Source organism: Altererythrobacter sp. MTPC7 (assembly GCF_042851395.1).
Classification (GTDB): domain Bacteria; phylum Pseudomonadota; class Alphaproteobacteria; order Sphingomonadales; family Sphingomonadaceae; genus CAJXSN01.
This window is the reverse complement of the sequence record NZ_BTGS01000009.1, coordinates 54,365-112,035: the sequence shown is the minus strand read 5'-3', so window position 1 is coordinate 112,035 and position 57,671 is coordinate 54,365. Positions and strand designations below refer to the sequence as shown.

Below are 57,671 nucleotides of genomic sequence, written 5' to 3'. Positions count from 1 at the left end.
CGATCCAGGTCGAGTATATCATTTAGGTGCGCAGCTGTATGTCCGAACAAGCGGTCGAGTGCGGACATCTCACGCGGGAAACTCGCCGACAGCTCCTCAAGCTGGTCGATCAGTTCGCCCGCTGCCGACCTTAGCAAGGCTTTCGCACCCGATTCCGGAATCCCGATAGCAGCGCAAAAGGCAATCAGATCGTCCGCAGTTATGTCGTCAAAGCGATTGGCGGCTCCCACGTTGAATGCCAGCTCATCTGTATAGTCGCCGCCTGTCAGCACCGGCGTAAGATCATAGAACGGAGCGAGTTGCACTGTGCCCCCGGAGGCCAGGATCAGGCCGTTGTTCTTGGCATGGTTGTCGTTGTTACCAAGCAGCAGGTTGAACAGCGTCATTCTCAGGAATGTGTTGCGAGCGAGAGCGGGCTGATCCGTTGCGGCGAGTATTCTTCCGATTGTTGCCGCGTCGAACCGACGCCCCGCCTCTCCGCGTCGCTCATACTTGAGATCGGAGGGAAGGCCGCTTGCCTGGGCAAAGTCTTCGACATGCAAGCGATAGACCTTGTCGTCGTCGATCAGCCGATCGAACCGGTTGATGAGCAGGATTTCATGTCCGCCAATCTGGTCGGCCACGCATGTGCCGACTGAGAAGCCACACTTTGCCGCCAGATCGGTCAGGAAGGCTTCTTCACGCGCTTCCTTAGGATTCTGGCGGTCCGGCAGCTTCAGAATGTGGGTCGTGGGTGCGCCCGACCCATGCTTGGGAAGCGCGAAGCGTCCGTCCGGCAAGGCGGCGAGTGATACCTTCCGGCGAACACCAGCGACTGGCGAGGGGTCGCGCATCTCATCTGGCAGGGGTTTGCCTGTGGCTAGGCGCTCGACAATTTCGCGCAACATGCCCTCGTCGAGCGGATCATAGTCTTCGCTCAGCGTTCCAGGGCGTTTTACCGGTGGCTGATCAAGACCGAGCACGCTGACAGCGCCCGGGCAATCCGCTCCCAGATGTTCGAGCAGCCCAGCGATGTCGCTGCGCTCGATTCCATAGCGCGCCATGGTTGCTTCAAGCTGGTCGTTTTCGTGGAGCAGGTTTCCGAACCACGCGCGGACAGGAACGTCGCCGAACGGCTCTTCGTCCAATGGCAACGAGAGCGATAATGCGTGACCGCTCGGATTTGCCAGCCATTGGGCATTGTAAGTGAATGACAGATCACCTTCGTCACCTTTGACAAGGTAACCGACCGGCTCCGTTGATGCTTCAAGCCAGACTTGCAGAATGAGCATCAGCGGTTGCGCAATCTGGCGGTGAGATCGATGCCGGCTGCCTGGGCACAGGCCATCACGCGGTCGAATTCGAGGCTGGCTTTCCCGCCTTCGAGTTCGGAAACGAACCTTCGTCCGACGCCAGCATGAGCGGCAAATTCAGACTGGTTCATCTTCATAGCTTTGCGCGCGCGGCGGACCAGCGCGCCCAGTTCGGCAACTGATCTTACACGCTCGCCAGGAGGGGGAGTACGCGGTGCTTCAATTCGCGGCGCGGGCAACTTCGGAACAGAAATGCCGGAGGAAGCTTCCGACAGCTGCCGAGCGATATCGATCGCCCGCTGATACTGCGGGGTGCGTAGCTGTTCGGAAAGTTTGCGTGCCGTGGCACCCGGCCCCTCGACCAGGTCGTTTATCGCACGATTGATTTTGTTGACGGAATCGAAGGCCGGATTCGTGGCGAGCTTCCGAAATGCCTGATCCTGTTCATTGAGCGCCTTCAAGAGGCGCTGGCTATCGGTCACCGGCTTCATAGTTGTTCCCTTTCGGGAGCAAAGTGGCATTCCATGCCCGAAAAGTCAATAAATGATCCCGAACGGGCGCGAAACGCTTCTTGACCGATTAGACAGCGAAGTTTGCTACCGTTCGGGGTCATTAGCTAGATCTGCGGGTAGCGCGAGAGCCGCCGGAGTCAAAGCTAGCCGCCTTCTCCGATCAGCCCGCCCGCAACCCATCAAGATAGTCGCTCCACCACTGAGCCATCTTAACGCGCTCATCCCAGTAGTTCCCGCGATTATAGACCCCGCGAATGGCGTTGCTGTCGCCGTGGGCCAGAGCACGTTCGATGGCGTCGGGATGCCAGAGACCGCTTTCATTGAGCATTGTCGAGGCCGTTGAACGAAGGCCATGAGCCGTCACTTCGTCCTTGGTGAAGCCCATGCGACGAAATGCTGCATTGATCGTGTTCTCGCTCATGGGACGCTGGCTTGTGTGAAATGCAGGAAAAATGTAGCCCTTGTTGCCGGTAATCGATCTTAGCTCTCGAAGCAGTCCCAACACCTGCCGAGATAGAGGCACCACATGGGTCCGGCGCGCCTTCATCTTGCCTTCCGGAATTGTCCAGGTGGCCTTGTCCCAATCGATCTCGTTCCACTCGCCGTGTCGAAGCTCACCAGGCCGCACAAAGACATGTGGTGCGATCTTCAACGCGAATTTCGTGGCCGGATAGCATTCGAAGTCATCGATCGCGCGAAGGAGCCCGCCCAACTTCTCGGGTTCGAGGATCGCCGCGTAGTGCCGTGCTTTGGGCGTGACCAATGCACCCTGCAGGATCGATGTTGGATCGGTTTGGCACTGGCCAAGCGCAGCGCCATACCGAAACACTCGACTTGCGAAGGATCGGCATTTCTTCGCAGTTTCGAGATTGCCTTTGGCTTCGAGTTTCTTGAGCGCCGCCAGCATCAGCTGCGGATCGACGTCGTTGATCGGCATATTGCCGATTGCGGGTTTGAGCAGGTCGAGGAACCAGCGCGCCTTGCGCAGCGTGGCTTCCGCCCTGCCTTCAGGCACCATCTTCTCGTCGATGTACTTGTTGGCGATGACCTCGAAGGTGTTCTCCGCACCTAGCTTGATCCTGGCCTTCTTGCGCTTCCGCTCAAGCATCGGATCGATGCCATCGGAAACCTTGAGCCGCGCCCGGTCGCGAAGCTGGCGAGCTTGCGACAAGCTGACCTCTGGGAACGCGCCGATGGGCAGCTTCTTTTCCTTCCCGCCGAAGCGGTACTTGAAATACCAGAGCTTCGAGCCATTCGGCTTCACCAGCAGCAATAGGCCCCGCGAGTCGTATTTCTTGTACGACTTGTCGGCAGCCCGGAAGCCTTTGATTTCCTGCACATTGAGGCTCATTTGGGGGCCTCACTTTCGTGCGATTGGGGGCCTTTGGGCATGGAGCCCCCAGTCGAGGCCCCCACAGGCGTTGGAACAAAGCGGAACAAAACAAGACCTCGCTTTCTGCGCTAGAGGTCAAGAATGGCAGAATTCCGCCATTTCTGCAATGTTTTGGAACGTTCTGATGAGAACAAATGGTGCCCAGAAGAGGACTCGAACCTCCACACCCTCTCGGATACATGCACCTGAAGCATGCGCGTCTACCAATTCCGCCATCTGGGCACTCGCCTGGCGAATCCGTCATCCTGTGCGGTTTCGCCGGGGTAGGCGCGGGCAGTTAGCTCAGGGGGAGGGGTTGGTCAACACGGCAATGCGGGCTTCCTGCGATAAAGCTGCGCGCGATGTAATATGGGCTCTTGAAGCCCACCCCTAGGCTTCGGACAGTGGCGCTTTTCTCCGGGTCATCTGCCCCGGAAGAACATATTCATCGTCATCCTGCCCTCGGCTGGATCAGGCGAAAGGAGCGAGGGGTCCGGGATGACTCCTGAATGCAGCAGCTTCGCGCGGTAGAGGACCAACCGGTCCGGGCGCGCCTCAACCTCGTAAATCATCTCGTAACGGGGGGTGTCGCCGTAATGATAGGCGCGGGGAGGGCTGCCGAACGCGCGCCCGTCTTCGGCCATGGCGGCGCGATAGGCCTGCTCGCGCGCGGCAGTAATGGTCTCGTACCCAGTGAGCCTATGGCGGTAAAAGGCAGTACCCCCGGTTTCCGGCCCCATCATGTAGAACATGCCGGCCACGACACCTTCGCTGGCGGCATCATAATGCGGGATGGCCTGCAGCGGCGCTAGATCGCCGGGAGGGGTCGTTACCAGAGCATAGGCGAGCATTTCGAGCACGACCGGCTGGCGCAGGCCGAATACCTCCTCGAGGACCCTTGCCACCAGGTCGCGTCGGCGATCGACGAGATCGGGCCGGGCCGGCGCGCGCAGGCCGGGATAGAACGCCCCCGCGGCCTGAAAATGCGAACGGCGCCCGATTTCCAGAAAAGCATCCGGCGACCCGCTGAACCGGTCCAGCACGGCGAGAGGCTCTCGTTCCTGGCCGATCGCATGGATTGTTACCTGCGGTTGGGGCGGGCCGGGTTGGGGCGGGCGTGTCATGCGGCACGGTTTGGCTGCACAGCCGTCCTTGCATCGGCCCCGCCCCGTCCCCGCAAAGGCATCAGGGCAGGCGCCATCTGCCGTCGACCCGCACCAGATTTCCGGTCCGATCATCCCTTAGCGCACCGGGCAGCAACGCCTCGGGCACGTCCTGATAGGAGACCGGTCGCAGGAAGCGGTCTATTGCCAGCGTTCCGACGGACGTGCTCCGACCATCGGAAGTTGCCGGGAAGGGGCCGCCATGCACCATGGCATGGGTCACATCGACGCCCGTTGGCCAGGCATTGGCGATGATGCGGCCTGCGCGCTGCTCCAGGATCGGGACCAGCCTTGCAGCAGCTTCGTGATCGCTTTCCGCCATGTGGAGCGTGGCGGTCAATTGGCCCTCCATGCCCTGCAGGATGGCGGCGACTTCGTCCACGTCCGCGCATCGCACGATGATCGAACTCGGCCCGAAGACCTCCTGTTCGAATGCGCGGTTGCTGCGGAAATGCCGGCCCGAGACGGTGTAGACATAGGCCTGTCCGCACGGACCTGCCCCTTCGGCCCCTACACCGACAAGTTCGGCGCCCTCCTGCTTGGCCAGCGTGTCGATCCCGCTCCGGTAGGTTTCCAGGATCCCGGCGGTCAGCATGGTCTGGGCGGGTACGCTTTCAAGGGCCGCGCGCGCGGTTTGGAGGAAGGAGCGCGTAGCATCATCGTCCAGTGCCAGGACAATTCCGGGATTGGTGCAGAATTGCCCGGCCCCCATCGACAGCGACCCCACATAGGCGGCGGCCAGATCGCTGGCGGCATCCGCCATGCGGCCCGGCATCAGAACGACGGGATTGACGCTGCTCATCTCGGCATAGACCGGGATGGGGACGTCGCGGCTGGCCGCATGCTGCATCAGGGCAAGCCCGCCCGCACGGGACCCGGTGAAGCCCACGGCGGCGATGCGCGGGTCCTTCACCAGCGTTTCGCCCAAGGCATAGTCCGTGCCGTTCAGGAGCGAGACCACGCCCTGGGGCAGGCCGCATTCGTCAAGTGCCTCGGCAATGGCCCCGACGACCAGCTCCGACGTGCCGGGGTGGGCGGGGTGCCCTTTCACGACCACGCAGCAACCGGCCGCGAAGGCCGACGCGGTATCGCCGCCTGCCACGGAGAAGGCGAGCGGGAAATTGCTGGCACCAAAGACCGCCACCGGGCCTAGCGGGATCTTGCGCATACGGAGGTCGGGCTTTGGCGGCGTTCGGTCCGCATCGGAGTGATCGATTCTGAGGCCCTGCCACGCACCGTCCTCGATCTCGTCTGCGAACAGGCGAAGCTGGCCCACCGTACGCCCGCGTTCGCCGTTGAGGCGGGCCTCGGGCAGGCCGCTTTCGGCCATGGCGCGCCGGGTCAGCGTATCGCCCAACGCGTCGATCTTGTCCGCAGCGAGGCGCAGGAACCTGGCGCGCATGTCGAGCGACAGATTGGCGAAGACGGGCTGGGCACCGGCCGCCGCCTCGCAGGCATCGGCTACGTCTCCGGGCGACGCTTCCATGAAGGGTGGTTCCAATTCCTCCCCGCTTCCGGCTTTGACAGCCTTGAAGGTGTTCGTTCCCTCGCGCCAGTCGCCTGCCACGAGATTCTTGCCGGTCAGCATTGCGGTATCCCTTCCCTGGTAAGGTGTGTTCTTTCGAAAAACGCGGCTTGCAACCGCGTGAAATTCGGTGAAAGGTAGCGCTAACATAAATGACCGGGGTTGCAACAGCCCGGCATATGGGAGGGAAATCGTGGATACAGCGCGTAACGGTGCGAATCTCGGCCTGATCACGGCCATTGTCGCGGTCGCCACACTGGGGGGCTTTCTTTTCGGCTTCGACAGCGGGGTCATCAACGGCACGGTAGACGGCCTCAGGATCGCTTTCGATTCGGATGACGTGGGGACCGGTTTCAACGTGGCGTCCATGCTGCTGGGCTGTGCGGTCGGTGCGTTCGTCGCGGGCCGACTGTCAGACACGCTGGGGCGCAAGCGGACCCTGATGCTGGCAGCCGCCTTCTTCATCGTCAGCGCCTATGGCTCGGGAATTGCGGGCTCTTCCCTGGAGTTCGTCGTCTATCGCATCATCGGCGGTTTCGCCGTCGGCGCCGCCAGCGTGCTGGCCCCGGCCTATATCAGCGAAGTCACGCCTGCCGACATGCGGGGCCGGCTGTCCAGTATCCAGCAGGTCATGATCATCGTCGGCCTGACGGCGGCGTTCCTGTCCAACTACCTGCTGGCGGAATATGCCGGTTCGTCGACCGCCGAGTTCTGGCTCGGCTTCGAGGCCTGGCGATGGATGTTCTGGATCGAGCTGGTCCCGGCGACGATTTTCCTGGTGGCCCTGTTCTTCATTCCGGAAAGCCCGCGTTATCTGGTGACCCGCGGACGTACAGATGCCGCGCGCGGTGTCCTCGACCGCCTGTTCGGCTCGGGGACGTCGCAGCGAAAGGTGGGCGAGATCGAACGATCGGTCTCCAACGACCATGCGCCGCGCCTGTCCGACCTGATCGACCGTTCGAGCGGCAAGGTTCGGACGATCGTGTGGGTCGGCATCGGCCTCGCCGTGTTCCAGCAGCTCGTCGGCATCAACGTCGTGTTCTATTACGGTGCTGTGCTGTGGCAGGCGGTAGGTTTCAGCGAATCCGACGCGCTGAAGATCAATGTTCTCAGCGGCACCATCTCGATCGGTTCCTGTCTTGCAGCGATTGCGCTGATCGACAGGATCGGGCGCAAGCCGCTGCTGCTGATCGGATCGGTCGGCATGGCGGTGACGCTGGCCATCATGTCGTTCGCATTCATGAGCGGTTCGCTGGTGGACGGCACGTTGCAACTGTCGGACGGTGCGGGCCTTGCCGCGCTGGTCGCGGCGAACGTTTACGTTGCCTTCTTCAATTTCAGCTGGGGCCCGGTGATGTGGGTCATGCTGGGCGAGATGTTCCCCAACCAGATCCGTGGCTCAGGTCTTGCAGTGAGCGGGTTCGCGCAGTGGATCTCGAACTTCGGGATCACCATGACCTTCCCCGTGATGCTGGCGACGATCGGACTGACCGGCGCCTATGGCTTCTACGCGGTCAGCGCTGCGGTCTCGGTGGTGTTCGTCTGGCTGATGGTCCGCGAAACGAAGGGGATGGAGCTGGAAGAGATGCGGGGCTGACGTGCCGCAGATGGGCGTTGGTGAACCGGGCGGCGGACGCGAGCCAGGCAGCGAAACGCGGCGTGACGGCCGGGGCAAGCCGGTTCGCGTCGTCGTCCTGGGCGGGGGCACGGCCGGCTGGATGACGGCGGCGGGCATCGCCAAGCTGTTGCCACGCACAGCCGAGGTGCAACTGGTCGAGAGCGAGGATATCGGCATCGTCGGGGTGGGCGAGGCGACGCTGCCGCATATCCGCGGCTTCGTCGAAAAGCTGGGAATCGACGAGGCAGCGTTCATGAAGGCGACCCATGCGACCTACAAGCTGGGCATCGACTTCCGCGATTTCGGGCGCATCGGCGAAAGCTACATCCACCCGTTCGGATCCTTCGGGGAAGAGCTGAACGGCGTCGGCTTCCATCATTACTGGCTGGAACTGGAGCGCCGCGGCCTCGCCCGGCCGATGGGCGACTATTCGCTCGCCGTCACCGCTGCGCTGGCCAACAAATTCAGGCCGCCGGCGCAGGATGACAGCCTGTCGTCGAGCTACGGCTATGCCTACCAGTTCGATGCGACATTGTTCGGACCGTTCATGCGCGATTTCGGGCGATCGATCGGCGTCCGGCGTCACGAGGGCCGGGTCGTCTCGGCAGAGCGCGATGCGGCGAGCGGGGACATCGCGGCCCTGACGCTGGAGGATGGCAGGCGCATCGAGGGGGACCTTTTCATCGACTGCTCCGGCTTCCGTTCCCTCTTGCTGGGACAGGAACTGGGGGAGGACTGGGAGGACTGGACGCACTGGCTGCCCTGCGACCGCGCGGCGGCGATGCCGTGCACCCACCAGACGCAGGACATTCGCCCGTATACGACCGCGACCGCCATGCCTGCCGGATGGCGCTGGCAGATCCCCCTGCAGCACCGCATGGGCAATGGATACGTGTTTTCCAGCGCTCATATTTCGGAGGACGCGGCGTGCGAAGCCATTCGCAATGCCGCAGAGGGCGAGCCGTTGGCCGACCCGCGCATTCTGCGCTTTCGCCCCGGTCGCAGGTCGCGGTCGTGGAGCCACAACGTCATCGGCGTCGGCCTGGCAAGCGGGTTCCTGGAGCCGCTCGAATCGACCTCGATCTACCTCGCGCAGATGGCGATCACCTACCTGATCGAACTGTTTCCCGAAGACGGGCGGATCGATCCGCGCGACCGGGACGAGTTCAACCGGCTGGTGGACATGGAATACGACCGGGTGCGCGATTTCCTGATCCTGCATTACCATGCGACGACCCGCGACGATTCCGAATTCTGGAACCACGTGCGCACGATGACCGTCCCGGACAGCCTGGCAGGGAAGATGGAATTGTGGCGCAGGGCGGGCCGGATAGAGAAATATTCCGACGGGCTATTCTACGATGCCAGCTGGATCGCGGTCTATGTCGGGCAGGGCCTGCTGCCCGAATGCCACGACGCACGGCCAGCGTTTGGCGATCCGCAGCAACTGGCACGCGCGGCCGACAGACTGTGCGAGGCCGTCCGTCATGAGGTGTCCGGCATGCCCGATCACCGCGCGTATCTTCGGTCGGAAGCAGCCCGCCTGGCTGCCGCCGCATGAGCGATCAGCGCGAGCCCTTGCGCCGCATTGCGGTCGTGGGCGGCGGGCAACTCGCGGTCCTCGCCGCCATCGCCCTGCGCAGGAGCCTCCCGGTCACGCAGGTGGTGCTCATCGGACAGCCGCCTTCTCCTGCTTCCTTCTCCGACTGGTCGCCGACTGCGCTGCCCTTCACGAACAAGCTGCACGACCGGCTGGGTGTCGAAGAACGCGATATCGTATTGAAGGCGGGCGGCAGTTACCGCCTGGTGACCCGCTATTCCGGCTGGGGAAGCGACGGCGCGCCGGATGGAACGCTGTCCTTCGGCGAAGTGCTCGACCCGGCGCTGAAGACGGCCTTCGCCCGCGACTGGGGAGGGGGCGTGCGCGATACCGGTGGTGGGCCGAGGGCGGGATCCCTGGCCGAGGTGCTGGCGGATGCCGGCCGGTTCGCACCCCCGCCGCCGGACGAGGCCACGCCCATCTCGGGCATCGACTACGCTCTGCGTTGGAACCCGGCGGCTTACCGGGACCTGCTTGTCGGGCACGCCCAGCAGCTGCAGGTCCAGTATGTCGCGGGCGCCGTGGAAGCGGTAGAGCCGGACGGCGATGGTGGGATCGTCTCGCTCGCTGTCGCCGGACAGGGCCGGATCGAGGCCGACCTGTTCGTGGATTGCAGCGGACCTGCAGCGACCCTGCTCGCATCGTCACCCGCTTTCCGCAATGTCGACTGGTCCGCCAGCCTGCCCACGCGCACGGTCTATATCGGACAGAAGGGTGCGCCGGTCATTGCGCTGGAGGACAGGCTTACACTTGGACGTACTGGCTGGACGGCGCAGGTCGCGGGGCGCGACGGTCTCTACACCGTTTTCGGCGCGGGCGAAGGCACTGCGCGCGAGGATGCGCTGGGCGCCTTGGGCATGCCGGCGTCCGCAGCGATCGCTCTCAGTCCCGGCCGCGCGGTCCAACCCTGGATCGGTAACGTCGTCGCGCTGGGCGATGCTGCTTCCCGCTTCGAACCGCTGGGGCCCTACCATCTCGATCTCGCGCATCGGCAGCTCGACCTGCTTCTCGAGATGCTGCCCGGGCGCGTGATCGAACCGCTGGAGCGGGCGGAATACAATCGCCGTTCGGTGCTGATGATGGAAGGCGTGCACGAGATCCTTGCCGCGCATTTTGCAAGCGCTCGCGGTCGTACGATTTTCGGCGAATGCGCGCTGCCCGGCCGGATGGCGGAGGTGATCGACCAGTTCGAGCGGCGCGGGCGTATCCCCTTCCGGGAAGAAAGTCCGTTGCTGGCCCAGGAACAGTTCGCGCTGCTGGTGGCGCTGGGCTTCACGCCCGGCCTGCCGCCATCCGCGCGCCACGCAGACGAGAGCGGCGAAGCGCAGGCGAAGGCGCTTTTCGCTGCGGAGTGCGAGGCTGCGCTGGATTTCGCGCCCCCCTATGACCGCTGGCTGGTATCGGTGCTGAAACCGGGATCGGCGGGGTAGGGCAGGCTGTTCAGGCCGCCCCGCCGCGCAGGATCGCTCGCATCCTGTCGAACAGCGCAGGGGACGCCGGCCCCAGGATGCCTTTCGCAGCCGTGGGCAGGTGCCCGGCGGGATCGCCGCCGCATTCAAAGACGTAGTAATCCAGCATCGTGCGCCACACCGCCCGCTGGTCCGCCGGCAGGTGCCTGAAGGACAGGAGCGCCTGCAGCAGGCCGTCATAGGGGCTGGCGACCCCGTCCGGCACGCCGGGCGCCCACCAGTAATTGACGAGAATGCTGACCGCCTCGAGCGACTCCACGCCGTGCCACCAGCCATAGGGAATGTAGATCGCATCTCCCGGCTCCAGCACCGCCGAAACCGCATGGCCTGCCGCCTCGGCATAGCGCGAGTGTTTTTCCAGGTCGGGATCGGCGATATCGACCATGCTGACGGGCGTACCGGCCGGGGTCAGTTCGAACGGCCCGGGATAGAGATTGGCAATCTGCTCGGGCGGATAAACCGTAAAACGCCTCCGGCCGGCCACGCACACCGCGACGTTTTCCTTCGCGTCGTAATGCGGCGCGACCCGAATGCGGTTGCCGATCCAGATACGCGGTGCGACACCCGGCAGCAGGTCCAGCCGGTTCTCCTGTGCAAAGGCGGGAAGAAGGCTTCCCACCTCCTCCGACTGCACCGCCATGGCCGGGGGATCGGGCAAATCGGCCGCCCGCAGCAGGTCCTCCATGAAAACGCCGAGGGCACCCGAGCCCTTGACGAAATTCAGGCGCGCAAGATCGTCGGTGTAAAAGAAACGCCCTTTCTCGGCAGGGGCCGCGGCTATTGCGCCGACCTGGCGGTCGGCAGCCCTTTCGATCAGGTAGTCGGCAATGGTCCGGTCGCTTCGGCGTGCAGCGGCGACGGCAGGCCAGTCGCTGGTCGCGCCTCGCAACACCGCGGGCCGGACCCCCTGCCGGATGGCCTCGAAGGATGCCTGATCCATGTCGCCCGCAGCGAATTCGCCGATGGGGCGGGGCTGCGGGAGCGATGTCATGCCGTCATCCTCTCCGCGGCAGGAATGGCGCCGCCCTGCTGCTTCAGGAAATCTTCCTGCAGCGGCAACTGTCCGACCGTCTGCGCAATAACCTCGCGGATATGCTTCAGCCGGTTGCGGGTTTCATCTTCGTCCAGGATGCAGGCGGCCGGATGGTAGCGTTCCGGCTCTATCCCCTGGCTCAGCATGACGGACAGCCAGCTGGCTTCGGTGAAAAGCTCGTTCTTCTCGCGGAAGATACGCCCGGAACTGCGGAACATCTCGATCTTCTCCGCCAGGCCGCCCGGCGCGTCCAGATTGCGGCAATAGCGCCAGAATTCGGAATCGTCCCGCTCGCTGGCGCGGTAGTGAAGGACCAGGAAGTCGCGGATATCGCTGTATTCGCGCAAGGTTTCGCTGTTGAACCGATCAATTTCGACCTGGCCGAACCCGGTATCGGGAAAGAGCGCCATCAGCCGCGCTATGCTCGACTGGACCAGGTGGATGGAGGTCGATTCCAGCGGTTCGAGGAAGCCTGCCGCGAGGCCCAGAGCGACGACGTTCTTCTTCCAGAACCGGTCACGGTGTCCGGCGGTGAAGCGCAGCTGGTTCGGATCGGCCAGTGGTTTGCCGTCGAGATTGGCCAGTAGCATCTCGGTCGCTGCATCGCGCTCGATATGGGCGGAGGAAAAGACATGGCCGTTGCCGAGGCGGTGCTGTAGCGGGATGCGCCATTGCCAGCCGGCGGTGCGGGCAGTGGCCCTGGTCAACGGTTCGTTCCGCCCGCCCAGTTCGCAAGGGATCGCGACCGCGCTGTCGCAGGGCAGCCATTTCGTCCAGTCGGTAAAGGGAACCCCCAGCGCCTGGCCGAGCAACAGCGAACGAAAGCCGGAGCAATCGATGAAGAGCTCTCCTTCGATCGTGGTGCCATCCTCCAGCTCCACGTGACGGACGAACCCGGTCTCCCCGTGCAGGGCCGTGTCGACAATTCGCCCTTCCACCCGGCGTGCGCCCGCAGCTTCCGCCATGCCGCGCAGGAAGCGGGCGTAACGCCCGGCATCGAACTGGAAGGCATAGGACAGCTTCGACATCGGCGATTTCGGATTGTCGGATCGGGGCCAGAAAAAGCGGCCTGCCTTCCCAGCCACGGCGGCAATCGAATAGGCATCGACCGGGGCGGTATCGCCCAGGGCGCGGCCCCGGAAATAGAAATGCTGGAATTCGATCCCCAGCATGTCGAGGCCGAACGTGCCGAACGGGTGGACATAGGAATGGCCCGGCCTCAGCCAGTCGACGAATTCGATCCCCAGCTTGTAGGTCGCCCGCGTCTCGCGCACGAACTGCATCTCGTCGATCCCGAGCATTCGGTTGAAGCCGATGATCTGCGGAATGGTCGCCTCGCCGACGCCGACCGTGCCGATGGACTCGCTTTCGATCAACGTGACCGAAAAGCCGGGCAGGTCGCCCATGATGCGAGTCAGCGCGGCGGCAGCCATCCACCCGGCGGTTCCGCCGCCCACGATGACGATCTTCCTGACGGGCTCGACGCTCATGATGCGGTCCTCGTCATGGCAACCCCGCGCGCGTCTTTTTCGTGCCAGCCGCCGCACTGGCGGATGAATGCCTCGTGCGGAGGAAGTTTTTCCGCTGTTTCCTCATAGGCGCGGCGCATTTGCTGCATCGCCCGCGTGACCTTCTCCTCGTCCAGCGTGTCGGCAATCGGGTCGTAGGCGGCAGGCCGCATGTTCTGGCCGAGCATCACCGCGACCCAGCTGGGCGTCGTGAAAAGCTCTGCATTTTCGCGGAATATCCGCCCGTGCAGCCGCCACAATTCCATCTTGCGGGCCAGGCTGCCGGGAATTTCCATGTCGCGGACATACCGCCAGAATTCGGAATCGTCGCGCTGCGTCGCCTTGTAGTGCAGGATGATGAAGTCGCGCACATCCTCGAACAGTTCGCGCATACCGCGATTGTATTCGTTGCGCTCCAACGGGCTGATGGGGCTGTCGGGGAACAGCGCGAACAGCCGCTGGATGCCGTTCTGGATCAGGTGGATGCTGGTCGATTCCAGCGGTTCGATGAAACCGCCCGACAGGCCGAGCGAGACCACATTGTGGTTCCAGGCCTTGCGTCGCATCCCGGTCTTGAAGCGCAGGGTGCGCGGCTCTGCCAGCGTTTCTCCTTCCAGATTGGCAAGCAGGATGCGCCGCGCCTCGTCCTCGTTCATATGGGCGCTGGAGAAGACGTGACCGTTACCGGTGCGATGCTGGAGCGGGATGCGCCATTGCCATCCCGCCGAATGTGCGGTCGACCGGGTGAAGGGATCGGGCGGACCGGTATTGGACGTAGGCACGGCAATCGCGCGGTCCATCGGCAGCCAGTGGCTCCAGTCCTCGTATCCCGTCTCCAGCGCTTCTTCGATTAGGAGGCCGCGAAATCCGGTGCAGTCGATGAAGAGCTCGCCCGCTATCTGTGCGCCGTTTTCCAGCCGCACCGACGTGACGTCGCCCGTTTCGCCGTCGCGGCGAACATCGACGATCCGACCCTCTTCACGCCGTGCGCCCTGCCGTTCGGCCAGCCGGCGCAGGAAGGCTGCATAAAGGCTGGCGTCGAAGTGGTAGGCATAGGCGATCTGGCTGACGAGCGATTGCGCACCCGGGGCGGGCCTGCCGAACCGCGCCTTTCGCGCGGCCATCGTGCTCATCGAAAAGGCACCGATGTCGCCAGCGCTGCTGGCGTTATCGCCACCGTTCCCCCCAAGCAGCTCGCGAAGATAGAGATGGTGAAACTGGATCCCGTGGAAATCCTGTCCGTATTCCCCGAAGGGATGGAAATACCTGTCGCCCTGAAGGCCCCAGTTCACGAACTCGATGCCGAGCTTGTAGGTACCGCGGGTCTCTTTCAGGAAGTCGCTTTCGCTGATGCCCAGCATGGCATTGAAATTGCAGATCGGCGGGATGGTAGCCTCGCCCACGCCGACCGTGCCGATCGCATCGGATTCGATCAGTGTGATCGTCCGCCGCCCATCGGCAAAGAATCGCGAAAGCGCGGCAGCCGCCATCCATCCCGCCGTCCCCCCACCAACGATGACGACCCGTTCCAAGCGCTTTACGTTACCGATACCATTCCCTCCCGAACCCATGTCCATAACCCTATCATTCGCGTTATTGTTGGCAATCTGCAACAGGTTGCAGGCGTATTTCACTTAGTGACTTGTCAATCACGAGAAGGATGGATAAGCCTTACGGTCGAGGAAAAGCAAGCTACACACCATAATGTGGTAGCGCTAACATGGGAGGGGTGGTCGAATGGCCAACATGTACCGAGGGAATGCCGGGCAGGCGGTCCTGTTCAAGAATGCTTTGAAGGCCGGCGCATCTGCATTCGTGGTGGGTAGCGTACTGTTCAGCGCTGCTGCCTTCGCGCAGGAGGCGAATCCCGAAGAAGAGGCTGGCGATCCGGTTGCGGTTGGTCAGGCCGACGAAAATGTCATCGTCGTCAGCGGTATCCGCCAGTCGCTGGCCAATGCACAGAATATCAAGCGCGATTCGGACACGGTGGTGGACGCAATCACGGCTGAAGATATCGGCGCCCTGCCTGATCGCTCGGTGACCGAAGCGTTGCAGCGCGTGCCGGGCATCGCGATCAACCGTTTTGCCGGATCGAACGATCCCGACCACTTCTCGGTCGAAGGCTCCGGCGTCGTCGTGCGCGGCCTGAACTTCGTTCGCTCCGAATTCAACGGCCGGACGGCGTTTGCAGCAGGTGTGGGCGGTCAGGCGCTGAACTTTGCCGACGTGCCGTCCGAACTCCTCGGCTCGGTCGTCATCAGCAAGAATGCGACCGCCGACATGATCGAGGGCGGCCTGGCCGGTACGGTCAACCTCAACACGCGCAAGGCCTTCGATCGGGACGGCTTCCACATCGGTTTTGGCGCGGAAGCGAACTATTCCGATTTTGCCGAGGAATGGAGTCCGACGGGGTCGCTGCTCGTCAGCAATACCTGGGACACCGATGCAGGACGCTTCGGCCTGTTGGTCAGCGGATCCTTTTCGCAGGTCAAGAGCCGGGCCGACGGCATCCAGATCGCCAACTACCAGACGCGTGACGGCCAGCTGGTCGCTGCCGCGAACACGGCCGACCGTCTGATCTGCCGCACCCGCTTGCCTTCCGCAGCCGACAGCCTGACCCTGCCGCCGCCGGGCGCCGGTTGCGACGACCTGGGCACACCGGGCGCCGACGGTTTTGCAGATTATGCAGACTCGCGCGTGGCACCGGTCGGTGGCCAGTTCCGCACGCAGGAATTCAATCGCAAGCGCGACGGTTTCGCGATTTCGGGCCAGTGGGAAAGCATCGATGAGCGCACGCTGCTGACGGCGGAATTCATTCGCTCCCACACGACGAACGACTGGGGCGAATACACTTACGAAGCCGCACCCGATCTGTCCGAATATTCGACTTTCCCGGTCGGCTGCCTGCAGAATGCCGACGGTCCGCCGGTCCGAGACAGCAATGGTGCGATCAATCCGGACGACGAAACGCCGCCGCGCGCGCAATGTCCGGTCGGTGGCTTCACCGATTATGTCTATGACGAAAGCGGACTGTTCCAGTCGGGGTATATCACCGATGTCAGCAATGGCTGGCGCGGCGATCCGGGTGCTTCGCCGTTCGTGCCGATCGGCGGTTCGCAATATTCGCTGGCACGCCGGCAAGTGGACGATGAAACGACCAACCAGGATTACAGCCTCAACCTGCAGCACCAGCTGACCGAGAAGCTGAACATCGAGCTCGATGCGCAATATGCGACGTCGAAGAAGGAAAATGTCGATTTCAGCGTTTTCGGTTCGAACTTTGCCGACCAGGAACTCGATATTTCGGGCGAGTATCCGAGCATCATCCCGCGCAAGCCGCAATATCTGGGTTATGTCTGGTCGACCCCGGGCGAGGCGCTGGCCAATGCCACCGAAGAGGAATATTTCAACGACCCGCGTTTCCAGTTCTGGCGCGCGGCGATGGACCACATCGAGGAAAGCAAGGGCGACCAGTTCGCCTTCGCCCTGGATACCACCTACGACATCGACGAATACGCCTTCCTTCGCGAGGTGAAGCTCGGCGCACGGTTCCAGACCCGCGACCAGACGGTGCGTTACACGACCTACAACTGGGGCATGCTCAGCGAAACGTGGTCGGGATCCCGGCCGGTCAATTTCGGCGATACCGCGGATGACGGCAACCAGGCGCGGTACGACTTTCCGAACTTCTTCCGCGGCGAAGTGCCGGCTCCTCCGGGCGCCTTCTATTACGATGGCGACCTGACGGATGGATATGACGAATCGGTCGCCTATTTCCAGACGATCCAGGACCGTGCCCGCGAACTTGGCGGCGGACCCACCTGGGTTCCGCTAGCGGGCCGCGACGGTACCGTCGGCGGAAGCCCGTTCCTGCCGTCGGACATCCAGCGTGTGCAACAGGACGACACCGCGCTTTACGCGATGGTGCGCTTCGGCAGCGACGACATGTTCGGCGGCGTGCGCTTCTCCGGCAATGCCGGTGTGCGTTACGTCACGACGACTGTGCGTTCATCGAGCTCGCGCGGGCCGGGTTCGGCAGCATCCCTCAATATCGCCGATCCGTTCGACGTCCGCTGTCAGCCACGCGACCGGCCGGCGGAACTGGGTGGCGGGCAGGTCAGGCCGGGCGGGATCTGTACGCTGGGCCAGGACGCCTACGAGGCGCTGCAGGACTTTGCCGATGGCAGCTTCCAGTTTAACACGGTCAAGAACACCTACGACTACTTCCTGCCGAGCATGAACCTGAAGTTTGGGCTGTCGGACGATCTGATCCTGCGCTTTGCAGGGTCGAAGGTGCTGACCCGCCCGGAAAACAGCTACATTCGCAACTACTTCACATCGAGCATCGATACCTCGGGTAACTTCACCGGCAATGCCGGTGATCCGACCCTTCTGCCCGCGACTGCATGGCAGTTCGATGCTTCGCTGGAATGGTATTTCGCGCGGGTAGGGTCGCTGACGCTGAACGGCTTCTACAAGGAAATCGACAACTTCTTCTTCCAGTCGATCCGGCAGGAGACGATTTCAAATGCCAGCGGCGAGACGCGCGACGTTACCGTCCGCGGACCGGCGAACTTCGACGGGAAAGGCAAGATCAAGGGCTTCGAGGTCGCCTATCAGCAGACCTTCGACTTCCTTCCGAGCCCGCTGGACGGGTTCGGGGTGCAGGCGAACTACACCTATATCGATAGCGAAGGCCTGCCCAACACCTTCCTCAACACAGGCGCGCCGGTGACACCGTCGACGGTTCCGCCTGGAAACCTGCCGCTGGAGCAATTGTCCAAGCACAATTACAACGTTGCCGGTTTCTACGAGAAAGGACCGATTTCTCTGAGGGCGACCTACAACTGGCGGTCTCGCTTCCTGCTCACCGCATCGGACGTGATCTTCCCGTATTACTCGATCTTCAACGAGCCGACGGGGCAACTGGACGCATCGATCTTCTTCAATGTGAACGACCGCCTCCGGGTCGGTGTGCAGGGCGTGAACCTGCTCAACGAAGTGACCAAGACCACACAGGCCTATACGGGCGACCCCGATGTGCTGGCACCGCGCTCGTTCTTCATGAACGACCGCCGCTTCTCGCTCATTGTCAGGGGCAATTTCTGACCCCATCCTCCCTGGGGTTGAAGAACGGGCCGTCCCACCTTCGGGTGGGGCGGCCTTTTCCGTTGCGCAGCCAGCTCCTGCACATGGCCGGGGAAAAGCGCGTGGCCCGCGCTACCCGGGATGCAAGAAACCCCGGTCGGACCTTCGGGCCAACCGGGGTTCTTCATTCCTGCCGCAGCAGGAACCTCTTTGCGCCGTGTTCAGCCAGCGAGCGACCGGGCCAGCGCCGTGCGAAGGGGCTTGGGCTCGTAATTGCTGGAATAGGGGGTGCCGCGCACTTCGAGACCGTCGTCGCGTTCCGCGGGATCGAAATATTGCAGCCAGTTGTACTGGTCGGTCATCCCCCAGACGAGCACGTCGTCCAGATGTTCGCCGTATTCCATCATCAGGTCCATGTAGCGACGCGAGAAGTCGGCGACCTTGGTATCGCGCGCGGCGATGTCGGCGGGCAGCGCCTTGTCCTTCACGTCGAATTCGGTGATCAGCAAGCGGTATCCCATGCCCGTCACCTCGTCGAGGAAGCTGCGCCATTCACGCTCGGCATAGGGGCCCACACCGGTGGCGGGATCGATGGAGAACATCTCGATATGCGACTGGATGCCGAGTGCGTCGACCGGCGTGCCGCGTTTGCGGAAGCCCTCCAGCAGTCGCAGCACGTCGGGCACATGCCTGTTTCCCGTGATGTGAGCAGGCTCCCAGCTCATGTAATCATTGTAGACCAGCTGACCGTTCGGCAGCTGTTCGCGTGCGGTATGGAAGGCGAGATCGAGGACGGCCTCCGGGCTGCCCATTGCACGGCTCAGGCTGGTTTCGATCGGCATGTTGCGATCATGGTCGATGGCTTCGTTGACCACGTCGTAACTGGTGATCTGGCCGCGATAGCGATCGGTCACGGTACGGATATGTTCGGTGAGCAGGCGCTCCGCCTCCTGTACCGGATTGGCCCCGTAATCGTAGTTGTTCAGCCAGTCGGGGAACCATTGCGGCCGATGCCACAGCAGCGTGTGACCGCGCAGGGCAAGATCGTTCGCCTGCGCGAAGGCGGCGATGCCGTCCATACGGGCGAAATCGTAGACATCGGGCGCGGGGCGCACCGTTTGCCACTTCATCTCGTTTTCCGCCACGACCATGCCGCATTCGGCCTTGATCAGTTCGGTATAGCGGGGGTTCTGGATGCTGCCTGCAGCGGTCCGGCCCGGGGTCGAGGCGATGGCGCTTCCGAACCTGCGGCCGGACCGCTGCGCGATCGTGTCGAGCGAGGGAACGGGATAGCCGGCGGGGCCGGCACCCGTGGTTGCAGGCTGCGCCGGGGCGAGGATGCCGGACGCACCGCCGCCCATGCAGGAAGCAAGCGGCAGGGACGCAATGCCGGCCAGCGCTGTACGCCGCGACATCTCCAGGGACTTTTTCATTTCAAGCGATCTCCACATCGACGGATTGTAAGTTTGCGCTGCTGCTGCCCGCCGACAACGTCACGGGCCCGGGCTCGTTCGCTTCCTCCATCTGCCGGTTCCAGATGGCGAGCTGTGCGGGCGTGATCGTGAAAGCGACGGTGCGCGTTTCGCCGGGCTGCAGGGTGACGCGTTCGAACCCCTTCAGCTCCAGTACCGGCCTGGTCACCGAGACATCGCTGCGAGTAATGTAAAGCTGAACGACCTCGTCGCCCACCCGGCTTCCTGTATTGGTCACATCAACCGTAACCGGTATTGGCTCCGTTACCGAGAAGCGGGTCTTGGCGGGGCGGGGCGCCGACATGGTGAACGTCGTATAGGACAGCCCGTGTCCGAAGGGGAAAAGCGGGCCCTTGTCATCGAACAGATAGCCCCGGCGAGCGCTGGGCTTGTGGTTGTAGAAATAGGGCACTTGCCCTTCGTTACGAACGACGGTGACGGGCAGCTTCGCGCCGGGATTGATATCGCCGAGCAGCGCTTCGGCCACGGCAATCCCGCCTTCCTGCCCCGGATACCAGCATTCCAGGATGGCGTCGGCTTTCTCCACCACGTTCGGCCAGCTGGGCGGGCGTCCGTTATAGGCGGCGACGATCAAAGGTTTGCCCAGAGCGGCCAGCGCATCGACCAGCGCGTTCTGCTCGCCCAGGATATCGATGTCCGTCCGGTCGCCCAGATGGTTCGTGGCGAAACCTTCGCGGCTCGTCTGCTCGGTATCGCCGACGGCGAGGATAATCGTGTCCGCCCCGCGCGCCGTCTCCACGGCTTCTGCGATCAAGGCAAGATTCCGGTCCCGGTCGGCGAGGGTGACGAGATCCTGCGAGCGGTCTTCGCTGGTGGTGATGAATACCCCCTGCGCGGTCACGAAATCAGTATTAGGGGCCATCTGCCGCAAACCCTCGATCAGGCTGACTGACTGCTTGGGCACGCTGGAATAGCCGCCCAGGCGGGCGATCGCATGGTTGGGCCCAATGACTGCGACCCGGCCCATCGTGGCCCGGTCGAGCGGCAGCGCATCATTCTTGTTGGTGAGCAGGCACAGCCCCTTGCGCGCCGCCTCCAGCGCCAGGGCGCGGGCCTCGTCATTGCCGGTAATCCGGGCCGTCAGCGCCTTGTCGCCAAATGGGTTCTCGAACAGGCCGGCACGGAATTTCAGCGCCAGCATGCGCGCGCACGCGATGTCCACCAGGCGCTCGGGGACGCGGCCAGCACGGATGGCGGCGGGCAGCACGGCATAGGCCATGCCTTCGGGCAATTCGCTGTCGACGCCCGCTTCCAGCGACTGCCGCGCCGCATCTTCCAGGTCGTCCGCCACCTTGTGCAGCGTCGCTAGTTCGTGGACTCCGCCGTAATCGCTCACGATGACGCCGTCGAACCCCCATTCGCCGCGCAGGATATCGCCCAGCAGCCAGGTATTGGCATGGCTCGGCATCCCGTCGATCTCGTTATAGCTCGGCATGACGGCTCCGACGGATGTGCGCCGGACGATCTCGCGGAAGGGCGGGAAGAAATTTTCCCGCAATTCGCGCTCGGACAATTGGGCCGGGGAGACGTTGTTGCCGGCTTCCGGCTGGCCGTGCCCGGTCATATGCTTGAGTGTTGCGAAAACCTTGCCGTCACGCAGCATCTCGAACTTGCCAGGACCTTGCAGGCCCTCGACCGCGGCGACGCCCATTTCGCCGACCAGGTAGGGGTCCTCGCCCCATGTTTCCTCGATCCGGCCCCAGCGGGGGTCGCGTACGATATCGACCACCGGGCTCAGTACCAGCGGCACTCCGCGGGCACGGACCTCGCGCGCGGTCACGGATTGCACGCGCTGCATAAGCTCGGTGTCGAAACTGCCAGCGAGGGCAATGGCCTGCGGGAACATGGTCGCCTCTGTCGCCATGTAGCCGTGAAGCGATTCCTCGTGCAGCAAGACGGGAATGCCGAGGCGCGTGTCCTCCAGCGCCCAGCGCTGAAGGGCATTGATGAAATCGACGGTCTGTTCGGGCGTGCGCCAGCGAGCCGCGGTGCCGCCCGCTGCGCCCGATATGCCGGGCACGCCGCGTTTGTCGCTCGGACGTGTGACATGGCCGATACCGTCGGGAAAGGCGGCTCTGGCCTTCTCCGGACTGAAGGCCAGTTCGTCGATCATGTCGCCCTTCGCCGCCCAAGCAGTGCGGATCTGGGCGACCTTTTCCTCCAGCGTCATGCGCGCCATCAGGTCCGCCACCCGTGCCGCGACCGGGGCTGCCGGATTGCGGTAGAGCGGCGCTCCCTGCGCCAGGGCCACGCCCGGCTGGGCGAGGGCAAGCGCCGAAAGGCTGCCCCCGGCCAGCAGCGCCAGCGCTCCGCGGCGGTGGAGGTTCACGGCGTCACCGTGAGCGTGGTCTCCTGCAGGTCGACCGAGCTGGTGCCCACCATGACGGTGAATTCACCCGGTTCGATGACGCGTTCCATGTCGCGGTTCCACAGCATCAGCGAGCGGGGCTCGATCGCGATATCGACCTGCCGCGTTTCGCCCGGCTGCAGCGTCACGCGCTGGAAACCGGCAAGTTCCTTCACCGGGCGAGTGACGGAGCTGATGACGTCGCGCAGATAGACCTGCACCACCTCGTCGCCCGCCATGTCGCCGGTATTGGTCACCGGCACGCGCACGGTAACGCCCGATCCGGCCGGAATGCTCGCTGCCGACAGCACCGGGGCGCCCAGTTCGAACGAGGTGTAGGACAGGCCGTGTCCGAACGGGAACAGCGGCGTCACCTCGTCGAACAGGTAGCCGCGCCGCGCGCTCGGCTTGTAATTGTAGAAATTGGGGACCTGGCCAACATTGCGGGCGGTGGTCACCGGCATCTTCCCGCCGGGATTGATTCGCCCGAACAGCGCATCGGCGATGGCCGTGCCCTGCTGCTCGCCGGCATACCAGGTTTCCAGAATGGCATCGGCCTCTTCGGCTACGGTCGGATAGCTCGGCGGGCGGCCGTTGACGAGGACCACGACGACCGGCTTGCCCAGCGCCTTCATCGCCGCGAACAGTTCGTTCTGCTCGCCCACAAGGTCGAGGCTGGTCCTGTCGCCCAGATGGCCCGGAGCCCAGCCTTCGCGGCTGGTCTTCTCGGTATCGCCGATGAACAGCACTATGGTATCGGCTCCGCGTGCTACCTCGACCGCTTCCGCAATGCGGCGGCGGTTTTCGGCCGGGTCGCCCAGTTCGACGGTGTCGTCCCACCAGTCATCGTCGCCCTTGGTAATCTCGACGCCCAGCGAGCTGACGATATTGGCGCGGTTGCCGACCAATGCGCGAATGCCTTCCAGCGGGGTGACGCTGGCGCGCGGCTCACCGTAATAGCCGCCGAGGCGCGCGACATCGGCATTGGGGCCGATCACCGCGATCGTCGGCCTGTCGGCGACCCCCTCGGGCAGGGCGAGGGGAAGCACGCCGTCGTTTTTCAGCAGGACGAGCGATTTTTCCGCGGCCTTGCGGGCAAGAGCCACGCCTTCAGCACCGTTGGACGTCATCGCGGTGGCCATGTCGGGCCACGGATTGTCGAACAGGCCTGCGTTGAACTTCATCGTCAGAAAGCGCCGCACGGCGGTATCGATGGCGGCCATCGACACCCGGCCGGCCTGCGCACTTTCCACCAGGTTCACGAAGCCTGCACCTTCGGGCAGGTCGACATCGACGCCGGAATTCAGCGCCAGTTCGGCTGCGGCAGTATAATCGGGCACGATCTGGTGCAGCCGCGCCAGGTCCTCGATCGCGTAATAGTCGCTCACCACCGCGCCCTGATAGTTCCATTCGCCGCGCAGGACATCGTTCAGCAGCCAGCTGTTGGAGTGCGAGGGAATGCCGTCGATCTCGTTATAGCTTGCCATCACCGCGTCGATGGCGGTGCGGGTCACCACCTGTTCGAACGGCGGGAAGAACATTTCGCGCAGCGTGCGTTCGCTGATCTGCGCCGGTCCGACATTGGTGCCGCTTTCCGGCTGGCCGTGCCCGGTCATGTGCTTGAGCGTGGCCATCACCTGCCCATCGCGCAGCGTGCGGTCCGTCCCGATACCCGTCAGCCCCTCGACCGAGGCAACGCCCATTTCGCCGACGAGATAGGGATCCTCGCCGAACGTCTCCTCGATCCGGCCCCATCGCGGATCGCGCGCGACGTCCACAACCGGGGAGAGGACCAGGTGGACGCCGCGCGCACGCACCTCACCGGCAATCAGGTCGTTGATCTCGCGGATGAGATCGGGGTCCCAGGTGCTGGCAAGGCCGATGGATTGCGGGAAGGCCGTTGCATCCTTCGCCGCGAAACCGTGAAGCGATTCTTCGTGAAACAGGATGGGAATACCGAGACGTGTTTCCTCCATCGCCCATTTCTGCGCATCGATGACATACTGGATGCTGTCTTCGATACTGCGGCGCGGGACCTCGCGCGGGCTGGAGGGGCCAAGCCTGTCGGAAGGACGGGCGATCTGGCCGATGCCGTCGGGATATTTGGCAGCGGCCTTTGCCGGATCGAAGACGTCGTCTTCGCCCTGGATATCGCCCTTGCTGTCCCATACCGTGATGATCTGGGCGACCTTTTCCTCCAGTGTCATGCGGGCGAGAAGGTCCTCCACCCTTTGTTCGACCGGCAGGTTCGCGTTCCAGTACGGCGCATCCTGCATGGCGCGTTCGACGGTCACGTCCTGCGCGGCGGCGGGTGCCACAGTTGCGACCTGCAGTGCTGCGAGGCACACTCCGAACGCGAGCGCGGTCCTCTTGAAACGATGCATAGCTAAAATCCCTCTCCCATGCGTGCGGCTTGACTGACGCACCCTTTGTGGTAGCGCTACCATGATGAGAGGGAGATTGCTTGTCAACCGGCTTGCCGTGTTGTTCGCGGCGTTGCTTGCAGGGGTCCTTGCTGGACCGCCTGTTCAGGCAGAAGATGGTTACGATCTCTGGTTGCGCTACGCGCCATTGGAGGGCGAGGCGCTGGAGCGACTGCGAGCGGTCGAACCGCTCGTGCAAACACCCCATGAGGGCGATCCCACCGTCGAGATCGCCAAGCGTGAACTGATCGGCGGACTGCAGCAATTGCGCGGCATTCCCGGTCCACCGGACCCGGACGGAACCGGCGAAAAGGCGAATTTCGTGCTGGAGTGCGAAAGTCCTGAAATCGCTATCGGCGGCTCCTTCAGCATTTCGCGGATCGGCGATGCGACGCAAATTCTGGCGGGCGAGCGGATCGGCTGTGTCTACGGTGTCCATGCCCTTCTGCGCGAACTGGGCATGGGGCGCGCACTCGAAGATATCGCGCTTGCCTCAGCGCCCGTCATGCCGCTGCGGATGCTCAACCACTGGGACAATCCCGATGGGCATGTCGAGCGCGGCTATGCCGGGCGGTCCATCTTCGATTGGTGGCACCTGCCGCAGAAACTCGATCGCCGAATGATCGATTACGCGCGTGCCAACGCGTCGATCGGCATCAACGGCGTGGTGGTGAACAATGTGAATGCGCGCGCATTCATGCTGGAGCCGCGTTATATCGCCAAGATGAAGCGGCTGGCGGATGCCTGGCGGCCCTATGGGATCCGGCTGTACGTTTCCGCCCGGTTCAGCGCGCCCCGGGACATCGGCGGACTCGCCACGGCCGATCCGCTCGACCCGGCGGTCGCTGCCTGGTGGCGAGCCAAGGCGGACGAGTTCTATGCCGCCATCCCCGATTTCGGTGGCTTTCTGGTAAAGGCCAACAGCGAGGGCCAACCCGGTCCGCAGGATTATGGCCGCAGCCATGCCGATGGCGCCAATATGATGGCGGCGGCGCTGGGGAACCGCGGTACCGTAATCTGGCGCGCCTTCGTTTATTCCGAAGAGGACGAGACGGACCGCGCCAAGCAGGCCTATGCCGAATTCGTGCCGCTGGACGGCCAATTTGCCGAAAATGTCATAGTGCAGGTCAAGAACGGCCCGATCGATTTCCAGCCGCGCGAACCCTTTCATCCGATGTTCGGCGCGATGCCCGATACGAAGCTGATTCTGGAACTGCAGGTCACGCGCGAATATCTGGGTCAGGCGACCGGCGCGGTCTATCTCGGCACGATGTGGACCGAGGTGCTGGGCGCCGAGACCGGTCGCGGCGGAACCGTGGCCCAGATCGTCGCTCCGGCCGGCATGGCAGGCGTTGCCAACACAGGTTCTGCCCGCAACTGGACGGGCACGCATTTCGACCAGGGGAACTGGTACGCTTTTGGCCGGCTCGCCTGGGATCCGTCTCTATCCAGCGAAGATATCGCGCGCGAATGGGTGTCACAGACCTTCGTGCGCGAAGCGGAACCACGCGATCGGATCGTGCGCTCGATGGAAACGAGCCGTGAAACCGTGATCGACACCATGACGCCTTTCGGCCTCGCCCACCTGATGGCGACCGGACATCATTACGGGCCCGCGCCTTGGGTTTGCGACCTTCCCCGGCCCGAGTGGAACCCGTGCTATTACCACCGCGCCGATGCGAACGGGATCGGGTTCGACCGGACGGCGTCGGGTTCCGATGCGCTGTCACAATATGCGCCCGATATCGCCGCCAAATGGGCGAATCCGGCGACCATCGACGAGCAATACCTTCTCTGGTTTCACCATGTACCGTGGGCCCACCGGATGAAGAGCGGACGGACCCTGTGGGAAGATCTGGTGTCGAGCTATGGATGGGCTGAACTCGAAATTCGGGCGAGAATTCAGGGCTGGGAGAAATTGGCACCGTTTATCGATGACGAACGCCATACAGCGGTCGCGTCGGACTTAGCCATCCAGCTGGAGGAGGCGCGCTGGTGGCGCGATGCCTCGATCGCGTACTGGCAGTCCGTAAACGGTCTCGCCCTGCCGCCGGGTGCCCGCGCGCCGGAGCATGATCTCGAACACTATCGCTCGCTCGAATTTCCCGAAGCACCCGGCCAATGAAGAACCTTGCTGATAGCGCTCCCCGCGCGTTATGGCGGCGTGCATGAGTGCATCTGAATCCGTCGCGCGGCCGACAAGAAAGCGCGCATCGAGGCGCGGAAACGCAGCCCCGACGATTGCCGACGTCGCGTCCGAAGCCCGCTGTTCACCGATGACGGTCAGCCGTGTCATAAATGGCGAGACGAATGTCCGCGACGGCACGCGAGAACAGGTGCTGAGCGCGATCGAGAAACTGAACTATATTCCCAACCGGGCAGCTCGCTCGCTCGCCGGTGGCGCCCAGCTCAGGATTGCGCTGCTGTTCGACAATCCTTCCGCCTCCTATCTCAGCGAATTCCTCATGGGTGCGCTGGAAGAGGCGAGCCGCCGCGATATCCACCTGCTGGTGCAAAGCTGCGAAACGGTGCCGGAAAGCGATGCGCTCATCCGCAAGCTGATCGACGGGGGCGTCGAAGGCTTCATCCTCCCGCCGCCGCTCTGCGACGACCAACGGGTCCTCGACCAGATCAAGGGTTCCGGGGGTATTGCAATTGCGGTTGGACCGGGCCGCGCCGATGGTTCTCACGGCGCGGTTCTGATCGACGAATACCAGGCAGCCTATGATATGACCCGGCACATTATCGGGCTGGGTCACGAGAGGATCGCCTTCATCGTCGGCAATCCGGAGCAGGTTGCCAGTGAACGCCGCCTGCAGGGTTATCGTGCTGCGATGACCGATGCGAGGCTCGACGTCGACGACAACCTCGTTTCCCAGGGCCAGTTTACCTATCGATCGGGAATGGTGGCAGCAGAGCGCCTGCTTGCCCTGACGGAGCGGCCCACGGCCATTTTCGCATCCAATGACGACATGGCCGCCGCCACCGTCGCGATGGCGCACCGGCGGCATCTCGACGTGCCCAATGATATCACCGTCTGCGGTTTCGACGATACCGAGCTTGCAAGCTCGATCTGGCCGGAACTTACGACCGTTCGGCAACCCATTCGGGAAATGACCGCCCAGGCGGTTTCGATGATCTCCCGGATTTCCAAGCAAAAGCCTCGCACGGGCCGCGGATCGGCGGAACAGGTGACGCTTCCTTACAAGCTGATCCGGCGCAATTCCGATGCCGGACCGGGTCTCGTATCCTCCTTCAAGAAGCCAGCCGAGAATACATGACAAACACCCGAGGCACACGCCGTCTGCGGTCGCGCGACTGGTTCGACAATCCCGACCGGATGGACATGACCGCGCTCTATCTGGAGCGCTTCATGAATTACGGCGTCACGCCGGAGGAATTGCGCAGTGGCAAGCCTATCATCGGTATCGCGCAATCGGGTAGCGACCTGTCGCCCTGCAACCGGATCCATATCGATCTGGCGATGCGCACGCGGGACGGAATCCGCGATGCCGGCGGCATTCCGATAGAATTCCCGGTCCACCCCATCTTCGAAAACTGCCGCCGCCCGACGGCCGCGCTCGACCGCAACCTGCTGTATCTGGGGCTTGTCGAACTGCTCAATGGCTATCCGATCGACGGGGTGGTGCTGACGACCGGCTGCGACAAGACGACGCCCAGCCAGATCATGGCGGCCAGCACGGTCGACATCCCGGCCATCGTCCTTTCCGGCGGGCCGATGCTGGACGGCTGGCACCAGGGCGAACTGGTGGGGTCCGGCACGGTCATCTGGCGCAGCCGCCGCAAGCTTGCGGCAGGCGAAATCGACGAGGAGGAATTCCTGAACCGCGCCACGGGTAGCGCGCCCAGCGCAGGCCATTGCAATTCGATGGGAACGGCCAGCACGATGAATGCGGTGGCAGAAGCGCTGGGACTGTCGCTTCCGGGCTGCGCGGCGATACCCGCCCCTTACCGGGAGCGCGGGCAGACGGCCTACCGCACCGGGCAGCAAATCGTCGAAATGGTCCTTGCCGACCGCAAGCCGTCCGACATCCTGACGCGCGAAGCCTTCGAGAACGCAGTCGCCGTAGTCAGCGTGATCGGCGGGTCGTCCAATGCGCAGCCGCACATTCAGGCGATGGCCGCGCATGCCGGGGTCCAGCTCGAAACCGATATCTGGCAGACCCATGGTTACGACCTGCCGTTGCTGGTCAACATGCAGCCGGCGGGCGAATATCTGGGGGAGCGATTCCACCGCGCAGGAGGCGTCCCGGCGGCGATGTGGGAGTTGCTTCAGGCGGGCCGGCTCCATGGCGACTGCCTGACCTGCACGGGTGCGACGATGGCCGAAAATCTCGCCGGGCGCGAAAGCCCGGACCGCGAGATGATCCGGCCCTTCACCGATCCGCTGATGGAAAAGGCGGGCTTCATGGTCCTGCGCGGCAATCTGTTCGACTTCGGGATCCTGAAGACTTCGGTCATCAGCGAGGAATTCCGCCAGCGTTACTTGTCCCGCCCGGGCGAGGAAAACGTGTTCGAAGCGCGCGCCGTGGTGTTCGACGGATCGGACGATTATCATCACCGCATCAACGATCCGGCGCTCGGCATCGACGACAATTGCATTCTCGTCATCCGCAGTTCCGGCGTGGTCGGCTGGCCGGGCAGTGCAGAGGTCGTCAATATGCAGCCGCCCGACGCAATGATCCGTGAGGGCAAGCAATGGCTCCCCACGCTGGGCGACGGGCGGCAGTCGGGCACCAGCGACAGTCCTTCCATTCTCAACGTTTCGCCCGAAAGTGCGGTTGGTGGCGGCCTGTCGTGGCTGCGGACCGGAGACATCATCCGGGTCGACCTGAACGAGCGGACCTGCAACGCGCTGGTCGAGGATGCGGAGATCGCCCGTCGTCAGGCCGACGAACCGGCTCCGGACTATCCGGAAAGCAATACGCCGTGGGAAGAGCTGTTCCGCGAGAAGACGGGCCAATTGGGCGAAGGCGGGGTGATGGACTTCGCACTCAAATATCGCGGCACGAGCCGGAAGCTGCCGCGCCATAACCACTAGGTAAAGGCGCCGCCGCGTTACGGGTAGAGATTGCGTCTGTGGCTAATCAGGGTGTGCAAGCTTCCCCTGCGCCCAGGCAGCTTCTCTGCGCGTGAGCCCGTACCAGATCGAGCATGGCCTTGTCCGTGTCGAAGAGTCCGTACCATCCCTGGGGCTCGTGCGGCGGGTCGCCCATATAGGCCCGGTCGCCGTCCATGAAGCGGAAGTCCTCGTGGACGGCACGTGCCTCGCCGTTCCAGGCCCAGAAATTGCTGCCTTGGAGCGGACCCCCTTCGGCCCAGCTCCGCTCCACCGCGTCGTAGATCGTCCGGTAATAGCGCTGCCGGAATTCGGTCGTAGTGTCCGGCGCGTAGCTTTCCGCATCGCGGGGAAAACCGAATTCCTCGACCAGCAGGGGCTTGCCCATCAGGGCTGCAAGCTGCGTATGTTCGCCGAGATAGGCTTCCACCTTGGTCTTCCCTTCGGGCCAGGTGCCCGGCAAATCGTCCCCGTCAACCCAGCTCCAGTTGAGCGGCCAGATATGCGCCGTGACATAGTCGACCGGTTCATGCGCCTCCACCACGAGGTCGCGGCTGCCATTGGTCGCCTGCGTCCCTTCCTGCCCCAGCGAGACGAGCTGGTCCGGGGCCAGGGACCGGATCATGGCGGCGGTCGACCCGATCCAGTCGAGATAGGCCGAGCGGTAGCGCGCGATGGCGCTGTCGCTCCCGCCGGGCCGGGGCTCGTTGGCGAGCTGCCAGCTCATGATGGCAGGATCGGCGCGATAGGGCGTGCCTGTCACCGAATTGCGGCGCGTCAGGATGTCGCGGGCGTGTTCCCGGTAAAGCCTCATTGCTTCGGGAGAGGCATAGAATGCTGCGGTCACATCGGCGAAAGCGGGCCATGGATGAACCGGATCGCCCATGTCCATGTATCTGTTCGTAGTGCGATAGAGCAGGGTTTGCAGCCCGCCGGACCATTCCCAGAAGTTCGACAGCACCAGCACCGCGGTCATGCCGCGCTTCGCCATTTCCGCAAGCGTGAAGTCCAGCCCTTCTGCCAGCGCGATGTTCGACGTTCCGTCCCCGGACGTGAAGCCGGGCTTGATGGAGTTGCGCAGGGGGCCTTCCTCTGCTGCGGCCATGATGCGCAGATTGTTGATGCCAATAGCCTGAAGGCGATCGAGTTCGCGGATCAAGCGCTGGCGATCCCCGAACGGGGCATCGGCACCAAGCCATGCCGCGTACCACATGTTCGCGCCGACGATGCGATAGGGCCGCCCTGCCCGAACGAAACTCGTACCCTCTCGTGTGACGAAGCTCTGAGGTATCGGCGGCTTCAGCGAGGCGCAGGCGGGCATTGCTGCAAGCCCGAGGGACGCAGCGCCCCCCGCCAGCATCGTTCGACGATCAATCTGCACTATCGACTTCTATCTCGAAGCCGGGAACAGGCACGCCGCGGCCGTCATAGAGATTGACGATCGGCGCATCGGCCCACGCATGACGGATGCGCCGCGCTTCCGAACCGGCCGGAACCGGCACCAGCAGTGAGTCGCCGCGAATGCTGGGGATCGCCCACCGGCAAGTGCCCGCAGCATCGCCGCAAAGTTCCACGCCGAGCGGGTAGGGTCCCCCCTGCGCCTGCAATTCTCCCTCGATCCCGCTGAAGCGAAGAGTGACCCAATCGCCGTCTCGCACGGCGCTTTCGGGCATGGGCATTGGCGCGCCCAGCGCCATGGCCAGCCGCTTGCCCAGGTCGTTCTTGTTGGCGGGATGGATGTCGGTCGGCTCGCCTATATCGATGGCGCTCACCAAGACGGCATTGGCATCCCCCGCCGCGGCATCCAGCTGGCTTTGCCGAAGCTGCGCCCAGGCGGATTCGCCCGGCCGGGATTGCCGTTCTCCGAAATCGGCCAACTGCACGACCAGCATCTTCGCCTGGCTGCCGAATTGCGCGCGCCAGCCGGCAAATAATTCGCGCAGCCGGTCATCGTAGCCAGCCTGCCCGACATCCGCTTCCCCCTGATACCATGCAACGCCCGCCAGTCGCATCGGTCCGAGCGGCGCGATCATCGCGTTGTGCATCACGCCGAGCCCGGCATTGGCATCCCACGGAGCGCGCGGCGGAGCTCCGGTCACGTCGGTTAGCGCATATTCCCAGTCCGCGCCCAGCGGGATCGGGTCGCCGCCTTCGGGGCGGTAGGACAGGCGGTCGGGGCCAGCGAAGAAACCGCCGGTGTCCCACATGTTATTCGCTGCGATCAGGATTTCGTTCTCGCCCGCCTGCATGGTGCCTGCGGGTATCTCATAGGTCCGCTCCACACCCCAGCCGAAGGTGTAGCCGACCGGCCGGCCGTTGACGAAGGTCAGGTCCAGATCGTCGATCGCGCCGATCGACAGCGTCCCTCCTTGTTCCGCCTGCCGTGCGGTCAGGGTGACGGTCTGGCGAAGCCAGACATTGGCCCGGGGTTCGCTGGCGAGCGCAGTTCCTTCCCACTCGTTCCAGAACGAGAATTTCGGGATCGGCTGCCAGTCCAGCATGGCGGTATCGGTCCACGGTTCCCGCCCGCCGTCCTGCGCCCTCCACCACGCGAACCATTGCGGTACGAATTGCCGGGTCGCGGCCAGCGGGTCCCGGTCGTAGGTTTGCAATAGTTCCAGCGGCTCGTCGCCGTAGAGCACGCCGATGCCCGCCGGGGACAGCCATGCCCTTGCCGCGCTGCCGCCCCAGTTGGAATGGATCAGCCCGACCGGCACGGCAGGGCTTTCGGCGCGCAATTGTTTCGCCATGTAGAAACAGGCAGCGGAGAATTCCGCCACGCTGTCACGGTCCGCCGGCTTCCAGGCCGGATCGCCCGCAAGGGTGTCCTGCGGGGAAGATGCGGTAGCTTGCGCAACCTTGAGAAGCCGGATCGCATCGTCGGCCGCCAGGCGAAGCTGGTTCGACGTGTCGAGCGCCCGCGACACCGGCAGTTCCATGTTCGACTGGCCGGAGCAAAGGAACACGTCGCCTATCAAAATATCCTGGTAGACCGTGCTTCCCGTGTCATTCGAAAGGGTAAGATCGCGGCCATCGGTCGAGGCTTGCAGCGCGGGCAGGGTAAGAGTGAAACTCCCGTCTGCAGCCACTTCCGCCTCGCCGGTATTTCCAGCCATGCGCGCGCTGACCGTGCTGCCCGGCTCCGCCGTTCCGGCGAGGACGACGGGTTCGCCGCGTTGCAGCACCATCGCATCGCCATAGGCCGGGCCGAGCGTAGGGGCGGCAAGGGCCATGCCCGGGGTGAGCATCGCGAGAAGGCCAATAGCCTGGGCAACGGCAGGACGCCGCATCACAGCTTCACGCTTGCCTGTGCGAACCCTGCCACGGGCGCATCGAAGGAAAAGAGGCTACCGGCCTGCGGGAATTGCTTCATGTCCTCAGGCTCCATGTTTTTCGTCGCGCTGGTCACATAAGCGGTGCGGAAATCCGCGCCCCCGAACGCCATCTTCGTGATGTCGCGCGCCGGCATCGCGATTTCCTGCTGCAGATCGCCATCGGGCGTAAAGCGGGCGACCCGGCCGCCCAGGTAAAGGCCGGTCCACACATGGTCCTCGGCATCGACCACGGGGCCGTCGGGATAGGCGCCCGGAAACAGCGCCCCGGTATCCGCGAAGGGACGCGCCTCGCCCACACCGGATGGGGAGAGGTCGGCCACCATGATCTTTTGCGCGGTGGTGTCGGTGAAATAGATCCTGTCGCCCTGCGCGCTGACGGCCGGCCCGTTCGTGATCGTGATGCCGGCGGGGCCGGCCGGGCGGATGTCGCCCCGGTCGAAGACATAGAACCGCCCGGAGGCGTCTTTTTCGCTATCGTCCATCGACCCGAACCAGACGCGCCCCCATGGGTCGGTGCAGGCATCGTTGAGACGGTTGTCCGCCCGTTCACCCGGCACATCGGCCAGCTTCTCGAAAACTTCTGTTTCCGGATCGAACGTGTAGAGCCCGTCCTGCAATCCGCACAGCAGCAGGCCGTTATCGGCCGGAATCGCCCATCCGATCTGGCCGGGCGCTTCGCTATGCGCGTTGCTCCCGGTGGCCGGGTCGTAATGCCACAGGCGGTGCCGCTTGATATCGACGAACCACACGATCCCGCGCGCCGCATCCCACAGAACGCCTTCGCCCAGCTTGGCATCGGCAGACAGAACCTGGCGTATTTGCATCGCTATCTCCAGCCGGCATCGACCCAGTAATTGTGGGCGGTGCAAAAGCGCGCATCGTCGGATGCAAGGAACAGGACCATTGCGGCGATGTCTGCCGGTTGTATCCGGCCATCGAGGCATTGCGCGCCGACGATTTCGGCTTCGCCTTCGGGCGAATACCATTTCATCTGGCGCGGGGTCTTCACATTGCCAGGGATTACCGTGTTCACACGGATATTGTCGCGGCCAAGTTCGCGGGCCATGCTGCGCGTCAGACCCTCGGTCGCTGCCTTGGCGGTCTGGTAGACGACCAGGTCCTCCAGCCCGAGGTGCCAGCTGATCGATCCCATATTGATTATCGAACCTCCCCCGGCGTCCTTCATGGCACCGACCACCGCTTTCGCCGCGAAGAACTGGTGCTTCAGGTTGACGGCCATCCGGGCGTCCCAATATTCCGGCGTGACATCCTCGATCGAGTGGCGATCATCGCTGGCCGCATTGTTGACCAGCACGTCGCAGCCGCCCAGCCGCTCTATCATCTGCAGGATCTTGTCACCGTAATCCTCGCAATCGGTCACGTCGCAAATCTTGAAGAGCGGAGCGATCGGTGCGTCGGACAGACGCTCCGCCAGCTTTTCGCTCGGATCGTCGAGGATATCGACGAAGGCCACGGCTGCGCCCTGCCGCGCGAACGCTTCGACAAGCCCTTCGCCAATGCCCGAACCGCCGCCACTGACGATGACCTTGCGGCCCTCGAGGCTCGGATAATGCGCTGTGTGCACGGCCGTGCCGCCATGATGCGCCATCAGATAAATTCCCCGTCCCGTTTCATTCGTTTCGTCGATGCTCAAGTAATTGCAGCGCTCAAATCCTGTCGATCAGGCCGCGCTCCGACAAGTTTCTCGCAAAGGCCGCAAACCCCATTTCCCACGCAGGCGCATCCCGCGATGTCGTGACCGTGTTGGTCAGCGCGCCGAGCTTGTCGGAGCGAATGGTGACCACGTCGCCGACCTTGTGAGTGAAACCGGCACCCGGCTTGTCGCGGTCCTGGGTCGGCGCGAACAGAGTGCCGCAAAACATTACGAAGCCGTCGGGATAGTGATGTTCCGACAGGCACTGGCCCACCAGGTCCAGCGGATCGCGGCTGATCTGGGCCATGTCGTTGCGCCCTTCCAGGCGGTAGCCTTCCGGGCCGTCGATCGTCAGCTCTATCTCGGCGCGGCGAACGTCGTCCAGCGTGAACGTGTCGTCGAACAATCGGATGAACGGTCCGATGGAGCAACTGGCGGTATTGTCCTTCGCCTTGGACAGGAGGAGCGCCGAGCGTCCTTCGAAATCGCGCAGGTTGACGTCGTTGCCGAGCGTGGCGCCCAGCACCTCGCCGCGCGCGTCGCAGGCCAGCACGACCTCGGGTTCGGGATTGTTCCAGTCGGAATCGGAGCGGACGCCGATCAGCGCGCCGTGACCGACGGACGACAGGACCGGCGATTTGGAAAAGATTTCCGCATCGGGCCCGATGGCGACTTCCAGATATTGCGACCACATGCCCTGTTCGATGAGCGCGGCTTTCAGCTGGTCTGCCGCATCGGAGCCCGGCACGACCGAGCGGATGCCCGAACCGATCGTGTCTTCCAGCTGCGCACGGATTTCGGACGCCTTGCCAGCGTCACCCCTCGCGCGTTCCTCGATAACGCGCTCGATTGCCGACAGGGCGAAGGTCACGCCGCTCGCCTTGATGCACTGCAAGTCAATAGGTGCAAGCAGGCTCCATCCTTCGGGCAGGCCGTCCGTTACCGGGCCCATGACCTCTCCACCGGTCAGTATGCGGCGGCCGAGAGCACCGGACACGGTCGCGACCTGCTGCGTGAGATCATGCAGGATACCGTTTTCGATCGTGACGACGCACGGTCCGGACGGCGACTGCGCACGCCCGATGAAATGGCCGCGCATGTAATCTGCCGGCATGCTATCTTGAATCGTATCGGCCATTATCGGCTCTTGCCCTCCCGTTTGATAGCGCTACCATAGGGTGCGGAAATTCTGCAAACAAGTCCGAATGCGGACAGCTCTTCGTAGAGCATTGGGGGACGATGATGACCAAGTCGATTTTGGGCGCGGGTGCGTTGCTGTTGGCATCCCTATCGCAGGGGGCACTTGCCGGTCCGACCGCTACATTCGACTACATGGAATATTCCGCAATCGACGAGCGGGAGGCGGCTTCGCCAAAGATGTTCCGCAATCCGGTCATTCCCGGTTTCCACCCTGATCCCTCGATCGTCCGGGTCGGGGACGATTTCTATGCCGTCACTTCCACCTTCAGCTGGTTTCCGGGCCTGCCGATCCTGCACAGCACAGATCTCGTCAACTGGCGCCTGATCGGCAATGCCATCGATCGGCCCGGTCAGGTCGATTTTTCGGGGTTGGGCGTGAACCGGGGCCTCTTCGCCCCGGCCATAACGCATCACGATGGCCGTTTCTGGATCGTCAATACCTGTATTGAATGCGGAGACAATTTCGTCATCACCGCGGACGACCCGGCGGGCCCGTGGAGCGATCCGACCTGGCTTAATTTCGGCGGCATAGACCCTTCGCTCTACTTCGCCGAGGACGGGACGGCATGGATCACCTATAACGATGCGCCACCCGGAGAGCCGAGATACGAAGGCCACCGCGCCATCTGGATCCAGCAATTCGACATGGATTCCATGCAGGTCATGGACGAACGCACACTGCTGGTTGATGGCGGGGTCGACCCTTCGACGAATCCGATCTGGGCCGAAGGTCCGCATATCTACAGGGTCGATGGCTGGTATTACCTGCTGACGGCCGAGGGCGGCACGGCCGACCAGCATTCGCAGACCATCTACCGCTCGCGCGAGCTTACCGGGCCCTATGTACCCGGGCCGTTCAACCCGATCCTGACCCAGCGCGACCTGCCACCGGACCGGCCCGATCGGGTGGAGGCGACCGGACATGCTGATATCGTGAAGCTGGATGATGGCAGCTGGTGGGGCGTGTTTCTCGCCACCCGGCCTTTTGCGGGGCAATCGACCTTGCTCGGGCGCGAGACGTTTCTTCTGCCACTGGAATGGCGAGAAGGCTGGCCACGCTTCCTCGACACCGGAGAAGCGGTGCCGATGGAGCTGGCGCGGCCGGACCTGCCGCGCGGCGAAGGCGACGAATTCACCCGCTGGCGCGAGGATTTCCGCGAGCCATTGTCGGGCAAATGGATCGGGCTTCGCACACCCCCGATGCAGCAGCAGGTCGTCGTCGATACGGACGGCGGCGCCTTGTACCTGATTCCCGGTAGCGATGCGGCCGGAAGCCGCGGCAAGCCGGCCTTCACCGGTCGCCGCCTGCGTCATCATTCCGCCGATATCGTGACCCGCGTCGACTTTGCGCCCGACCGGCCCGGTCAGTTCGCCGGTCTGCTGGCGTTCATGGACGAGAGCCATTTCCTGGCCTTCGGCAAGGAACAGGGACGCATGGTGGCCCGCCTTCGGACCGGTCCGGATCAGGCGGACAGCGGTGAAATCGTGGCCCAGCAGGCGCTTGGCAACAGCGGGCCGGTCGACATCAGGATTGCACTACGCGGAGGCAGGGCGACGCTGGCCTGGCGCGCTGCCGGGGAAAGCGACTGGAAACCGCTCGCCGAGCCAATCAATGTCGAACCGCTTGCCTCTGTCCACGCCGGTTTGTTCACGGGTCTCGTGGTCGGCCCCTATGCCTACGCTCCCGAAGGTTAGGCGGAGAGGACCTGCAGGATAAAGCGTCGCATCTGTTCGTCGCGTTCCGGCGAGGCCGGGCCGTTCACGCCCCTCGCATGGAGGGGGATATGGTCGGCGGCATGCTGCGCGTTCTCTGCGAACACGAAGTGATCGAACCAGGTCCGCCATGCTTCGCGCTGTCCCGCGGGCTGTTCGCGGATCGCAAGCATGGCGTGCACGAGAGCCAGGAATCCGCCGCCGCGACGGGCATCGTTGTGCCAGTAATTGACCAGCAGGTTGATCGGCGCGCTGGCCGTTACATGATGCCACCACAGGGTGGGAACGTAGATCGCATCGCCGGGCTCCAGATCCGCGAACAGCGCCATCTCTTCGGCCTTGCGATACTCCGGAAATCGCTCGTGATCGGGTGACAGCGGATCGACCATGCTGACGGGCTGCCCTGCCAGGGTGATATTGAGCGGGCCCACATAGAGATGGGGCGTGGCTTCGGGCGGAAAAAGCGTGAAGCGCCTGGTGCCGGCGGCAACCACCGCGAAATTGTCCGACAGGTCGAAATGCGTCGCCACCTGCGTGGCATTTCCCATCCAGATGCGCGCGGTGGCGCCCATCGGCTCGGTCAGCGGCAGCGGATTGTCCCTTGCCAGCTCCGGAAGATGCGCTGCCATGTCGCTCGCGCCGGCATAGATTCCGGACGGCTCGTCCTCGCCTGCGAGCGCCACAAGCTGCCGGGCAAGCTGCGTCAGCGTCGCCTTCTCGCGGCGGAAGTTAAGGCCGCGCATATCCTCGCCGTAGAAGAACCGGCCTTTTTCACTGGAAGGCGCGACCATGATGTCGGCGGGCACTCCGGTGTCGGCGCGCTCAATCAGCGACAGGGCGACCTGCGGGTTGGACTTCGCCGCGATGACCAGTGGCCAGTGCGCCGCAAGACCGCGGATGACATAGGGCCTGTATTCCGGCCGATAGTCCGCCTCGAAGCGCGCCGCGTCGCAGGCAGGGATTTCCTCGATCGGTATCATACCGCCCGGCATCTAGCTGCAGGGCAGGACCTGCTCGGCATCGGTGCCCAGCCGGACTTCTCCGATAGCGTAATCCGCCGTGCCCGTGGTTTCCAGGACGAATGGCTGGGTGAGGCTGGTTACGTCGGCTCCCTTCGACCGCAGGCATTTGAGCGGAATGCCGTAACGCACGAAACCAGCGGTTTCCGGCAGGGCAAAGGCGCTGAAGCCGCTGCTGTCCGGTCCGATCGCGCCGATCCGCGCACTGTCGGGGGCATCCCACACCCTGGCCGTCACCAGCAACAGGATATCGGCATTGGTCTCGCGGTCGATATCGACCGGTTCGAAATTGCGCAGCTGCACGCTGGCCGAACCTTCCGTGATGGCAAAGCGCCGGGCACCTTCCTGCACGAGGAAGTTTTCGGCCGTGACCCGCGCCCGACCGCCCAGCGCCTCTGCGGGCACCGTCGTGATGCGTGTCTGGTCGCCGGTCGTCTCGCCGCTTACCAGCAGCGACCAGCGCGCGGCCGGAGAGCCGGCGCTGAACCACAGCCGACTATCACCCGCAAGCGCCGCCGTATCGATCTCCGGCAGCTCGGTCCATGCAGGGCCGCTCGACGCATAGGAGAGGCCGAACCCGTAGTCGAACAATGTGCCTTCGCTCATGAGCGTTGTGCGGGGCCAGTCTGCAGGCAGCTTGCCAGTGAAGTCGTAGCGCGGTGTGCCGCCTGCATCACCCACCAGCACATCGGCGATCCCGCCGCCCTCGCTGCCGGGAAGCCATGCGACCACGAAGGCATCCGAGGCGTTGAGCGCGGGATTGGCGTAAAGCGGTCGGCCCGTGATCATCAGCGCCACGACCGGGATGCCCTGCGCCTTCAGCTTGCGCATCGTTTCGTAGGGCTTCGTCAGTTCGGGGTCGAGCGCAAGGGAGGCGCGGTCGCCCTGAAATTCGGCATAGGGCGTTTCACCGAACACCACGATGGCGGCGTCCGGGCGCTGGTCGAACGATCCGTCGGGCGACAGCTGCGCGCTGCCACCGCCGCTTTCGACCGCCTGTTTCAGGCCGTTCCAGATCGAGGTGGCGCCGGGGAAATGGCTGTTGTCGACGCCGGTCCCCTGCCATGTAAGGGTCCAGCCGCCGGACTGGCGGGCAATATCGTCCGCACCGTCCCCTGCGACGAGCAGGCGTCCACCGGGTGCGAGAGGCAGGACGCCTTCGTTCTTCAGCAGCACCAGCGACTTGCGGACCGCCTCGCGCGCCACGGCGCGGTGTTCGGGCGCGCCGAGCAGATCGTATTGTCCCGACAGCGGGCGGTTCGACGGCTTGCCGGCATCGAACAGGCCCAGCCGTCCCTTGACCCGCAGGATCTTGGTGACCGCATCGTCGATCCGCTCCATCGGAATGGTTCCGGCCCTGGCGCGGGTCAGCAGGTCTTCGTAGATCGGTTTCCAGGTATCGGGCGCCATGTACATGTCGACCCCGGCCATCAGCGCCTGCGGGCAGCTTTCATTGGTGCACCCGGCAACCTGTCCATGGGCATTCCAGTCGGAGACCACGAAACCGCCGAAATCCATCCGGTCCTTCAGCACGCCTGTGACCAGCGACTTGTTGCCGGTCATCTTCTTGCCCTGCCAGCTGGAAAAGCTGATCATCACGGTGGAAACGCCTTCGGCAATGGCCGGGCCGTAAGGCTTGCCGTGTATGTCGCGCAGTTCCTCCTCGCTGATGGAACTGTCTCCTTGGTCGACGCCGTTATCGGTGCCGCCATCGGCAAGGAAGTGCTTGGTCGAGGCGATGACGTAAGGACCGGCCAGCAGGTCGTCATTGTTCGGCGGACCCTGCAGCCCGCGCACCATCGCCCCCACATAGGATGCGACGAGGTCGGGATCGGACGAATATCCTTCATATGCGCGGCCCCAGCGAAAATCCTGCGGCACGGCGACCGTCGGCGCGAAGGTCCATTCCTGGCCGGTAACGCGGATTTCCTTCGCGGTAACGACGCCGATCTTCTCGATCAGGTCGACATCGCGCATTGCGCCCAATCCGATATTGTGCGGGAAAATCGTCGCACCGATGATGTTCGAATGGCCGTGCACCGCATCGGTGCCCCATACCAGAGGGATACCTGTGCCGCCGTCTGAGGTATCGACCGAGGCGAGGTAGAACGCATCCGCCGCTGCCAGCCAGTCGGGCGCTGGCGATAGGTCGTTTCCGTTGGGACCGCTGTTACCCCCTACGAGGATCGAGCCGAGATTGTATTCGCGCACATCGTCGGGTGTTACGCAGCAAAGGTCCGCCTGTACCAGCTGGCCGACCTTCTCCTCGATCGTCATGCGGGACAGGAGGTCCGCGATGCGTTTCTCGTCATCCGCCTGCAGAGGTACGGGGTACTGGTAGGACGGCCAGATTTCCGGATTGGCGACGCCCGGTTCTGCGCCTGTCTGAGTAATCGCGCTTTGCTGAGCGGCGGCAGGCGCCGTCCGGTCTATCGCGCCCGTAGCTGTGCATCCGGCAAGCAGGACACTTGCGGCCAAAATCGCTTTTCCGGCGTGAACCGCCATGCAAACTCTCCCCTCTCACCGGGCGGCGCGCCGATCCGGACGCATCGAACCCTTGTGCTCTTTGTGAGCGCTATCATCGTGCTAGGAAAAGCCTGCAATCGTGTCAATCACGGGCCCTTGTGCCAGCCACCATGCGTTCGTATTGTTCGGTCAGTTTATTGGGCTGCGCATCTGCTTTGGGTGGGGGGATTAAACGCATGACGTTCCATGACGTGATAGCGGTACCAAAAAGATCGGCGTTGCTGTTGGGCGCGGCGGCGTTTGCGAGCTCCTGCCAGATCGTGCCCGATCAAGGTTTCGACAATTCCGGCTTCGCCTATGTCGGCAATCCCATCGTGCGCGACCGCTTCACTGCCGACCCGGCGCCGCTAGTCGTAGGCGATACGCTTTACCTCTACACCGGCCACGACGAGGCGGGGGAAGGGGAAATGTTCAACATCACCCGGTGGCTCGCCTATTCCACGAAAGACATGGTCCGCTGGAATGACCACGGCGCAATCATGGAACCGGCCGACTTTGCATGGGCCGCACGCGATGCCTGGGCCAGCCAGGTTCATGAGAAGGACGGACGATACTGGTTCTACACCGCAGTCGAGCATGACCCCGATCAGGGGTCCGCTGGCAAGGCCATAGGCGTGGCCGTTTCCGAATCGCCGCTGGGGCCGTTCCGGGATGCGCGGGGCAGCGCTCTCGTACGCAACGAAGACACGGATGGACCGCATCACTGGGATGATATCGACCCCACGGTCTGGACCGGGAACGATGGCCAAAGCTGGCTGATCTGGGGCAATGGAAATTGCTATCTCGCACCACTGGGTGACGACATGGTTTCCCTGGCCGGTCCGATCAGGACGATCGACTTGCCCGACTTCGAGGAAGGTCCGTGGATATTCAGGCGCGGAGACATTTTCTACCTCGCCTATGCCAGCATGGACAAGGCAATCGATCCCGACGAGCGAATATCCTATGCGACCGCCCCCGCCATAACCGGCCCGTGGACCTGGCGCGGAGAGATAACCGGATCGGCTGAGAACAGCTTCACCATTCATCCCGGCATCGCCCGGTTCAGGGGCGAATGGTACCTGTTCTACCATGTCGGCACCTTGTCCGTCGACGGTCAGGAAGGCGGTCTCGGCCGGCGAGCGGTCGCAGTCGAGCGGCTGCGGTTCGATGAAGACGGATTGATTCTGCCGGTAGAGCAGACGGAGGCGGGCATACTGGAAGGAAGCTGACACGCGAGCCGCTGAAAGCGGCTGCGCTCAACAGTATCGTGTCGGCGCATACAACAACACGGCGAAGGGGCCGGGGAGGGGAAAATGCACGGAATTACGAAAATGTTCGCCGTCGTCGCACTGCTGCTTGCGGGGTGCGCTTCGGGGTCCGACCAGCAGGTCCGGCAGTCGTGGCAAGGCGAAACGGACCTGGGCGCTTCTATCGATGCATCGGCCGCTACTCCCGTCGAACGGCATGGTGCGCTGTCGGTCAGAGACGGCAAAATCGTCGGCGTGCATGGCGAACCCGTTACCTTGCGTGGGATGAGCCTGTTCTGGTCGCAATGGGCGCCGCAATACTACTCGCGTGAAACGGTCGATTGGTTGGCGACCGACTGGAAGGTCAGCGGGGTGCGCGCAGCGATCGCAGCGACCCAGCAGGACAGCGCGCTGACCCATTTCGACCGCGAATTGGAAAAGGCCTCCACCGTGATCGAGGCAGCCGAAGCGAACGGCATCTATGTCATTGTCGACTGGCATGCACACCAGGCCTATCCTGAACAAGCAGAGGCATTCCTGACGGAAATCGCGCGGCGTTACGGCCACCTGCCCAATCTTATCTACGAGCCGTTCAACGAACCGCTGCGCGAAGGGGTCGACTGGTCACGGGATATCAAGCCTTATCACCAGCGGATGATCGCCGCGATCCGGGCCGTGGACCCAGACAATCTGATTATTGCCGGGTCGCCCAGCTGGAGCCAGGATGTCGACATCGCCGCAACCGATCCGCTCGTCGGCGACAATATCGGCTATACCCTGCATTATTACGCGGCCACGCATAAGGACGATCTGCGAAAGCGTGCGGACACCGCGCGCGAGAAGGGGCTGGCGCTGATGGTTACCGAATTCGGCCTGGTCGAGGCGAACGGTGATGGCGCCATCGACCTCGCGTCTTCCAATGCGTGGTGGGACTGGGCCGAGGCGAACGACATCTCGTGGTTCAACTGGTCGATCACGGACAAGGACGAAGGCAGCGCGGCGCTGAAGCCCGGTACGCCCCCTTCGGGATGGACGGACGATGATCTCACGCCCAGCGGCAAACTCCTGCGTGCGCGCCTGAGGGCTGCAGCCGAAGCGGATCGGTGATCGCCCGAATACCCCCCGTGCAAAGCATTGACCGACCGGACGGGAAATGATGGCGTGTTGCCGACTTTCCCGCCCGGTTGATCTCTTGCGCTTCTACTGCGCAGACAGCGCGATGTGGCGCTTCATATGGTGGTCGATGCTGCCGAATTCGGACTTGAAGATCGTCAGCCGCTTGAAATAACCGCCAATCGCCAGTTCGTCGGTCACGCCCATGCCGCCATGGATCTGGATCGCTTCCTCGCCGATATATTTCGCAGCCTGGCCCAGGCGGACCTTCGCCGCCGATACGGCCAGCTTGCGCTCTTTCTCCGGCGCATCCAGCTTCATCGTCGCGAGATAGGTCAGCGAGACGGACTGTTCGTATTCGGTATACATGTCGACCATGCGGTGCTGCAGTACCTGGAACGAACCGATCGGCACGCCGAACTGCTTGCGCTGGCGCGAATAGTCGACCGTCATGGCGTGGGCGACCTTCATCGCGCCGCACGCCTCTGCGCAGGACGCGGCGATGGCTTCGTCCGCAACACGCTCGATCAGGGGCAGGGCCTTGCCTTCCTCGCCGAGCAGGCCATCCGCCGGGACCGACACGTTCTCGAAATAGACTTCCGAAGCCATGCGGCCGTCGAAGGTAGGGTAATCGCGGGTCGTGACCCCGTCGGCGGACTTGTCGACGATGAAGACGGACACGCCGTCATGGTCGCGCTGTTCGCCGGAGGTGCGTGCGGTCACGACGAGGTGGCTGGCCCACGGAGCGCCGATGACCACGGCCTTGTGACCGTTCAGCGTGTACCCGTCGCCATCCTTCTTCGCGGTGGTCTGCAGGTCGGCATAATCGTAGCGGCCCTGCGGTTCGGCATAGGCGAAGGCGAAGATGCGGCTGCCATCGACGATGCCGCCGATATGCTCTTCCTTCTGCGCATCCGTGCCGGCGTGCTTCAGGAAGCCGCCGGCGCAGACGACGGTCGGCACGAAGGGTTCGACGACCAGCCCCTTGCCCAGTTCTTCCATGACGACCATCGCATCGACCGCGCCGCCGCCAAAGCCGCCATCCTCTTCGGAAAAAGGCATGCCGAGAATGCCCAGTTCGGCCAGCCGGGCCCAGATCTCGGGGCGCCAGCCGCTGTCGCTGTTCACGACGCCGCGGCGCGTTTCCCAGTCATATTCCTCGCGCACCAGCCGCGACAGCCCGTCGCGAACCATGTCCTGTTCTTCGGTGAAATTGAAATCCACGGTGTTTCCTCTCTAGTCTCTTTGTCTCTTGCCGGCCTTAGAGACCGAGGATCATCTTGCTGATGATGTTGCGCTGGATCTCGTTCGAACCGCCGTAGATCGATGCCTTGCGCATGTTGAAATAGGCAGCCGCGACGTGCTGGGCATGACCCGGCCCGACGGCGTATTCGTTGTTGCCCGGCACTTCCATCCGGCCATACATCGGCGTGCCGTAATGCCCGACCGCCTCCAGCGTCAGTTCCGTCAGGCGCTGCTGGATCTCGGTGCCCTTGATCTTCAGGATGGAGCTTTCCGGCCCCGGTCCCTTGCCCGCCTGTTCACCGGCCAGCGTGCGCAGTTCGGTGATTTCCAGGGCGGCCAGGTCGATTTCGAGCTGGCTGACCTTCCGGGCGAAATCGACATCGTCCATCAGCGGTTCGCCGCCGACCTGTTCGGACCGGGCGATATCGCGCAGCTTCTCCACGCCGCGCTTCGACCGGGCAACGCCGGCAATGCCGGTGCGTTCATGGGCCAGCAGGAACTTGGCATAGGTCCAGCCCTTGTTTTCTTCACCGACAAGGTTCTCGACCGGCACGCGGACATCGGTCAGCCAGGTCTCGTTGACCTCATAGCCGCCGTCGATCAGCTTGATCGGGCGCACTTCGATACCTTGCGTCTTCATGTCGATCAGGATGAAGCTGATGCCTTCCTGCGGCTTGGCCGCGTCGGGATCGGTGCGGCACAGGAAGAAGCCCCAGTCGGCATGCTGGGCCAGCGTGGTCCAGGTCTTCTGGCCGTTGATCACGTAATGGTCGCCATCGCGCACGGCGGTCGTCTTGAGCGAGGCGAGGTCGGAGCCTGCGCCGGGTTCGCTATAGCCCTGGCACCACCAGACATCGCCGCTGCGGATGCCGGGCAGGTGCTTCTCCTTCTGCTCTTCGCTGCCGAAGGTGTAGATCACGGGGCCGACCATCGAGACGCCGAAGGGCAGCGGCATGAAGGTGTTGGCGCGGGCGTTTTCCTCCGACCAGATATAGCGCTGGGTCGGCGTCCAGTCGGTGCCGCCATACTGTTCCGGCCAGGCGGGAACGGACCAGCCCTTTTCGCCCAGCACCTTGTGCCAGGCGGTCATGTCTTCGGGGGACATGTCCTCGCGCATGCCGAAATCACCCAGGTGCTTGGGGTGGTTTTCCTCGATGAACGTGCGCACCTCCTTGCGGAAGGCGATCTCTTCTGGGGTGAATTCAAGGTTCATGCGCTGTCTCTCCAATTCGTCGCTATTTGCGACAGGTCTGTGCCATGTGGACCTGTCTACACAAGGGCGAATTGCGAGTCACCGCGTCCCAAGGGGCAGGCTGAAACGCCCGACTTCGGCCATTCCCGGCATTCGGCACGGCGCACCAACCATGCGATTGCCGTTACGCCTTCTGCGAAAAGCGGGGGCGCGACCGGTCCGGCCGAATGAAAAAATTGGAAGTCGGAGCACGCGGCGAAATTTTTTTGCGGGCTATCGGCCGGGGCGCTCCATGCCAGCCGCCAATGCGCCCGGGTGCATGGAAGCCGAAGCGCTTCCGCGAGGCTTGACTCAGGCGCGGCTTGCCCGAAGGCCTGACGGCCATGACCCGCCTCATCCTGTTCAACAAGCCCCACGGCGTGCTGTCGCAATTCACCGACCGGGGAACCCCGACCACGCGGCAGACCCTGTCGGATTTCGTCGATGTGCCGGATGTCTATCCGGCGGGACGGCTGGACCGGGACAGCGAGGGACTGCTGCTGCTGACCGATGACGGGAAACTGCAGGCGCGCATTGCCGATCCGAAATTCAAGCTGCCCAAGACCTATCTCGTACAGGTGGAGGGGAAGCCGGACGAGGCGGCGCTTGCGGCCTTGCGAGAAGGCGTTCGGCTGAAGGACGGCATGACCCGTCCCGCCGGTGCGGAGCGGATTGCCGACCCCGAGCTATGGCCGCGCGATCCGCCGATCAGGGTCCGCAAGTCCATACCCGACAGCTGGATCCGCCTGACCCTGCGCGAAGGTCGCAACCGGCAGGTGCGGCGCATGACGGCGGCGGTCGGTCATCCCACTCTGAGGCTGGTGCGGTGGTCGATCGGCGACTGGTCGCTGGACGGGGTGGAGCCGGGGCGCTGGACCGAAAGAAGCGCCGGCTAGTCAGCCTTCCTCGAAAGCCACGCAGCCGCGATTGCAGAACGTGACGAGAAGCTGCGTCACTTCGGAGCTGGCCTGCACCTTCTCGAGGCGCGGCGAAGCGCAAAGTTCGGCGGCGAAGCGGGCTGCATGGCCCGTGCACCGGACCCCTTCGCCATCGACGTAAAGGTGCACCTCGTCCTCGCCCGTTCGGATGAAGGCGAAGCGGCTAGCGGGGTTGCGCAGGATTGCCGCACCTTCGGCCAGCAGAGCGGCGACCTGCCTAGCCTCTGCCGGGTCTTCCGGCCGCCAGTCAATCAGGTCGTTCTTCGGCGCTGTCGCCAGCCGGCCGAACCAGAGGGCGAAGGCCTGCCGGTCGTCCAGCTTCGCGATCGCGGCGGCATGGAGGCGGCCGAGCGCGTCTTTCGTGATTTCGCCGGGATTGTCCTGCAGCGTGAGGTCGGGATCGGCATAGCGATCGTCCTCTGCCAGGGTGTCCAGCACCGCGTCCGTCCAGCCTTCCACCAGTTCGCCCTGCGACGGCGCGCGAAAGCCGACCGAATAGGTCATGCAGTCATGTCCGATGGCGGTCCCGCGGTGGGCAAGGCCGGGGGGCACGTAAAGCATGTCGCCCGGTTCCAGAACGAAGTCCTGCCGCGCGGTAAACTCCGCCAGCAGGCGCAGGTCCTCATGCGGCAAGAGCGGCGTTTCGTCGTTGCACATATCGCCGAGTTCCCAGCGCCTGCGGCCGAGACCCTGGATCAGGAACACGTCGTACTGGTCGTAATGCGCGCCGACCCCGCCGCCATCGGTGGCGTAGCTGACCATGACATCGTCGATGCGCCAGTTCGGCACGAAGCGAAACGCATCCAGCAGTCCTGCGACCTCCGGTACGTGGTGATCGACCGCCTGTACCAGCAGGGTCCATGCCGACGTGCCGAGCGCATCGAAACGCTCCGCCCCCAACGGGCCGTGCTCGACCGAAAGAGCGCCCTCGGCCCCGTGGACCAGTCGCGATTCGATCCCGCTCTCGCAGGCGAGACCGGCCAGTTCGTCCGGTTCGACCGGGTTAGACCAGTCGGCAAAGGCGCCGCGCATCAGCAGCGGTTTCTTCTGCCAGGTGTCGCGCAGGAAAGCCTGTGGATCGAAATCCGCAAGGGTCATGGGCAGCGGGCTCACGTGCCGCCCGCAGCGATGGCGATGTCCATGAAATTGCGCGCAGCCTCGCGGTCGGCCTCGTCCTCGAATGCGACGTCGAGGTCGGGCGCGGCGTCCAGCATGTAAAGCAGGCTCCACAGGGCGAAGCGATTGGCGCGGTCTTTCTCCATGCCCAGATCGACCAGCATCCGGTCGGTCGCGGCGGGGATGGCATCGACCTTTACCTGGGCGAGGTCGGTCGTGCCGAAATAGCGCAGCAGCAGGTTTTCCATGTCCATGCCTGAGCCGCTAGACCGGGCGGGGCCGCTTGCAAAGGAGAACAGTACGCGGATTCGCGCCATATTCGATTGGGAAGACCCGCGCGGCTTGCTAGGGGCGCGGCCATGCTGACGATCGACGATATCACCGTGCGGCTGGGCGGGCGGCCCATCCTCGAACGCGCAAGCGCCGCCATCCCGGTGGGCGCGCGCGTCGGGCTGATCGGACGCAACGGGGCGGGCAAGTCTACCCTGATGAAGACCCTGATCGGCGAGATCGAACCCGATGCGGGCGAGATCGCCAAGGGTTCGCGCGTGAAGCTGGGCTATATCGCGCAGGAAGCGCCCGCCGGATCGCTGACGCCCGAAGAAGCGGTTCTGGCTGCCGATACGGAACGTGCCGCGCTGCTGGAGGAATCGGAAACCTGCACCGACATGGACCGTCTGGGCGACGTGCACGAGCGCCTGCTCGCCATCGATGCCTACAGCGCGCCGTCGCGTGCCGCGCGCATCCTGACCGGGCTGGGCTTCGACGAGGACATGCAGAAGCGTCCGCTCGACACGTTCTCGGGCGGCTGGAAGATGCGCGTCGCACTGGGGGCGCTGCTGTTCTCCCAGCCCGATGTGCTGCTGCTGGACGAACCGTCCAACCATCTCGACCTCGAAGCAACGTTGTGGCTGGAAAACTTCCTGAAGAGCTATCCCGCCACGCTGCTGCTCATCAGCCACGAGCGCGACCTCCTGAACAAGGTCGTCGATCACATCCTGCACCTGCAGGGCGGGCAGCTGACACTCTATCCCGGCGGGTATGACAGCTTCGAGAAGCAGCGGGCCGAACGGGCGGCGCAGCTGGCCAGCGCCAAGGCCGCGCAGGACGCGCAGCGGGCCAGGCTGCAGGATTACGTCGCGCGCAACAGCGCCCGCGCCTCCACCGCGCGGCAGGCCCAGTCGCGGGCCAAGATGCTGGAGAAGATGCAGCCCATCGCCGCGCTGATGGAAGACCCCTCGCTCAGTTTCTCCTTCCCCGATCCCGCCGAGCTGAAACCGCCGATGATCACGATGGACATGGCCGCCGTCGGCTATGCGGAGGATACGCCTATCCTTCGCCGGATGAACTTGCGGATCGAGCCCGATGACCGGATCGCGCTGCTGGGCCGCAACGGCAACGGCAAGACGACGCTCGCCCGCCTGCTGGCAGCGCAGCTTCCCGCGATGGAAGGCGCGGTCAATGCGCCCGGCAAGATGAAGGTCGGCTATTTCACGCAGTACCAGGTGGAAGAACTGGACGGCGACGACACGCCGCTGGAACACATGACCCGCGCGATGGAAGGGCAGTCGCCCGGCGCGGTGCGCGCGCAGCTGGGCCGGTTCGGGTTCTCCGGCAACCGCGCGACGCAGGAAGTGGGCAAGCTGTCGGGCGGGGAGCGGGCGCGGCTGGCGCTGGCGCTCATCACCCGGGATGCGCCGCACCTGCTGATCCTGGACGAGCCGACCAACCACCTGGACGTCGATGCCCGCGAGGCGCTGGTGCAGGCGCTGAACGAATATACAGGCGCGGTCATCCTGATCAGCCATGACCGCCACATGGTCGAATTGACCGCGGACCGGTTGGTGCTGGTGGACGAGGGCACGGCGCAGGAATTTCCCGGCAGCATGGAAGATTATATCGACTTCGTGCTGGGCGGTTCGCCGCCTCGCAAGGATACGGACGCCGCCAGCGGGAAAGGCGCGAAGAAGGCGAACCGCGGGCGGGGCGGCCTGTCCGCAAAGGAGAAGGCGAAGCTGCGCAGCCTGCGCGCGGATCTGGCCAGGACCGAACAGGACATGGCCAAGCTGGAGAAAGAGCGCACCGCCGTCGACCGCGCGATGTACGAACCGGCAAGCTCTGACCCAAGGCTGGCCTACCAGCCGATGAGCGAATTGCTCTCGCTCCGCGCAAAGATCACCGAGCGGCTGGAAAAGGCGGAGGCACGGTGGATGGAACTGGGCGAGACGATCGAGCAACTCTCGGCGGGCTAGCCGGGTCAGCTCCTCCGCGATCAGGCCAGGGAAGTCAGGCCATGTAAGTCAGGTCAGCGCGCGCAGGACCTTCAGCGCGGCATCCAGATCGCCTTGCGCAAAATTGCCTGAAAGCGGGCCGGTCAGGGCCTGCTCGACCATTCCGGCCGCCAGGGCCAGTCGCTGGGCTTCGGTCTCGTCGGGCGAGCCTGCGCGCGGGCGGTGGTCCGCATAGCGCCCCCCGTGGAACAGCAGCGGCGCCTCGTCGCGCGCTTCGAAATCCACCACTTCGCCGACCATGATCACGTGGTCGCCGCCATCGTAGAGATGGCGCGTGGTGCATTCGAAAAGCGCCGCGTGCTCCGCGAAGACCGGGGAGCCGAGGCGGCCGGGGGTCCACGGGACGCCGCTGAACTTGTCCGCGCCGCGCCGCGCAAACCGGTTCGACAGCTCTTCCTGCGAGGCGGCCAGCACGTGGATAGCGAAATGACCGCTTTCGTCGAAGGCGGCGCGCGACTGGCTGTCCTTGGCCAGCGACCAGAGGACCAGCGGCGGGGCCAGGCTGACGGAATTGAAACTGCTGGCGGTGACACCGACCGGCTGCCCTTCCGCATCCAGCGTGGTCGCGATGGTGACCCCGGTGGCGAAAGAGCCCAGCGCTTCCCGGAAAGCGTCGCGATGGCCATCGTCCATCGAGGGCGCCAAGCCGGACTGCGTGCTGCGATTGTCGTGGGAAGGAGAGCTGCTCACCTGTCCGCATCTATGCGCACAGGCGGCAGCCTTCAACTCATTCGTCCACGCGGACCTGCCGCCTGCCTACTTGCCGGTGAATTGCGGCTTCTGCTTGTTCAGGAACGACGCTGCGCCAACCATCGCGTCCTGCGTGCTGCCGGCGATGCGCTGGCCTGCGGCTTCTGCCGAGAGGGTGGAGGTGAAATCGGTTTCCAGTCCGCCGCGCAGGGTTTGCTTCATCTGGCCCAGCGCCACGGTGGGGCCATTGGCCAGCTTTTCCGCCAGTGCGTTCGCCTCACCCATCAGGGCATCGTCCTCGACGCATTTGTAGATCAGCCCGATACGCTCGGCCTCTTCGCCGTGGATGCGCTCGCCCAGCATCATCATCCGGCTTGCCTGCGCCAGGCCGACCAGACGCGGCAGCATCCAGCTGGACCCGCCATCGGGGACGAGGCCGATATTGACGAAGGCCTGCAGGAAATAGCCGCTCTTGCCCGCGATCACGAAGTCCGCTGCCAGCGCGATCGAGCAGCCTATGCCCGCCGCCGGACCCTGCACTGCGGCCACCACCGGGACGGGCAGGCCCGCGAGCAGTTCGACCATGGGGTTATAATGCTTCTGTAGGGCGGTGTAGGACCGTGCGCCGCCGGTGATGGCGCTGTCGGCGCTGGATGCGAGATCCGCCCCGGAACAAAAAGCACGGCCTTCCCCGCTCAACAGGACGGCGCGCGCGCCGTCGAGGTCGCGCAGAGCATCGAACAGCTCGTCCGCCATTTCCGGCGGGCAGGCATTCAGCCGGTCGGGCCGGTTGAGGGTGATCTTCAGGACCGGACCGTCCTGCTCGGTGCGCAAAGTGTTATAGGCCATCGCTCGCTCCTGTCTTGTTTTGTGCCGCTGCATTGCAGACACGCCGCATCGCTGTCGAGACGCTGGCGCGGGGTTCCGTTACGGCACCCGCGACCCGCGCCTGGTAAAAAAGTTCAGCTGTCACGGAAGTCCGGTTTCCGCTTCTCCATGAAGGCGTCCACCGCCTCGTGGTGATCGTCCGTATGGTGGGCCAGCGCCTGGTAGGCGGCGCTCAGTTCCAGCAGGGGGCCCAGCTTCATGTCCTGCCCTTCGCGGAGCAGGCGCTTCGCCATGCGGGTGGAGTGACCGGGATTGACCGCGATCGCGCCTGCCACCTCGACGGCGCGTGGCAGGCATTCGTCATGCGGCACGCATTCGCTGATCAGCCCGAATTCCAGCGCCTTTGCCGCGTCGATGATCTCGCCGGTCAGTGTCATCTGCGTCGCACGCGCCATGCCGATCACGCGCGGCAGCAGCCATGCACCGCCATCGCCGGGGATGATGCCCAGCTTCACGAATGTCTCGCCGAAGATCGCTTTCTCGCTGCCGATACGGATGTCGGCCATGCAGGCTAGGTCCAGTCCGGCGCCGATGGCAGGTCCGTTGACCGCGGCGACCACCGGCACTTCCAGGTCGTACAGCGCCGCCGGGATCAGCTGGATGCCGGTGCGGTAGCGGTTGCGGATTTCGTAGGGGCTGCCCGCGAACATCCCCGATTTTCCGGCCATGTCTTTCACGTTGCCGCCCGCGCAAAAGGCGCTGCCCTCGCCGGTCAGGACGATGGCGCGCACGCTGCGGTCGCGGCTCATGTCGGCGCAGAACGCGGCGATTTCCTCGCTATGCGCGGTTTCCGAAATGGCGTTACGGGTGTCGGGGCGATTGAGGCTGGCGATGACGACGGGCCCATCGCGCTCTGTTTTCAGAAACGGTTCCATGGACGCTGTGCTAGGTTGCATGGCGGCCCCGCGTAAACCTAAATGTGCGGCAAGACTGCGGAGACGATGCCCTGTTCGACCAGATGATCCTTGCCGAAATACCGCCTGAAGACGAGGCGCTCCGCGAACGGGTGCGGGCGTTCGCGGCGGAGGCGGTGGCGGACATGACGCCGGCGCAGCGATCGCGTTCGTGGTCCGGCTTCGATGCGGACTTCAGCCGCAAGCTGGGGGAGGCAGGGCTGCTCGGCCTGACCCTGCCGATTGAATATGGCGGGGGAGGCCGAGGCCCTTTCGCGCGGTTCGTCGTGGTTGAGGAATTGCTGGTCGCGGGCGCACCGGTTGCCGCCCACTGGATCGCCGACCGGCAGAGCGCGCCGCTGATCCTGAATTTCGGGACAGAGGAACAGCGCCGCAAATACATCCCTGCCATCTGCCGCGGCGAATTGCTGTTCTGTATTGGGATGAGCGAGCCGGGCAGCGGATCGGACCTTGCCAGCGTGCGCACGCGCGCCGAACGCACCCAGGCCGGGTGGCGTCTCAACGGCCAGAAGATCTGGACCACCAATTCGATGCATTCGGACTACATGATCGCGCTGGTCCGCACATCGGGCACGGCAGACGACCGCCATCGCGGCCTGTCGCAGCTGATCGTGGACCTGAAAGCGCCCGGTGTGGATATCCGCCCGATCACCGACCTTGCCGGCGACGCGCATTTTGCGGAGGTTTTCTTCGAGGACGTGGACCTGCCGGCCGATGCTCTGATCGGGGAGGAAGGCGGCGGCTGGCAGCAGGTGGTCGCGGAACTCGCCTTCGAACGCAGCGGGCCGGAGCGGATCTATTCCAGCATCGTGCTGCTGGATGCGTGGCTGGCGCATTTGCGCCGCGTGCAGCGACGCGATCCGGCGACCCTGGCGCTGGTCGGCGGTTTCATGGCGAAGCTGGCGGCCCTGCGCGCCATGTCGCTCGCATGCACCGGGCAACTGGCGGCCGGGGAAAGCCCGGTGGTCGAGGCTTCGGTGGTGAAGGACCTGGGCACCGCCTTCGAACAGGCGCTGCCGATTGCCATCGGAGACGATCTGGCCGCCTATCCGGAAGAACCGGTGAGCGACGATTTTCGCGCGGCGCTGACCTATGTCACGCATATCGCGCCCAGCTTCTCCCTGCGGGGCGGGACCCGCGAAATCCTGCGCGGGATCATTGCGCGGGGTTTGGGCCTGAGATGAGGGGTCTGAGATGAGCGCGTCGGTGACAAACGAATATCTCGAACCGTTCGAACAGATGCTGGGCGAGCATTTCGCGCCCGCGCAGGTTCGCGCCATGGAGGCTGGCGAGGATACCGGGGCCATGCAGGCGGTCGAGGCGTCCGGCTTCCTCGATGCGCTGGTGGCGGAGAACGCGGGCGGAGCCGGGCTGGGCCTTGCCGATGTCGCGCCGCTGTGGATGGCGCTGGGACGCCATGCCGTGCCCGCCGGTATCGGCGAGGCGATGATCGAACGCGCGACCGGCGAGAACGAACCGGAGCGGCGCGAGAACGCGGCCGCGCTGCGTCACGCCGCCCTGATCGCGGGCGCCGCGGACAGGCTGCTGGCCATGGCGGTCGATCATGCGAACGAACGGGTCCAGTTCGGCAAGCCCATCGGCAAGCAGCAGGCGCTGCAGCAGCAACTGGCGGTCATGGCGCAGGACTGTGTCGCGATGCGGCTGGCGGTGGAACTGGCGGCGTCCAGCGGGTGGCCCGGGCGCGCGCAAGCGGCCATGGCAAAGACCGTCGCCGCAGAGGCCGCACCGCGCGTGGCGAACACCGCCCACGCCGTCTTCGGTGCGATCGGCATCAGCGCGGAACACGACCTCAATCTCTACACCCGCGCCATCCACCGCTGGAGGCTGGAAGGCGGGGCGCATACTTACTGGTCGCGCATGCTGGGCGAAGACGTCCTGTCCGCCGAAATGCCGGGCGATGCGTTTTCAAGTGTCGACTGGGTCCGCGCCCATTTGTTCGGGTAGGCTTTACGATCGGGCGTTCAACAATTGGTCGGGAAATGGCACTAGACTGCCTGAGGCGCGCATTTTCGAAGATGCCGCGATAGGAGTCTGTCTTGCGTTTCGGCCATCTCAGCACACGGGCGCTTGCGATCATCTTGCCGATCGGCCTGTTGTTGTTCGGCATTTCGACATGGGTCGCCTATGACGAGGCGCGCAGCCGCGAGATCGGCTCCGCGCTTTCTGCACTGAGGGAAGATCGCACGCTGGCGGGCCGCGAATTGCAATCGCGCTTTGCCGAGATCGAGGCTGCCCAGCGGTCCGCCATCGACCGGATCGAGCGGGAACTTGCAGGCGGCGGCATAGCGGCTGCCGAGTTCGACCGCGTCATGCCGCAGGCGGCCGACGGAACCCGGCGCAGTGCAGATGCGCTGTGGAACGGTACGACGACTTCGCGCGGCCCGGTCCGCGGCTTCGGCGCTTTCATTTCGGACAGCGCGCTGGACGGGGGACGCCGCCAGACCCTGGGCGCGGCTTTTGCCACCATTGCCGGAATGGCGGATGGCCTGCCGCGGCGCAGTGTCGACAACCTCTATTTCTTCTCACCCGACAACGATCTCGTGATGTACGCGCCGGGCCGGTCCGACAGGCTGGAATTCTATCGCCGCGATGCACCGCCCTCGCTCGATTTCCAGGACGAGGAATTCACCCGGATCGTCCAGCCGGGCAGCAATCCCGAAGGGGCCATGCGCTGCACCAGCCTGCAGCCAATCCTCTACGACGAAAGCCGCACGACATGGACGACCGGCTGCATGACCCCGGTGCGAACCGGCGGGCGGCAGCTGGGTGCGTTCGGGACGAGCGTCGTGCTCGATTCGCTGTTCGAGGAAGGGATCGCGGCGTCGCGCGCCGATGTCGAACGAATTATCGCGACCGCCGACGGGCAGCTCATCCTCCATCCGCGTTACACCCTGCAATCGAGCGCGCGCACCGGCAAATTCCTGGACCTGACCGCAACGCGGGAAAAGGAACTGGCGGCGATCTGGCAGACAATTTCGCAGCTGGAGGAGGGCAGCGAGGCCGCCTTCGTTCAAGGCGCCGATCTCTATATCTCGGCCGAACGGCTGCAGCGCCCCGACTGGTACGTCATCTCCGCAACGCCTGCCGCCAGCGTGCGCGATGCCGCCTTCGCCTCGGCCCGGCCCGTATTGATGGCGGGGTTGGCGACGACCGCCATTTTCGCGCTGCTGGTCATCTGGTTCGTACGCACGCGCATCGCGTCACCGCTGGAGCGTCTTGCCGGACGGGCCGATGCCATTGCCTTTGCCGACCGCGATGCCGCGGGACCGGCGGATGGCGAAGGCGACGAGATCGCCCGGCTCGACCGTGCCTTCGACGACATGGAAAGCCGTGTGACCCGGGAACGCCTGCGGCTGACGCAATCCTTCGATTTGCTGGTCGATTCGCTGGAAGAGCACGCAGTCCTGCTGCTGGATGCGGAAGGGCGGATCACGCGGGCCAACCGCGCCGCGACGCAGGTCTATGGCTGGGACGCATCGAGCGATCTCGGTCTCGCGCAGGTGTGGGCACAGGTCGGGGAGCCGGAGGGCGGCCGAGGAGGCCAGGCAGGCAGTGCGGCAGCCACGCTCATGGCGCGCGAACTGCTGGCACAGGTGGCGCAGGAAGGCCGGGTCTCGCGCTCCAACGAACTGCGCGACGGACAGGGCCGCGTCTTCTGGGCCGAAGAAGCCATCGAGGCGATTACCGACAATGCGGGCAAGCTGACCGGCTTTGCCTATATCGCGCGCGATATCAGTCAGCAGAAAGCTGCCGAGGACGCCTTGCTCGCAGCGCGGGACGATGCCCGCAATGCGGCGGAAAACCGCAAGATCCTGCTCGCGACGGTGAGCCATGAAATCCGCACGCCGATGACCGGTATCCTGGGAATGCTGGAACAGGTCCGGCAGGACAATTCGGCGCGCGCACGCGACCGGGCGCTGGCCACGATCGAGAATTCGGCAGAGGCGCTGATGCGCGTGCTGGACGATGTGCTGCGAACGGCGCGGGCCGAAAGCAATGCTGTCCAGCTGGAGGAGCGACCGTTCGATACGGCCGAAATGGTCCGCCGGGCGGGCGAGCTCTTCGAACCATTGGCGCGGCGCAAGGGCGTCGGCCTGGCGCTTGAGCCGGGGCCGCGCGAGATATTGCTGGGGGACGAGGCGCGGATCCAGCAGATCCTCGCCAATTTCCTGTCCAATGCCATCAAGTTCACCGCCAGCGGCGAAGTGCGCCTGGCGTGCGAGATCGTGCCGGTGGATGGTGACGACGTGCGCCTGCGCCTGTCCGTTACCGATACCGGCATCGGAATACCGGAAGACAGGCTGGATGCCCTGTTCACGCCGTTCGAACAGGTCGATGCCTCGACAGAGCGGCGTTTCGGCGGCACCGGGCTCGGGCTGTCCATCTGCCGGACTTATGCCCGCGCGATGGGCGGGGATGTCGATGTGACGAGCGTGGAGGGCGAGGGCAGCACTTTCATACTCGACCTGCCCGCACGGCGCGACCGGCGCGGCACCGCAAGGCTTCCGGGCACCGGGCTGACGGCGGCGATTGCCGGGGGCAGCGCCATTGCGCGGCTGGCGGCGGAGGCTGCGCTGGAGGAACTGGGCTGCCGGGTCTTGGGCGAGGGGGATGACGGACACGATCCCGACATTGTCATCTGCCTCGACGGGGCAGCGCCCGGTCCCGGTCATACCGGGGCGCGGGTCATCAAGCTTGGCGGCGTGCCCGATTCAGACATGATCGCGCGGGCGCTGGAGGACAGCTAGATGAAGATCGACACGTCCGGCACGCCGTCGCCGGAGCGGATGGCCGAGATACTCCAGCGCAAGCTGGCGCGCGCGGAAAAGGCCCTGGCCGAGGCGGAGCGTGCGCTAGAAGGCCGGATGCGGGAACTCGACAGCGCCAACCGCGAATTGCGCAAGAGCGAGGAAGAGCTCGTTCGCCGGCTGGAACTGCAGAACCAGCAATTGGTGAGCGCCCAGCGCACCGGCGGTTTCGCCACGATCCACGGCGGTCCGAGGGAGCCTTTCACCAGCTCTGTCC

General features: G+C 64.2%; 41 protein-coding genes and 1 tRNA gene (2 of these 42 running past the window's edge). 16 read left to right on the top strand and 26 right to left on the bottom strand.

What is annotated here, in order from left to right; all coding sequences use genetic code 11:
* The 6 genes from ACGHJ7_RS09755 to ACGHJ7_RS09730 form a co-directional block, all read right to left on the bottom strand.
* Nucleotides 1-1,271, bottom strand: partial view of a type II toxin-antitoxin system HipA family toxin gene (locus ACGHJ7_RS09755; RefSeq protein WP_390476831.1) — the 5' portion only. Its footprint begins 58 nt before the window's first position; only the first 1,271 of its 1,329 coding nucleotides appear in the window; its start codon is at nt 1,269-1,271; the stop codon falls past the left edge of the window.
* Nucleotides 1,271-1,783: a helix-turn-helix transcriptional regulator gene (locus ACGHJ7_RS09750; RefSeq protein ID WP_390476829.1), complete on the bottom strand. Its 513-nt coding sequence runs from the start codon at nt 1,781-1,783 to the stop codon at nt 1,271-1,273. Before ACGHJ7_RS09750 ends, ACGHJ7_RS09755 begins: the two co-directional genes overlap by 1 nt.
* 181 nt (nt 1,784-1,964) lie before the next feature.
* Complete coding sequence (locus ACGHJ7_RS09745) at nt 1,965-3,155, bottom strand: tyrosine-type recombinase/integrase (RefSeq protein ID WP_390476827.1); 1,191 nt, start codon at nt 3,153-3,155, stop codon at nt 1,965-1,967.
* 177 nt (nt 3,156-3,332) lie between these two features.
* Nucleotides 3,333-3,419 (bottom strand) — tRNA-Leu (locus ACGHJ7_RS09740).
* Nucleotides 3,420-3,598: 179 nt separating this feature from the next.
* The gene (locus ACGHJ7_RS09735; RefSeq protein ID WP_390476825.1) at nt 3,599-4,300 is read right to left on the bottom strand and encodes a DUF6445 family protein; all 702 of its coding nucleotides are present in this window, start codon (nt 4,298-4,300) and stop codon (nt 3,599-3,601) included.
* 61 nt (nt 4,301-4,361) lie between these two features.
* A complete protein-coding gene (locus tag ACGHJ7_RS09730) occupies nt 4,362-5,927 on the bottom strand; it encodes an aldehyde dehydrogenase (NADP(+)) (RefSeq protein WP_390476822.1) in 1,566 nt (521 codons plus the stop codon).
* Nucleotides 5,928-6,054: 127 nt separating this feature from the next.
* Here ACGHJ7_RS09730 and ACGHJ7_RS09725 point away from each other — a divergent pair, with 127 nt between their 5' ends.
* Genes ACGHJ7_RS09725 through ACGHJ7_RS09715 form a run of 3 tightly spaced genes read left to right on the top strand, consistent with a single transcriptional unit; the run spans nt 6,055 to nt 10,512 of the window.
* Nucleotides 6,055-7,461, top strand: a complete 1,407-nt coding sequence (locus tag ACGHJ7_RS09725; RefSeq protein WP_390476922.1) for a sugar porter family MFS transporter — start codon at nt 6,055-6,057, stop codon at nt 7,459-7,461.
* Nucleotides 7,462-7,471: 10 nt separating this feature from the next.
* Nucleotides 7,472-9,043, top strand: coding sequence for a tryptophan halogenase family protein (locus ACGHJ7_RS09720; protein ID WP_390476819.1), 1,572 nt, complete (start codon nt 7,472-7,474; stop codon nt 9,041-9,043).
* Complete coding sequence (locus tag ACGHJ7_RS09715; protein ID WP_390476816.1) at nt 9,040-10,512, top strand: tryptophan 7-halogenase; 1,473 nt, start codon at nt 9,040-9,042, stop codon at nt 10,510-10,512. Before ACGHJ7_RS09720 ends, ACGHJ7_RS09715 begins: the two co-directional genes overlap by 4 nt.
* A gap of 10 nt (nt 10,513-10,522) precedes the next feature.
* On the opposite strand, the gene ACGHJ7_RS09710 is transcribed toward ACGHJ7_RS09715, so the two are convergent.
* From ACGHJ7_RS09710 to ACGHJ7_RS09700, 3 genes are read right to left on the bottom strand one after another with little or no spacing between them, the layout of a single operon-like run.
* Entirely contained in the window at nt 10,523-11,542 is a 1,020-nt protein-coding gene (locus ACGHJ7_RS09710) for a cupin-like domain-containing protein (protein ID WP_390476813.1), read from the bottom strand.
* Nucleotides 11,539-13,074: a tryptophan halogenase family protein gene (locus ACGHJ7_RS09705; protein ID WP_390476810.1), complete on the bottom strand. Its 1,536-nt coding sequence runs from the start codon at nt 13,072-13,074 to the stop codon at nt 11,539-11,541. Before ACGHJ7_RS09705 ends, ACGHJ7_RS09710 begins: the two co-directional genes overlap by 4 nt.
* A complete protein-coding gene (locus tag ACGHJ7_RS09700) occupies nt 13,071-14,663 on the bottom strand; it encodes a tryptophan halogenase family protein (protein ID WP_390476807.1) in 1,593 nt (530 codons plus the stop codon). Before ACGHJ7_RS09700 ends, ACGHJ7_RS09705 begins: the two co-directional genes overlap by 4 nt.
* A gap of 166 nt (nt 14,664-14,829) precedes the next feature.
* On the opposite strand from ACGHJ7_RS09700, the gene ACGHJ7_RS09695 reads away from it, so the two are divergent.
* Nucleotides 14,830-18,201, top strand: a complete 3,372-nt coding sequence (locus ACGHJ7_RS09695; protein ID WP_390476804.1) for a TonB-dependent receptor — start codon at nt 14,830-14,832, stop codon at nt 18,199-18,201.
* A gap of 200 nt (nt 18,202-18,401) precedes the next feature.
* Here ACGHJ7_RS09695 and ACGHJ7_RS09690 read toward each other — a convergent pair whose 3' ends face one another.
* Genes ACGHJ7_RS09690 through ACGHJ7_RS09680 form a run of 3 tightly spaced genes read right to left on the bottom strand, consistent with a single transcriptional unit; the run spans nt 18,402 to nt 24,404 of the window.
* Entirely contained in the window at nt 18,402-19,613 is a 1,212-nt protein-coding gene (locus ACGHJ7_RS09690; RefSeq protein ID WP_390476802.1) for an endo-1,4-beta-xylanase, read from the bottom strand.
* 1 nt (nt 19,614) lies between these two features.
* Nucleotides 19,615-22,002 carry a glycoside hydrolase family 3 N-terminal domain-containing protein gene (locus ACGHJ7_RS09685; RefSeq protein ID WP_390476799.1) on the bottom strand — a complete coding sequence of 796 codons (2,388 nt, stop codon included), beginning with the start codon at nt 22,000-22,002 and terminating at the stop codon, nt 19,615-19,617.
* Nucleotides 21,999-24,404, bottom strand: a complete 2,406-nt coding sequence (locus tag ACGHJ7_RS09680; protein ID WP_390476795.1) for a glycoside hydrolase family 3 N-terminal domain-containing protein — start codon at nt 24,402-24,404, stop codon at nt 21,999-22,001. Before ACGHJ7_RS09680 ends, ACGHJ7_RS09685 begins: the two co-directional genes overlap by 4 nt.
* Before the next feature lie 61 nt (nt 24,405-24,465).
* Here ACGHJ7_RS09680 and ACGHJ7_RS09675 point away from each other — a divergent pair, with 61 nt between their 5' ends.
* The 3 genes from ACGHJ7_RS09675 to ACGHJ7_RS09665 are packed head-to-tail and all read left to right on the top strand — an operon-like array spanning nt 24,466 to nt 29,505.
* Complete coding sequence (locus ACGHJ7_RS09675; protein WP_390476793.1) at nt 24,466-26,568, top strand: alpha-glucuronidase; 2,103 nt, start codon at nt 24,466-24,468, stop codon at nt 26,566-26,568.
* A 43-nt stretch (nt 26,569-26,611) separates the two neighbouring features.
* Entirely contained in the window at nt 26,612-27,724 is a 1,113-nt protein-coding gene (locus ACGHJ7_RS09670) for a LacI family DNA-binding transcriptional regulator (protein ID WP_390476790.1), read from the top strand.
* On the top strand, nt 27,721-29,505 hold the full coding sequence (locus ACGHJ7_RS09665) for an IlvD/Edd family dehydratase (RefSeq protein WP_390476787.1): 1,785 nt from the start codon (nt 27,721-27,723) through the stop codon (nt 29,503-29,505). The genes ACGHJ7_RS09670 and ACGHJ7_RS09665 overlap by 4 nt, the downstream gene beginning before the upstream one ends.
* A gap of 46 nt (nt 29,506-29,551) precedes the next feature.
* On the opposite strand, the gene ACGHJ7_RS09660 is transcribed toward ACGHJ7_RS09665, so the two are convergent.
* The 5 genes from ACGHJ7_RS09660 to ACGHJ7_RS09640 form a co-directional block, all read right to left on the bottom strand.
* Complete coding sequence (locus ACGHJ7_RS09660) at nt 29,552-30,844, bottom strand: mannanase (RefSeq protein WP_390476784.1); 1,293 nt, start codon at nt 30,842-30,844, stop codon at nt 29,552-29,554.
* A gap of 49 nt (nt 30,845-30,893) precedes the next feature.
* The gene (locus ACGHJ7_RS09655) at nt 30,894-32,813 is read right to left on the bottom strand and encodes a sialate O-acetylesterase (protein ID WP_390476781.1); all 1,920 of its coding nucleotides are present in this window, start codon (nt 32,811-32,813) and stop codon (nt 30,894-30,896) included.
* Entirely contained in the window at nt 32,813-33,682 is an 870-nt protein-coding gene (locus tag ACGHJ7_RS09650; protein ID WP_390476778.1) for an SMP-30/gluconolactonase/LRE family protein, read from the bottom strand. The genes ACGHJ7_RS09655 and ACGHJ7_RS09650 overlap by 1 nt, the downstream gene beginning before the upstream one ends.
* Before the next feature lie 2 nt (nt 33,683-33,684).
* Nucleotides 33,685-34,443, bottom strand: coding sequence for an SDR family NAD(P)-dependent oxidoreductase (locus ACGHJ7_RS09645; protein ID WP_390476919.1), 759 nt, complete (start codon nt 34,441-34,443; stop codon nt 33,685-33,687).
* 82 nt (nt 34,444-34,525) lie between these two features.
* Nucleotides 34,526-35,650, bottom strand: coding sequence for a fumarylacetoacetate hydrolase family protein (locus tag ACGHJ7_RS09640; RefSeq protein WP_390476776.1), 1,125 nt, complete (start codon nt 35,648-35,650; stop codon nt 34,526-34,528).
* 101 nt (nt 35,651-35,751) lie between these two features.
* Here ACGHJ7_RS09640 and ACGHJ7_RS09635 point away from each other — a divergent pair, with 101 nt between their 5' ends.
* On the top strand, nt 35,752-37,407 hold the full coding sequence (locus tag ACGHJ7_RS09635) for a family 43 glycosylhydrolase (RefSeq protein ID WP_390476773.1): 1,656 nt from the start codon (nt 35,752-35,754) through the stop codon (nt 37,405-37,407).
* Here ACGHJ7_RS09635 and ACGHJ7_RS09630 read toward each other — a convergent pair.
* Entirely contained in the window at nt 37,404-38,405 is a 1,002-nt protein-coding gene (locus ACGHJ7_RS09630; protein WP_390476770.1) for a cupin-like domain-containing protein, read from the bottom strand. The two genes, ACGHJ7_RS09635 and ACGHJ7_RS09630, sit on opposite strands and share 4 nt — an antisense overlap.
* A gap of 12 nt (nt 38,406-38,417) precedes the next feature.
* Nucleotides 38,418-40,949 (bottom strand): glycoside hydrolase family 3 N-terminal domain-containing protein, encoded by a 2,532-nt coding sequence (locus ACGHJ7_RS09625; protein ID WP_390476767.1) that lies wholly within the window; start codon nt 40,947-40,949, stop codon nt 38,418-38,420.
* A 281-nt stretch (nt 40,950-41,230) separates the two neighbouring features.
* Between ACGHJ7_RS09625 and ACGHJ7_RS09620 the strand changes: the two genes are divergently transcribed.
* Nucleotides 41,231-42,181: a family 43 glycosylhydrolase gene (locus ACGHJ7_RS09620; RefSeq protein ID WP_390476765.1), complete on the top strand. Its 951-nt coding sequence runs from the start codon at nt 41,231-41,233 to the stop codon at nt 42,179-42,181.
* Nucleotides 42,182-42,265: 84 nt separating this feature from the next.
* Nucleotides 42,266-43,306, top strand: a complete 1,041-nt coding sequence (locus ACGHJ7_RS09615) for a glycoside hydrolase family 5 protein (RefSeq protein WP_390476762.1) — start codon at nt 42,266-42,268, stop codon at nt 43,304-43,306.
* Nucleotides 43,307-43,399: 93 nt separating this feature from the next.
* Here the strand turns inward: ACGHJ7_RS09615 and ACGHJ7_RS09610 are convergent, their stop codons facing one another.
* Both ACGHJ7_RS09610 and ACGHJ7_RS09605 read right to left on the bottom strand, forming a co-directional pair.
* Complete coding sequence (locus ACGHJ7_RS09610; protein WP_390476759.1) at nt 43,400-44,536, bottom strand: acyl-CoA dehydrogenase family protein; 1,137 nt, start codon at nt 44,534-44,536, stop codon at nt 43,400-43,402.
* A 37-nt stretch (nt 44,537-44,573) separates the two neighbouring features.
* A complete protein-coding gene (locus ACGHJ7_RS09605) occupies nt 44,574-45,770 on the bottom strand; it encodes an acyl-CoA dehydrogenase family protein (protein ID WP_390476756.1) in 1,197 nt (398 codons plus the stop codon).
* Between the two features lie 362 nt (nt 45,771-46,132).
* On the opposite strand from ACGHJ7_RS09605, the gene ACGHJ7_RS09600 reads away from it, so the two are divergent.
* Nucleotides 46,133-46,684: a pseudouridine synthase gene (locus ACGHJ7_RS09600; RefSeq protein ID WP_390476753.1), complete on the top strand. Its 552-nt coding sequence runs from the start codon at nt 46,133-46,135 to the stop codon at nt 46,682-46,684.
* Here ACGHJ7_RS09600 and ACGHJ7_RS09595 read toward each other — a convergent pair whose 3' ends face one another.
* Nucleotides 46,685-47,824, bottom strand: a complete 1,140-nt coding sequence (locus tag ACGHJ7_RS09595) for a cupin domain-containing protein (protein ID WP_390476751.1) — start codon at nt 47,822-47,824, stop codon at nt 46,685-46,687.
* 11 nt (nt 47,825-47,835) lie between these two features.
* On the bottom strand, nt 47,836-48,096 hold the full coding sequence (locus ACGHJ7_RS09590) for a hypothetical protein (RefSeq protein ID WP_390476750.1): 261 nt from the start codon (nt 48,094-48,096) through the stop codon (nt 47,836-47,838).
* A gap of 105 nt (nt 48,097-48,201) precedes the next feature.
* Here ACGHJ7_RS09590 and ACGHJ7_RS09585 point away from each other — a divergent pair, with 105 nt between their 5' ends.
* Nucleotides 48,202-50,094 carry an ABC-F family ATP-binding cassette domain-containing protein gene (locus ACGHJ7_RS09585; protein WP_390476747.1) on the top strand — a complete coding sequence of 631 codons (1,893 nt, stop codon included), beginning with the start codon at nt 48,202-48,204 and terminating at the stop codon, nt 50,092-50,094.
* 48 nt (nt 50,095-50,142) lie between these two features.
* Here the strand turns inward: ACGHJ7_RS09585 and ACGHJ7_RS09580 are convergent, their stop codons facing one another.
* The 3 genes from ACGHJ7_RS09580 to ACGHJ7_RS09570 all read right to left on the bottom strand — a co-directional run bounded on the left by ACGHJ7_RS09580 (nt 50,143) and on the right by ACGHJ7_RS09570 (nt 52,586).
* Complete coding sequence (locus ACGHJ7_RS09580; protein ID WP_390476744.1) at nt 50,143-50,823, bottom strand: flavin reductase family protein; 681 nt, start codon at nt 50,821-50,823, stop codon at nt 50,143-50,145.
* 66 nt (nt 50,824-50,889) lie between these two features.
* Nucleotides 50,890-51,672, bottom strand: a complete 783-nt coding sequence (locus tag ACGHJ7_RS09575; RefSeq protein ID WP_390476742.1) for an enoyl-CoA hydratase-related protein — start codon at nt 51,670-51,672, stop codon at nt 50,890-50,892.
* A 113-nt stretch (nt 51,673-51,785) separates the two neighbouring features.
* Nucleotides 51,786-52,586, bottom strand: a complete 801-nt coding sequence (locus tag ACGHJ7_RS09570) for a crotonase/enoyl-CoA hydratase family protein (RefSeq protein ID WP_390476916.1) — start codon at nt 52,584-52,586, stop codon at nt 51,786-51,788.
* 44 nt (nt 52,587-52,630) lie between these two features.
* Here ACGHJ7_RS09570 and ACGHJ7_RS09565 point away from each other — a divergent pair, with 44 nt between their 5' ends.
* The 4 genes from ACGHJ7_RS09565 to ACGHJ7_RS09550 all read left to right on the top strand — a co-directional run.
* Complete coding sequence (locus ACGHJ7_RS09565; RefSeq protein ID WP_390476739.1) at nt 52,631-53,809, top strand: acyl-CoA dehydrogenase family protein; 1,179 nt, start codon at nt 52,631-52,633, stop codon at nt 53,807-53,809.
* 10 nt (nt 53,810-53,819) lie between these two features.
* Nucleotides 53,820-54,590, top strand: a complete 771-nt coding sequence (locus ACGHJ7_RS09560) for an acyl-CoA dehydrogenase family protein (protein WP_390476737.1) — start codon at nt 53,820-53,822, stop codon at nt 54,588-54,590.
* Nucleotides 54,591-54,682: 92 nt separating this feature from the next.
* Complete coding sequence (locus tag ACGHJ7_RS09555) at nt 54,683-57,394, top strand: ATP-binding protein (RefSeq protein WP_390476734.1); 2,712 nt, start codon at nt 54,683-54,685, stop codon at nt 57,392-57,394.
* Nucleotides 57,395-57,671, top strand: the 5' end (the start) of a protein-coding gene (locus ACGHJ7_RS09550) for a histidine kinase dimerization/phospho-acceptor domain-containing protein (protein WP_390476732.1). It continues 971 nt past the right edge of the window; 277 of the gene's 1,248 nt are visible here — the first part of the coding sequence; the start codon lies at nt 57,395-57,397; the stop codon falls past the right edge of the window.

Coding starts and splice junctions, on each gene's coding strand:
- ACGHJ7_RS09600 (WP_390476753.1), top strand. CDS start 46,133: ATGACCCGCCTCATCCTGTTCAACAAGCCCCACGGCGTGCTGTCGCAA.
- ACGHJ7_RS09690 (WP_390476802.1), bottom strand. CDS start 19,613: ATGAAAAAGTCCCTGGAGATGTCGCGGCGTACAGCGCTGGCCGGCATT.
- ACGHJ7_RS09655 (WP_390476781.1), bottom strand. CDS start 32,813: ATGCGGCGTCCTGCCGTTGCCCAGGCTATTGGCCTTCTCGCGATGCTC.
- ACGHJ7_RS09590 (WP_390476750.1), bottom strand. CDS start 48,096: ATGGACATGGAAAACCTGCTGCTGCGCTATTTCGGCACGACCGACCTC.
- ACGHJ7_RS09720 (WP_390476819.1), top strand. CDS start 7,472: ATGGGCGTTGGTGAACCGGGCGGCGGACGCGAGCCAGGCAGCGAAACG.
- ACGHJ7_RS09630 (WP_390476770.1), bottom strand. CDS start 38,405: ATGATACCGATCGAGGAAATCCCTGCCTGCGACGCGGCGCGCTTCGAG.
- ACGHJ7_RS09615 (WP_390476762.1), top strand. CDS start 42,266: ATGCACGGAATTACGAAAATGTTCGCCGTCGTCGCACTGCTGCTTGCG.
- ACGHJ7_RS09560 (WP_390476737.1), top strand. CDS start 53,820: ATGAGCGCGTCGGTGACAAACGAATATCTCGAACCGTTCGAACAGATG.
- ACGHJ7_RS09650 (WP_390476778.1), bottom strand. CDS start 33,682: ATGCAAATACGCCAGGTTCTGTCTGCCGATGCCAAGCTGGGCGAAGGC.
- ACGHJ7_RS09715 (WP_390476816.1), top strand. CDS start 9,040: ATGAGCGATCAGCGCGAGCCCTTGCGCCGCATTGCGGTCGTGGGCGGC.
- ACGHJ7_RS09605 (WP_390476756.1), bottom strand. CDS start 45,770: ATGAACCTTGAATTCACCCCAGAAGAGATCGCCTTCCGCAAGGAGGTG.
- ACGHJ7_RS09735 (WP_390476825.1), bottom strand. CDS start 4,300: ATGACACGCCCGCCCCAACCCGGCCCGCCCCAACCGCAGGTAACAATC.
- ACGHJ7_RS09640 (WP_390476776.1), bottom strand. CDS start 35,650: ATGGCCGATACGATTCAAGATAGCATGCCGGCAGATTACATGCGCGGC.
- ACGHJ7_RS09635 (WP_390476773.1), top strand. CDS start 35,752: ATGATGACCAAGTCGATTTTGGGCGCGGGTGCGTTGCTGTTGGCATCC.
- ACGHJ7_RS09705 (WP_390476810.1), bottom strand. CDS start 13,074: ATGAGCGTCGAGCCCGTCAGGAAGATCGTCATCGTGGGCGGCGGAACC.
- ACGHJ7_RS09595 (WP_390476751.1), bottom strand. CDS start 47,824: ATGACCCTTGCGGATTTCGATCCACAGGCTTTCCTGCGCGACACCTGG.
- ACGHJ7_RS09730 (WP_390476822.1), bottom strand. CDS start 5,927: ATGCTGACCGGCAAGAATCTCGTGGCAGGCGACTGGCGCGAGGGAACG.
- ACGHJ7_RS09700 (WP_390476807.1), bottom strand. CDS start 14,663: ATGGGTTCGGGAGGGAATGGTATCGGTAACGTAAAGCGCTTGGAACGG.
- ACGHJ7_RS09625 (WP_390476767.1), bottom strand. CDS start 40,949: ATGGCGGTTCACGCCGGAAAAGCGATTTTGGCCGCAAGTGTCCTGCTT.
- ACGHJ7_RS09675 (WP_390476793.1), top strand. CDS start 24,466: ATGATGAGAGGGAGATTGCTTGTCAACCGGCTTGCCGTGTTGTTCGCG.
- ACGHJ7_RS09665 (WP_390476787.1), top strand. CDS start 27,721: ATGACAAACACCCGAGGCACACGCCGTCTGCGGTCGCGCGACTGGTTC.
- ACGHJ7_RS09575 (WP_390476742.1), bottom strand. CDS start 51,672: ATGGCCTATAACACTTTGCGCACCGAGCAGGACGGTCCGGTCCTGAAG.
- ACGHJ7_RS09710 (WP_390476813.1), bottom strand. CDS start 11,542: ATGACATCGCTCCCGCAGCCCCGCCCCATCGGCGAATTCGCTGCGGGC.
- ACGHJ7_RS09680 (WP_390476795.1), bottom strand. CDS start 24,404: ATGCATCGTTTCAAGAGGACCGCGCTCGCGTTCGGAGTGTGCCTCGCA.
- ACGHJ7_RS09745 (WP_390476827.1), bottom strand. CDS start 3,155: ATGAGCCTCAATGTGCAGGAAATCAAAGGCTTCCGGGCTGCCGACAAG.
- ACGHJ7_RS09695 (WP_390476804.1), top strand. CDS start 14,830: ATGGCCAACATGTACCGAGGGAATGCCGGGCAGGCGGTCCTGTTCAAG.
- ACGHJ7_RS09750 (WP_390476829.1), bottom strand. CDS start 1,783: ATGAAGCCGGTGACCGATAGCCAGCGCCTCTTGAAGGCGCTCAATGAA.
- ACGHJ7_RS09570 (WP_390476916.1), bottom strand. CDS start 52,586: ATGGAACCGTTTCTGAAAACAGAGCGCGATGGGCCCGTCGTCATCGCC.
- ACGHJ7_RS09670 (WP_390476790.1), top strand. CDS start 26,612: ATGAGTGCATCTGAATCCGTCGCGCGGCCGACAAGAAAGCGCGCATCG.
- ACGHJ7_RS09585 (WP_390476747.1), top strand. CDS start 48,202: ATGCTGACGATCGACGATATCACCGTGCGGCTGGGCGGGCGGCCCATC.
- ACGHJ7_RS09660 (WP_390476784.1), bottom strand. CDS start 30,844: ATGCCCGCCTGCGCCTCGCTGAAGCCGCCGATACCTCAGAGCTTCGTC.